Below are 47,549 nucleotides of genomic sequence, written 5' to 3'. Positions count from 1 at the left end.
CAGCGGCATCTCCGGCGACCGCGTCACCAGGTCCCGCAGCGGGTAGCGGGCCAGCACCGCGTCCACCTCCGGCGTCAACGCCGCCGCCAACCGGGTGGCGACCGGCAGTTCGTCGTCGCGGAGGGTGCGGACCGCCGCCAGCAGGGTCGCGCGGGCCGCCTTGTCCTTCTTCGGCACGTGGGCGGCCGCCCGCTCGTACAGCTCGGCGCCCTCCTCCAGCACCAGCCCGGTGTCGATGCCCGCCGGCACCTTGATGCGGGCCGCGTGCCGCCAGGTGCCGACCGGGTCGCTCCACGCCTCGACGACGTACGTCCAGCGGCCCACCGCGTCCGGGGTCACCTCGGCGCCCCAGCGGTCGGTGCCGGGGGACAGCTCCCGCATCGGCGTCCAGGGACCTGGCCGCCCCTGGGGGTCCTTGAGTACGACGTTGGCGGCGACGGCGTCGTGCCCCTCGCGGAACACGGTCGCCGACACCTCGAACGTCTCACCCGCGACTGCCTTGGCCGGGCGCCTGCCGCACTCCACCGCCGGGTGGACGTCCCTTACCGGGATGCGGCCGATGGCCGGGGTCGCGCTCATGGGTCTCACCTCCGCCGTACTGGAAGCCGGGCCTGGTGGCCCGGCTGGGGGATACCGCGCCGGAAGGGGCTACCTTCCCGCCGGGGAACACCGGTCCGACGGGGGCCCCCGACGGACGGCGCCGCTGGCGCGAAACCGCGCGTGCTGTTCCTCCGAACAGGTGACGGCGGGTCCCCGCAGATACCGTTCGGCCGCGTCGGCGGCCTCCCGGGCGCAGCGCTTCCCCATCAGCACGCACAACGTGTAGCCCGAGTCCTCGAAGGTGGCCCGCACCGTGCGGTCGGCGGGCGCCGCGAGCATCACGCGCTCCCAGGCCCGGTACCGCCGCAGCTGCCGGGCGACCTCGGATCTGGCGGGTAGCAGCATGGTGCCCTCTCGATCGTCGTAACGGGTCCGTGCCGTGACGTGACTTCACTCATGGTGCACGTACGACGACCCAGCGTCTTGTTAGAGCTTCAATCACCTCACTCGTGTCTCGTGTTGCACGAATGGACTAGCACCCCCAGTGTGGAGCTGACTCAGAAGCGATCGGTGCTCACGCTTCGTGTTCGGGGGCGACCCGCGAGGGCGAGGGAGCGAGAGCCTCGCCGGTGAGGAGCCACGACGATGAAGACCGCAGTGCCCTGCTACTACCACCTCGATGTGGAAGTCAGCCCGGAACGGGTCGGACAGGTTCGGCGCATTCTGGCCGCGCACCTCCGGTACTGGGATCTGGACACGCTCATCGAACCCGTCTGCCGCAGTACGGAGCTGCTGCTCACGGCCATCGACGAGCACGCCACCGACAAGAACACCTCCGTCGAGATGTGGTGGAACGGCCAGCACCTGATCACCGCCATCGGTGAGAACGACTGCGACCTGCGCCCCGACCAGGACCTGCGGTCCTGTCTGGAGCGCATCGCCGCCACCAGCGACGGCTGGGGCTGCTGTGCCACCGACACCGGCAGCAAGGTCATCTGGTTCTCCCAGCGGGCCCGCGCCGGGGGACGTGTCCCGCTGGTGCCCACCGCACCCGCGCCCAGCCTCCGCGAGACGCTCCAGGTGCCCCGCGAGGTGCCGGTCACGGCACTCGCCGGACCGGCGAGCACGACGGGCGGCGTGCTGACCGGCGAACGGCTGCCGGCCGGCGTACTGGAGGGCGAGCGGTGACCCCGCGTCGCGAGCCGCGGGAGCGGGTGCCCGCCTGGAGTGGGCACCCCTACCCGATGGGAGCCGCCTTCGACGGCAAGGGAACCAACTTCGCCCTGTTCAGCGAGGTCGCCGAGCGCGTCGAGCTGATCCTCGTCGACCACGGTGGCCGCCACCGGAGCGTGCCGCTGACCGAGGTCGACGGCTTCGTCTGGCACTGCTACCTGCCCGACGTCGGGCCGGGGCAGCGCTACGGCTACCGGGTGCACGGCCCCTGGCAGCCCGAGTTGGGCCACCGGTGCAACCCGGCGAAGCTGCTGCTTGACCCGTACGCCACCGCGGTGTGCGGGCAGATCGACAACCACCTCTCCCTCTACGAGCGTTCGGCGACCGGTGCCGACCCGGGCGACAGCGCCGGGCACACCATGCTCGGCGTGGTCGCCGACCCGTCCTTCGACTGGGGCGACGACCGCCCGCCCCGGCGCCCGTACGCCGACACGGTGATCTACGAGGCACACGTCAAGGGCCTGACCCGCACCCATCCGGAGGTGCCGCCCGCACTCCGCGGCACCTACGCGGGCCTGGCGCACCCCGCGGTGATCGAGCACCTGACCGGGCTCGGCGTGACCGCGGTGGAGCTGATGCCGGTGCACCAGTTCGTACAGGACGGCGTCCTCACGGACCGCGGCCTGTCCAACTACTGGGGCTACAACACCATCGGCTTCTTCGCCCCGCACAACGCCTACGCCGCGCACGGCAACTGCGGCGAGCAGGTCGCGGAGTTCAAGTCGATGGTGAAGGCGCTGCACGCGGCCGGGCTCGAAGTGATCCTCGACGTGGTCTACAACCACACCGCCGAGGGCAACGAGATGGGCCCCACGCTGTCCTTCCGCGGCATCGACAACGCCTCCTACTACCGTCTCGTCGACGGCGACTGGAAGCACTACTACGACACCACCGGCACCGGCAACAGCCTGCTGATGCGGCACCCCTACGTGCTCCAGCTGATCATGGACTCGCTGCGGTACTGGGTGACCGAGATGCACGTCGACGGCTTCCGCTTCGACCTCGCGGCCACCCTGGCCCGGCAGTTCCACGAGGTGGACCGGCTCTCGGCGTTCTTCGACCTGATCCAGCAGGACCCGGTGATCAGCCGCGTCAAGCTGATCGCGGAGCCGTGGGACGTCGGCGAGGGCGGCTACCAGGTGGGCAACTTCCCGCCGCTGTGGTCGGAGTGGAACGGCAAGTACCGGGACACCGTGCGGGACTTCTGGCGCGGCGGGGAACACACCCTCGGCGAGTTCGCGTCCCGGCTGACCGGCTCCTCCGACCTGTACCAGCACAGCAGGCGCCGCCCGCGCGCCAGCGTCAACTTCGTCACCGCGCACGACGGGTTCACCCTGCGCGACCTGGTCTCGTACAACGACAAGCACAACGAGGCCAACGGCGAGGACAACCAGGACGGCGACAACGACAACCGGTCCTGGAACTGCGGCGCCGAGGGCGACACCCGCGACCCGGCGGTGCTGGAGCTGCGCGCCCGCCAGCAGCGCAACTTCCTCGCCACCCTGCTGCTGTCCCAGGGCATCCCGATGCTCAGCCACGGCGACGAACTGGGCCGCACCCAGCGCGGCAACAACAACGCCTACTGCCAGGACAACGAGACGTCCTGGATCGACTGGCGGCTCGGCGACGAGCAGCGCGCGCTGCTGGACTTCACCCGGTACGTCATCGGGCTGCGCGCCGCCCACCCGGTGCTGCGCCGCCGCCGCTTCTTCCGCGGCGAGACCGCCACCCACGCCGGTCAGCCGCTGCCCGACCTGGTGTGGCTGCTGCCCTCCGGACAGGAGATGGCCGACGAGGACTGGGCCCGCTCCGACGCGCACAGCGTCGGCGTCTTCCTCAACGGCGACGCCATCGCCGAACGCGACCCCTACGGGCGGCCCGTGGTCGACGACTCCTTCCTGCTGCTCCTCAACGGCTACTGGGAGCCGGTGGACTTCCGGCTCCCCGACGTCGGCTACGGGGAGCGCTGGACGGCCCTGCTGGACACCGCCGACCCGCAGGGCACGCCGGACGAGACCGAGCACAAGGCGGGCACCTGGACGACCGTGGAGGCGCGCGGCCTGGTCCTGCTGACCCGGCCCTCGCGCACCTGACGGACCCGGCCACGGACCCGGCGGCCCCGCTGACTGCCAGCGGGGCCGCCGGGTCCGTCCGTCAGCGGGTCCGGCGTGAGGTCACCGTGAACTGGGCGCCGTCCGCGTCGCGGAGCACCGCTTCCTCGGCGCTCTCCCGCAGCACGCTGCCGCCGTGCAGCTCCGCCGCCCGCGCGCACGCGCCCACGTCGGCGACCGCGAAGTGGACCTGCCAGTGCGGCCGGATCGTCGGGTCGGGGGCCGACTCCAGCGCCCCCGACTCGATCCGGGCGACGATGTCCCCGCCGCTGCGCAGCAGCACCTCGTCGCCCGCGTAGTCGACCTCGCAGCAGCCCGGCTTGGCCGACGCCCAGTCCAGGACCTGGCCGTAGAAGATGGCCGCGTCGAAGGCGTCCCGGGTGTGCAGCCGGATGAAGGCGGGGGCGGCGCGGCGCCAGTTGTCCCAGTTGCTGGGCAGCGCGCCCTCCCAGATGCCGAAGGTGGCGCCGTCCCGGTCGGCCAGCAGCGCGCCGCGCCCCGGCTGGAAGGAGATCGGCCCGACAGCCGTCGTACCGCCGCGCTCCTGCACCCGGGCGACCGCCACGTCCGCGCTGGACACGGCGAAGTACGGCGTCCAGGCCACCGCCGTCTGCCACATCCCGGCCATCGCGCCGATTCCGGCGACGGGGGCGCCGTCCGCGAGGGCCACCCGGAAGCGTTCGCCGAGCCGGGCCGGCCGCCACGTCCAGCCCAGCACGGCCGTGTAGAACCGCTCCGTCGCCTCAAGGTCCCTGCTGGTCAGGCTCACCCAGCAGGGGGCGCCGAACACGGAGTGCGTGGAGACGGCCTCCGCGGTGCCCGCGGCGGGTGTCGTGTCATGGTTCATGGCAGTCGTCCTGGTCTCGTCGTCCGGCGGCCACCGGTTCTCCCCCCAAGTGTCCAACCGGAACCCGTGCGGGCGCCTGTCGAGTACCCCGGTGGCGGGGAGCACTCCCCGTGGCCCGATGGACGGGTGGCAGCACCGCGGGGACCAGACGAGACGGACCGCATCTTCGAACTCCAGGAGCAGGTGGACCAGCTCAAGGAGGCCGTCACCTCGCACGCCGTCGTGGACCAGGCGATCGGCCTGGTCGTCGCCCTGGCACGCGTCACACCCGACCAGGGGTGGGCGGTGCTGAGGGAGGTCTCCCAGCACACCAACACCAGGCTGCGCAACGTCGCGGAGCTGATCCTGGCCTGGGGGCGCAGCGGGGTGATGCCCGCGGAGATCCGCGTCGAACTGGAGGACGCGCTGGACCGGCACGGTCCGCCGCAGATCCCGGGCTCCGCCACCGACTGACCTCTTCCCCCGCTCGATTCCCACGGTCCCCGGGCTCAACGAGCCCGGGGCTCAACGGTTCTCGGGTCCGTCGCCGTTCTCCGCGAGGAGTTCCTCGCGGAGCCGCGCGAAGCAGCCGCTGAGCAGCCGGGAGACGTGCATCTGGGAGATGCCGAGCTGCTCGGCGATCCCGCTCTGCGTCATCCCCTGGAAGAAGCGCAGGTAGAGAATGGTGCGCTCGCGCTCGGGCAGCGTCTGCAGGCACGGGCGTACGGCGACCCGGTCGACGACGACGTCGTAGCGCGGGTCGGGGCCGCCGATGGCGTCGCCCAGCGCGTAGCCGTCGGTGCCGGGCATCTCGGCCTCCAGCGACAGCGCGGAGAAGCACTCCAGCGCCTCCGTGCCGACGCGCACCTCCTCCTCGGTGAGCTGTGCGTGCTCGGCGATCTCCGCGGTGGTGGGGGCGCGGCCCGGCGTCGTCTGCGCCAGCTCCTTCGCCGAGCGGCGCACGCGGTTGCGCAGGTCCTGGACCCTGCGGGGGACGTGCAGGGTCCACATGTGGTCGCGGAAGTGGCGCTTGATCTCACCGGTGACGGTCGGGACGGCGTACGCCTCGAAGGCGCGGCCGCGGTCCGGGTCGTAGTGGTCGACGGCCTTGACGAGCCCGAGCGCGGCCACCTGGTACAGGTCCTCCAGGGCCTCGCCCCGGCCGCGGAAGCGGACGGCGATCCGCTCCGCCATGGGGAGCCAGGCCCGGACCACGTCGTCCCGCAGGGCCCGGCGCTCCGGGCCGTCGGGGAGCCGCCCGAGCCGTTCGAAGGCCTCGGCGGTGTCGGGGGCGTCGTCGTGCGGATGCTGCCTGGTGCTGGTGGCTGCGCGCATACCGCGCACCTCCTCAGCGGTGCCGGGTGGACGGACACCGGGGGAAGAGCGGGCTCGGACGGGTCGGTCCGAGACAGTCGTCCCCCCGCGGGACGTGCCTCCGGTCCGAAGCACTGAAGTGCCCTTTCCCGGCTCACCCTCCGATGAAACAAATCACTGTATATGAAGACATACCGCATTTGATGGGTGGCATCGCGTGGGCGACCGGTCCCTGGACGCCGGACGTGATGTACGGCACGCCCGCCCGCTGTCCGCCACCCGGCCCCGGCCGATTCCCGCAGGGCAGCGCATGATCAGTGATCAAGGCCCCGAAAACGCCGATCACCACGCAATCCGCTCGTTTGACAGTGCGCCGAGCCCCTGGATAGGAAGCAGCGTCCGAGGTCGAGAGGTGCAGCGTGTACGAGCCGAACGTGGTCGGTGACTGGCGGGAGTACGACGAGCGTGCCGGTCTGCGGGTGCGCGTCCACCGCCTGGAGCGGTCGGAGCCGCCGCGCGGACGGGACGACGCCGCCGAGGGGCTGACGTACTTCTGCCTGCGGGTGACCGTCGAGAACCGCGGCACCCGGCACTTCGGCGTCCACCTGGAGGACGGGCAGATCGACGTGCGGATCGGTCCCGACGGGGAGAGCGCCCTCGTCGACTGGCGCAACTCGCAGTTCATCGAGGGCTACGACGTCTACCCGCTGCGCCGGGCCACCGCGGTCCTCTACGGCGCCGGACCCGAGGCCGCGCTCAGCAGGGTGGACGTGCAGGTCCAGTTGCGCGTCGACGAGGAGTGGACCGAGCGCGCGCTGTGGTCCGGGGTCGTCGGACCCGAGGGCCAGGGCGGCTGCGCGCCCTCGACGGCGGTCCGGGACAGCCTCGCCCACCAGGTGAGCGACTTCCTGCGCGCGCAGGCGGAGGAGGGCACCGCCTGACGGCGTCCCTCAGCCGGGGCCGCCCGCCGCCCCGGCCTCCGGGTCCCGGTCCGAGGACGGCCACACGTACGGCAGGTCGTCGGGGACGCCGGGGAACAGTCCCGCGTACACGTCGGGCTCCTTGCGCACCAGCGCCGAGCGGTGGCTGAGGTGGAACGCGTCGTCGCCGAGCCACGGCGGCAGCTCCCCGGCCCGCGCCAGCGCCCCCTGGTCCCGCACCGGCTCGCCCGGACGGTTCGCGGCGAGCCCGGCGACCAGGGAGGCGGCGCAGCCGTCCTGGTGGCCCTGTTCCCGCCAGACCCGGCAGACCTCCAGGCCGTACCGGACCAGCGCCTCCTCGTAGCCCGTCCACATCCGCACCGCGGGATGGCGGCGCCAGCCGTACCCGGGCACGGTCAGACCGCGCAGCACCTGGAGCGCCTCCACCCGCTGCTTGCCCAGTCGGCGCCGGTCCAGGGCGAGGGCCGACTCCCGGAAGCCGGGGTGGGGCAGGAAGGTCTGCATGTCGGTCCCGCTCCGTTCGGCTAGCCCGCTGGCCGGTGACTCGCCGCCATGCCTCCCCCGTTCCCCCCGCCCTGACGCCGCCCGCGCCCCGATCCGAACCGCCGGTCACCCGACTGGGGGCGTGCGCGGGGATGGCGTACGGCGGGGGCGGGGTTGAGGTGCCACAGGGTGCCGTGGCGTGCCGCGGCGCGGGGGAACGGTTGTCGCTCCGATCCGGCGCGCTTCCTGACCGCCTACCACGAGGTGGCCGCGGCTGTCCGACGCGGCGCCGCCCGCCTCCGCCGGGGGAGAGCCGTAGCCTGGGCCCGGGAGCGCCGCCGCCGGCGCACCCCGCCCCCGGACCGACGGAGCCCCGCGCCATGACCCCCTGGACACCCGACGACCTCGCCCTGCTCACCGGTGCGCGGACCCTGCTCCTGACCGCCGGGGACGACGGCCACCCCGGCGTGGAGGTCGGCATGGTCCTGCTCGGCGGCGAGCTGTACGTCCGCGCCCACCGGGGCATCCGCTCCCGCTGGTACCAGGCGGCGCGGGACCACGGGCACGGGCGCGTCAGGGTCGGCGCCGTCACCCGCGACGTCCTGCTCACGACCGGCGACGGCGGGCCCGCCCACGAGATCGACGCCGCCTACCGGAGCAAGTACGGCCGGACGGCCGACGCCTTCGTCACCGGTCCCGTGGCCCGGGCCGCGACGGTGCGGATCCGTCCGGTGCCGTCGATGGCGGACGGGGCCGCGGTCTGAGGCGCTGACGGAAGGCGTCCTTCCCGGCGCCCACCGCGCGGGGAGACGAATGGACTTCGCCGGTGCCGCCGCGTCGCGGCACCAGGACAGTGAGCGGTGGGCGGACGGTGCCACGGCAGGGACGGGGACGACCGCGCTCGCCGGGCGGAGCGTGCCGCGCGCCCGCATCGCGATCCGGGAGCCGACATGACGAAGCCTCCGCCGCGTGGCGGAGGGCCGCCCGCTGACCGGGCGGGCTCACCGGGAGCGGGGAGGGTGTCATCCCGCCTCCGGGACGCACTGGTCTCTGACCAGGCCTCGCACAGTTCGAGGAGGATCCATCCCAGTCGGCGGAGCTAGCCGGCAGCGGCCCGGTAGCCGTCCGGCACCTCCTCAGACGTGACGGCGTGCCCGCGCTCGACGAACTGCGCCACCTCCGGTCCCGGTGCACGACCTCGGCGGTGATGGCGAGGTGCCTCAGCGGCGGCAGGCGGCTGGTCGACCAACCCGTTGAGGCACCCGTTCGGCGTAAGGAGGCCTGCATCGTGCTCGGTTACTCGTCCTTCGGTCGCCTGGTGGCGTTTCCGCGGGTGGCAGAGGTGGTGACGGTCGTCCGTCGAGGTTTCCCGCACTGTCGGTGACGAACGTTACGGATCGGTAGTGGGTTGGTCCGATGGCACGAGGGCGGACAAGGAGGCACGTTCGTTCCCGGTAGCAGCGATCGCTCCACGGGAGTTCCTGTGCGGCGGAGCTGGCCGATCATCTCTGCAGTGGAGACTCGAATGACGAAGAAGACCGCCCGTGCGCTGGCCGCACTGGCTGCCCTGGCACCCGCCCTCATACTCGCCCCCGCGGCGGTGGCCGACGACACCTCCAGCGGTGATCACACGATCACGCTGCACGCGACGCTGAACCCGATCCAGGTCAACAAGGTGACCGGCTCGGGAACCGCCACGGTGCGTCTGGAGGGCAACAGGGCCCACGTGATGGTCAAGCACAGCGGCCTCCTGGCCGGTGCCCCGCACGCCCAGCACTTCCACATCGGCGCCAAGGGCGTCTGCCCGCCCGAGTCGGCCGCGAAGAAGCACAACGGCAGCCTCTCCCTCAACACCACCGACGGCGCCCCGTTCTACGGGCCCATCGGCACCTCGCTGACCACCACCGGCGACACCAGCCCCAGCTCCGGACTGGCCGTGGACCGCTTCCCCGTCGGCGACAAGGTTCACTACGAACGCACCGTCACCCTCAGTGACGAGGCCGCCAAGAGCCTGCGCGAGGGCACCGGCGTCGTCGTCGTGCACGGCATCGACTACAACGGCAACGGCAAGTACGACAACGTCCTCGGCCCCAGCGACCTTGACCCCTCACTGCCCTCCGAGGCCACCGACCCCGCCCTGTGCGGGCCGCTGAAGATGGCCGCCAAGGGCGCCGTCCACGCCGGGCAGGGCGGCACCCAGACCCCCGTCGACACCGCCGCAGCCGCCGCTGGTGGCGCTCTCCTCGTCGGGGCCGTGGCCGTCTACGGGCTGCGCCGCCGCGGCGTCCGCCAGGGCTGATCCGGCCGATATGGCGTTGCGCACGCTCAGGGGCCGTCGCGGTGTCCGCACCGCGACGGCCGCCGTCTGCGCCACCGCGGGGCTGAGCCTGCTGGCGACCGCGTTCCTGTCCCACCAGCCGCCGCCACCCGCCCCGCCGTCGTCGGCCCGCGCCCCGATGCAGCCGCCCGCGGCGCCGGAGGGCCCCGGCCGGGAAACCCCGGCGCTGCCCGCCTCCGCACCAGTCCGCATCACGGCCCGACGCATCGGCCTTGCCGCGCGCGTGGAAGCAGTCGGCACCGCTGAGGACGGCTCGGTGGCCCTGCCAGCCGGTCCCGACCAGGTCGGCTGGTACACCGGCTCCGCCACCCCCGGAGAAAGAGGCAACGCCATCCTGGCCGCGCACCTGGACTCCACCAGCGGCCCCGCCGCCTTCTACAGCCTGGGCGCCCTGCGAAAGGGCGACCGCATCACCGTCGAGCGTGAAGACGGCCATGACGCACACTTCACCGTCACCGCGATGCGCGTCTACGCCAAGAGCGCCGTGCCCTCCCAGGCGGTCTACGGCCCGACCGCCCACCCGCAACTGACCCTCATCACCTGCGCCGACTGGGACGCGAGAGCGAAGAACTACCGGGCCAACCTGGTCATCACCGCCCGCCCCGCGGGGGAGTAGCGAAGCCGCTCCCCCGAAGCGCGCAGTCCGGCACCGGAGTTCTGAGATCTCTGGCACATGGCTTGAACCATGGCTGCGGGTGTGCCCAGCCCACGCACCGAACGATCCTGGCTCCGGGCACATGCTGGAGAGGCTCCGCGCCCTCGGCATCCGGGACTCGCTGACAGGCATCGGCGGTGAGCGCGTCTGCCCGCGCCGAGCGGGCCGGTCGAACCCAGGCCGTCCCCAGCCTCCAGCTGCGACAGGTGCCGCCGGGAGACCCACAGGACGACGGGCGGCACGGTGGCGCGGCCCGCCTGGACCAGCCGTAGCCAGCGGGGTACGTACACGGCGGTGCTGCGGTGTTCCACGGCGCGGGCCAACCGGTCGGCGACCGGGTCCGCGGGCCGCGCGCGGCGGGCCGGTGGGGGCAGGTGGGCGCGCAGCTCGCGCAGGACCGGGCGGTCGTCGGGGTCGCGGATCATGTCGGTGCCGACCCAGTCGAGGTAGGCGATGCCCACGGCGACACCGTGGTGGGCGACCTCCGCGCGCAGCCCGTGGGCGAACGCCTCCACGCCCGTCTTCGAGGCGCAGTAGGCGCTCATCATCGGGACGGCGCCCAGCGCGGCCAGCGAGGCGATCTGGAGGTGGTAGCCCGCGGTGCGGCGCAGGTCGGGCAGGAAGGCGCGGGCCGTGTGGGCGCTGCCGGTCAGGTTCACCTCGACGACCCGGGCCCACTCGGCGGGCTCCGACGTGGCGAACGGGCCGCCCAGCGCGATCCCGGCGTTGGCGACCACGACGGACGGCGGTCCGAGCCGCTCGCGCACCTCGCGGGCGGCGGCGTCCAGCGCGGCCGGGTCGGTGACGTCGGCCTCCACCGCCAGCGCGGGGGTCGGCAGCGCCGCCGCCACCTCGTCCAGGAGCGGCTTCTCCAGGCCGAGCAGGGCGAGCCGGGCACCCCGCAGGGCGCACACGCGGGCCAGCGCGGCGCCCAGTCCGCGCGCGGCGCCGGTGACCACGACGGTGCGGTTCCTCAGCGGGCTGCCGGTCACGGGCCGCCCCTTCCCGTCGGGGACGCGGGGATCACGCGGGGTCGCCGGTGCGGTCGCGGCGGGTGAGGGCGTGCTGCACCCGGGTGAGACCGCCCCACCGGCGCTGGCGCAGGGCGGCGCGCGCGGCGTTGGCGCCCGGCGCCCCGTGCACCCCGCCGCCCGGGTGGGCCGCCGCGGAGGCGAGGTAGAGACCGGCCACGGGGGTCTCCGGCCGCCCGGTGCCGGGCACGGGCCGGAAGACGAGTTGCTGGTGCATGGCGGCGGTGCCGCCGTTGATGGCGCCGCCCGCCAGGTTGGCGTTGAGGGCCTGGAACGTCGGCGGGGCCAGGACGCGGCGGGCCCGGACCAGCGCGCGGAAGCCGGGCGCGAACCGCTCCACCTGGCGTTCGACCCGGTCGGCCATGAGTTCCCGCTCCCTGGCGTCCCAGGCGCCGGTGATGCCCTCCTCGCCCGCGTCGCCGCGGATGTCGTGCGGGACGTGGGTGTAGGCCCAGGCGGACTCGGTGCCGCCGGGGGAGCGGGTCGGGTCCGTGGTGGTCATCTGGCCCAGCAGCGAGAAGGGGCGGTCGGGGACCTGCCGCATGGCGATCTGGGCGGCGAACCGGGTCAGCTCGTCGAGCCCGTCGGCCAGGTGCACGGTCCCCGCCCCGGCCGCCTCCGCGCAGCTCCACGGCACCGGCCCGTCCAGCGCCCAGTCCACCTTGAAGGTGGCGAAGTCCCACTCGAAGCGCCGCAGGTCGGCGAGGACCTGGTCGGGCAGGTCCTCCGGCGGGACCAGGCCGCCATAGAGCGCGGGCGCCGACACGTCCGCGAGCACGGCGCGGCGCGCGGCGACCGTCTCGCCCCCGGCCGTGCGCACGCCCACCGCTCGCCCGGCACGGACCACGACCCGGTCGACGCGCTGCCCGCAGCGCAGGGTGCCGCCGTGGGCGCGCAGCCGGTGGACCAGGGCCGCGGTGAGGGCGCCGGAACCGCCGACCGGCGCGGGGAATCCGTAGGTCTGGCCGAGCATCGACATCAGCCAGCCGAAGCCGCCGCTCCCGGCCGCCTCGGGCGCGAGGTCGGCGTGCAGCGCGTTGCCCGCGAGGAGCAGTCGGCCGCCCTCGCCGCCGAACTCCTCCTCGCCCATCCGGCGCACCGGCAGCACCAGCGTGCGCGCCAGTCGGAGGCCGCCCCCGCCGCGCAGCCGCAGGGCCAGCCGGGCGCCCGCCCGGAGCGGGGGGAACGGCGTGAAGAGGGCGTCGAGGATGTCGGCCCGGTAGCGCTCCCACACCGCGTGCAGGCGGTCCCAGGCGGCGCCGTCGCCGGGCGCGAAGGCGTCGAGGGAGGCGGCGGTGGTGCCGGGGTCGCGGTCGAGGACCGCGCAGGTGCCGTCGGTCAGCGGGTGGGCGAGGACGTGCGGGGCGTGGGCCCAGCGCAGTCCGTGGTCCCGCAGCCGCAGCCCGGCCAGCACCGGGGAGGCGGCGGCCAGCGGGTAGAAGGAGCTGAACAGGTCGTTGACGAAGCCGGGGGCGACCTCGCGGTCGTGGCGGACCGCGCCGCCCGGTTCGGGCTGCTCCTCCAGGACCTCGACGCTCCAGCCCGCGTCCGCCAGCAGGTTGGCCGCCACCAGCCCGTTGGGACCCGCCCCGACGACCACGGCGTCAGGCATGGCCGGTCTCCGTCCCCCACCCCACGGTCCCCGCGGTGTCCGCCGGGTCGGGACGGCGCCCGCCGCCCGCCTCGCAGAGCTTGGCGAGCCGGTCGAGCATCGCCCGGTGCCGCACCTGGATCAGTGCCTCGACGCCCACGTTGTGCAGCAGGCCGCCGGGGCCGCGCAGCGGATGCTCGTCCACGATGACCAGGCACTGTTCGCCCCACGGCCGCAGCTCGATGGCGATGCGGGCGGTGCCCAGACGGCCCGCCTTGGCCTCGATCTCCAGCCGGGAGCCCGGTTCGCGGTGTCTGACCACGGACACGTTGCGCAGCCGGAGCGGCCCGAGCTGGACCTGGTAGACGATCGTCGCGCCGACCTCGGGCCAGCGCCCGGCCTCGGGGGTGACGTTCGAGGGCCCCACCACCCAGTCCACGTACCGGTCGCCGTCCGCGAGGACGGCCCAGACGGCCTCCGGGGTGGCCGCGATCAGTCGGTGCCGCACCGCCACGTGTGCCTCCCGTACCAGGTGAGACGTCATCGCATGGACGATGCACGGGGTTCCCCGTTGACGGCGGCCCAACCGGGCAGGGCGGCGGGTGGCGCCGCCCTGCCCGGAGCGGCTCAGTGCGGGATGCCGTCGATGATGTCGCGGGCGCCCTGCCGGAGCAGGGACACCGCCACGGACGTGCCGAGGGTCGCCGGGTCGAGGCGGCCCGCCCACTCGTGGGCGTTCAGCCGGGTCTTGCCGTCCGGGGTGAACACACACGCCCGCAACGACAGCTCCCCGCCGCGGTCCACGCGCGCGTACCCGGCGATCGGGCTGTTGCAGTGCCCTTGCAGGACGTGCAGGAACATCCGCTCGGCGGCGGCCTCCCGGTGGGTGTCCGGATCGCCGAGCGCGCTGACGGCGTCGATCAGCGCGGTGTCGTCCTCCCGGCACTGGAGCGCCAGGATGCCCGCGCCGATCGGCGGCATCATCGTCTCCGGCGAGAGCACCTCGCTGATCACGTCCCGGCGTCCGATGCGCTCCAGGCCGGAGACCGCGAGCAGCAGCGCGTCCGCCTCACCGGCGGCGAGCTTGGCCAGCCGCCGGTTGGCGTTCCCGCGGAACGGCACGCAGGTGAGGTGCGGGTGCGAGGCGGCCAGCTGGGCGACGCGGCGCACCGAGGAGGTGCCGACACGGGTTCCGGGCGGCAGCTCGTCCAGGGTGAGCCCGCCCGGGTGCACCAGGGCGTCCCTGATGTCGTCCCGGGCGAGGAACGCGGCGAACACCGTGCCCGCGGGCAGCGGCCGGTCCGCGGGCACGTCCTTGACGCAGTGCACGGCCAGGTCGGCCTCCCCGGCGAGCAGCGCCGCGTCGACCTCCTTGGTGAACGCGCCCTTGCCCTCGACCTGAGACAGGTCGCCCAGCCACTTGTCGCCGGTGGTCCTCACCGGTACGACCTCGGTGCGCACGCCGGGGTGGTGGGTGGCCAACTCGGCCCGGACGCGCTCCACTTGGGCGAGCGCCATGGGGGAGTCACGGGAGACGACACGGATCAGCTCGGGAACTGACATGCCGGACACCATAGCCCCGTCCCGCCCCTCTGGGTGCCCCGGGGCGCCCGCGCCGGGTGTCACGCGTACGGGTCGAAGGGGATGCCCGACGGCTTCGCGGACGCGAGGTGGGAGGCGAAACTGTCGTCCTTCAGGCCGAAGTGGGCGCTGCCGAAGTCGTAGGCGGACAGCTTCTCCCTGATGCCCGCCGGGTAGCCGTTCCAGCCCACCAGCGGCGGGTACTGCCAGGTGCCCTTGTGGTTCTCCGGCGGCTCGTCGTTGGAATTGGCGGCGCGGAAGCAGTGGGTGCCGATGCCGTCCTTGTGGTAGACGACCTTGGCGTGGGTGCCGTCCCACCGTATCCGCGACCGGTCGTGGACGGTGAACGAGCCGTGGTTGGACGTCGACACGTACTGGGCGACGCCGTCCCGCACCCACACCACGACGTGCTCCCAGTCGTGCCGGTGCCCGCCGAGGCTGGTGCCGGGCAGCGCCTGGTCCTTCTCGAAGTACGAGGCGTACACGTAGCCGCACCAGCCGTTGTTGCACTTGTAGCGCGAGTACCCGTTGGTGTTGTCGAGGTCGGAGGCGTCCCGGCAGTTGCCGTTCAGGGCGCCGGTCGGGTTCAGGCCACCGTTCACCGTGCCGTCGGCGCTGATGGCGGGGGTCGCGTAGCAGCCGTCGGTGTCGTAGTCGTAGGCGGGCTGGAACGCGCGCTCCGCCGCCTCGGCGTTGGCGGGCAGCGCGGGGGGCGGGGCGGCGAACGCGACGGCGGGGAAGGCGATGACGAGGGCGGCGGCACCGCCGAGCCCGGTGAGCCATCTGCGGCGAAGAAGCGCGGACTTCAGGGACACTGTGTCCTCCTCAGGACCCGGTGCAGCCCAACGGCTGTGGGGGGATGGGGAGTTCAGCTTCGCCGATCTTCAGGGGCGGGCCAAGGGGTCACGGGCGTACCCGTGGTGAAGCGCAGCCCAATATTTCCGGCCGCGTGGCCCGCGAGCCGGTCGATTGACGGCGTGTCAGACCGCATCGCCGGGAATGTCCGCCGCCGACTCCTCCGGCGTGAGGTCCGGCCGCAGCCGCAGCCAGGACGGCTGCCGCAGCATCCCGGCCCGGGTCCGGGTGGAGAACCGGACCTCGCCCACCAGCCGGGGCCGCACCCAGTGCGCGCCCGGCACCTTCGGCACCGGGGTGAACGGGCATACGGAGGTCTCCTCGGCCCGCAGCAGCGCGGCCAGCCCGGTCCGCTCGGCGTCGCTCCACCCGGTGCCCACGCTGCCGACGTACCGCAGCCGCCCCGCGGCCCGCTGGCCGACCAGGACCGCGCCGGGCAGGCCCGCGAGCCGCCCCTTGCCGGGCAGCCAGCCGCCGAGGACGACGTCCACGCCCTGCATGTTGCGGATCTTGATCCAGGCCCGGGAGCGCACCCCGGGCTCGTACGGCGAGTCCAGCCGCTTGCAGACCAGCCCCTCCAGACCGTGCTCCCGGGTCGCGCGCAGCGCCGCCTCGCCGTGCCCGGTGAGCGCGGCCGGGGTCGACCAGAACGCCCCCGCGAGACCGAGCCCCTCCAGCAGCTCCCGCCGCCGCGCGTACGGCTGCCGCAGCAGCGGGCGCCCCGCCAGGTACGGCACGTCGAACAGCACCAGATGCACCGGCACCTCGGCCGCCCGGCGCGCGGCCCGGCCGGGGGAGTGCGCCAGCCCCATCCGCGACTGGAGCAACTGGAAGTCGCCGCGCCCCTGTTCGTCCAGGGCCACCACCTCCCCGTCCAGCACCGCCGCGGTGCCCCCGAGCGCGGCACCGAGCGGCCGCAGCTCCGGGTAGGCGCCGGTGATGTCCTCCCCCGACCGGGCGCGCAACACCAGCGTCCCGTCCCCGGCGAGGTACACGATCACCCGCTGCCCGTCCTGCTTGGTCTCGTACGCCCACCGCGCGTCCTGCGTGGCGGGCGGCAGGGGACCGGGGGTGGCGAGCATGGGCGCGATCAGCGGCAGGGTCACGGCAGAGATGTCGACACCCTGGACGACCATCACGCGGGAGACTGGCGCCGTTCCTCCCAACGGAGGACGCCGCCCGGCCGGTCGCCCCGCTGGCGTGGTGCGCCGCGCTCGCGGCTCGCTCAGGGGTCGTGTGACGGGGGCAGATCGTTGCGTAAGGCAATGACATGGTAAAATACGCCCCATGTCCACTCCACCGCTCCCCACCGACCCCGCCTCCCCGGAGGTGGCCGAGATCGAGCGTGCCCTCACCCGCATCGCCTATCTCGGCACCCGCGCCCGGCAGCACGAGCGGCTGATGGCGCTGGCGGGCGTCCCCCTGGACCGGGCGGCGGTGGCGCTGCTGCGCCAGATCGCGGACACGGAGCCCCTGCGCCCGGGGGAGCTGGCCCACCGGCTCGGCGTGGAGGCGTCCCATGTGACCCGTACGGTGCAGCAGTTGCACAAGGCCGGGTACGTCAGCCGGGTCCCCGACCCCGAGGACCGCCGCGCCCAGCGCATCGAGCTGACCGCCGAGGGGCGCGGCGCCGTCGACCGCATCCGGGCCGTGGGCTCCCGGGGCATGCAGCAGGCCCTCGCGCACTGGACCCCCGAGGAACTACGCCAGCTGGCCACCCTCTTCCACCGCATGGTCGACGACTTCGTCGCCTACGCCGCCGACGAGGAGACGGAGTCGCGGGTTCCGGCCTAGGGTCCTTCGGGCGGACCTCCGCGGCGTCGCGACGCGCGGCACGCCGAGAGCGCGCACCGGACGCCGCTCCTGCCTCCACGGAGATCCGTCAGGAGGACTCCGGACCCCTCCCGCTCCCCCGCGCTACCAGCGAGTAATATCGCCGGGCAGGTAACCAGAGGAGGCACCGTGTCCCGGTCCGAACGTTCGCCGTTGCTGCTCGCCGGTCTGCTGGCCGCCGCGGGGGTGGCGCACTTCGCCGTCCCGCGGCAGTTCGACGCGATCGTCCCCCGGGGACTGCCCGGTTCGCGCCGGACCTACACGTACGCCAGTGGCGCCGCCGAACTCGCGCTCGCCGCCGGGGTGGCGCTGCCCCGCACGCGGCGGGTCGCCGCGCTCGCCTCGGCCGCGTTCTTCGTCGGTGTCTTCCCCGCCAACGTGAAGATGGCCGTCGACTGGCGGCACCGGCCCACCCCGCAGAAGGCCACCGCCGTCGCCCGGCTGCCGCTCCAGGTGCCGCTGGTGCTCTGGGCGCGCGGCGTCGCGCGGAACGCGGCCAGCCGCTGACCGAGCGGCTGTTCAGCCGCCCTCGTCCGCGGCGACCTGCGCGAGCGTACGGCCGCTGCGTGCCGAGCGGGCCCGGCGTGGGTCCGGCGTACCGCCGCGTCCGCGTCCCCGGCCCGCCTTGACCAGCAGCCACGCGTTGTCGCCCTGGCCGCGGAAGCGGGTGAGGGCGTACTCGCCGCGCAGCTTGGCGCCGGAGAGGCGGAACGTGGCGTGTCCGCGCTCCAGGGACGCGGCGAAGTCCACCGGGCGCCCCCGGCGGTCGTGGCTGAGCGGCTCGTAGGTGCCGTGGTCCCCTACGATCACCGTGCCGCCGCCGTACTCCCCGCGTGGGATGACGCCCTCGAACTCCTCGTACTCCAGCGGATGGTCCTCCGTCGGCACCGCCAGCCGCTTGTCCTGCGGGTCCGCCGACGGGCCCTTCGGCACGGACCACGACTTCAGGACGTCGTCCACCTGGAGCCGGAAGTCGAAGTGCAGGGTGCTCGCGTCATGGATCTGCACCACGAACCGGGGCCGCTCGCCCTCGGTGCCGGGCCGCCCCTCGGGCTCGCGCGTGCGCCCGAAGTCCCGCTTGCCGCGGTACTCCCGCAGCCGGTCGCTCCCACCCACCTCCGGCTCCTTCCCGTACGCCGTGCCACAGGGCTCTGCCCCCGGGTACCCCGGGCGGCGGGCGGTCAGGACCCCGCTGTCGCCAGGCGCGCCCCGCGCTGCCACGATCTCTGGTGGTACCGGCACCGACGACCAGCGGAGCGCGTATGACGACGGACGAGGCCATGGCGTACGACGGGACGGCGGCGGAGGCCGCGGGGGTCGAGGTGCTTCCGGTCGCCGGGCACATCGGCGCCGAGGTCACCGGCGTCGACCTCGCGGCCGACCTGGACGACGCCCAGGTGGCCGCCGTGTGGGCGGCGGTGCTGCGCTGGAAGGTGGTCTTCTTCCGCGGGCAGCGGCTCGACCACGCCGCCCACGTGCGGTTCGCCCGCCGCTTCGGCGAGCCCGTGGTGCTGCCGCGCCGCGGCTCCGCGTCGCCGCCCGGCGTGCCGGAGGTGGAGACCACCGCCGACCGCCTCGAACTGGGCGGACGGTACGGCATGGAGCACGAGGAGTGGCTGCTGCGGCGCCGCCACACCCTGCTGCGTGGCTGGCACTGCGACCACGGCGCCCGTGTCGACCCGCCCGCCGCGACGATCCTGCGCGCCGAGACCGTCCCGCCCTACGGCGGCGACACCACCTGGTCCAACCTGGCCGCCGCCTACGCCGGACTCTCCGCGCCGGTGCGCGACTTCGTCGCCGGGCTGCGGGCCGAGCACCGGCTCGGCGTCGGCTACCAGGCGCGGCCCGGCGACGACGCCTACGTACGGCACCTGCTGGACCACCAGGTCGCCACCCTGCACCCGCTGGTACGGGTGCACCCCGAGACCGGTGAGCGGGTGCTGTTCGTCAACGGGTACTACGTCGAGCGGATCGACGGGCTCTCCCGGCCCGAGAGCCAGGCCGTCCTGGACCTGCTCCTCGAACAGGCGGTGCGGCCCGAGTACACCGTCCGGTTCCGCTGGGAGGCGGGCAGCGTGGCCTTCTGGGACAACCGCGCCACCATCCACCTCGCCCCGAGCGACACCGCCCACCTCGGCCACCCGCGCGTGATGCACCGGGTGATGCTCTCCGGGGACCTGCCGGTCGGGCCGGACGGCCGGGCGTCGGAGGCGCTGGTGGGGAGCGAGCCGGGACGCTGGTGACGGGGACGACGTGACAGGGCCGGAACGCGTGTGCCCGAGGTACGGGCGCACGCGTTCCGGCCCCCCGCGGCCGTCCGGGCTCAGTCGAACGGGTCCAGCGTGAGGTACGCCTGCCGCGGGTCGCTGTCGTGGACGAGGGACTCGTGGTTGCCGACGTCGTCGAAGGCGAAGGCGTACGCCTTGCCGTCGGCCATCCGGTCGTGGATGACCCGGGCGTAGTGGTTGGTCACGGAGTCCTGGTAGAAGCCCGCGGCCGAGGTGTCGGGCTGGTGGGGGTTGGTGAGCAGCGTGGAGCGGTTGAAGCCCGCGCAGAGCGTGCGGGAGATCGGGCCGCGCACCTGGTCGTTGGGGGCGTCCAGGAGGCGGTGGCAGCCGAACACGCTGGGCGCGTCCGGCTTCTGGAAGCTGGTGACGACCGCGCCGGAGGAGTTGGTGAAGTGCATGACGCCGCCCGAGACCCGGCCGTAGTACTTGATGTCCGGCCGGTCACCGAACGGGGTCACCGTCAGCGTCGTCGTGGCGTACTTCTGCCAGACCCGGTTGACGTAGTCGTCCAGGACGGAGGCGGGGAGCGCCCCGGTCTCCAGGCCGTAGGCGGGGGAGAGGGCGCGCAGCACGGTGCCGTCGGAGCGGGTCTGCAGCAGCCCCGACCAACCGCCCGGCTGGGCCCGCAGCGCGTCGAGGACGCCGCGGTAGCCGCCCGGCTTGAGCCGTCCGGTGCTCGTCGTGCTGCCGTCGGCGCGCTGTACGCCGACCGAGTACGGCGCGGAGAACATGTCGACCTGGGTGCTGTTGAGCCACAGGCCGGAGTCGTTGAGCGTGTACTCCGACCAGTTGAAGAGGATGTTCCGGTTGGGGTCGCTGGGGTTCTGCACGGCGGGCTGGACCAGGCCGCCGGTGGCGAGTCTGAAGTCGAGCTTCTGGCCGTAGGAGAAGTAGATGCGGCCGGAGAGCTTGGGAATGCGGATGGTCTTGGTCTGTCCGGCGGCGGGGCCGGGGATGGCCGCGTCCGGCGCGGGCACCGGCGGGGCGCCCCCGGCGGGCCAGGCGTGGAACGTGCCGCTGGCGTCGGCCCAGCCCTGCTGACCGGTCGTCAGGGAGGTGCCGAGGACGTAGACGTGGACCGCGTCGCCGCGGCCGGAGTTGTTCTTCAGCTGGAGCGGGATGGAGTCCGGTACCGCGGCGTGCGCCGAGGGACCGGAGCCCAGTGTGAGGGCCGTGCCGAGCAGGGTGGCCGCGGTGGCCATGGTCAGCAAGCGGCGGGTGAGACGCGCGAGCACTCTCTGCACCTCCGTGCGGGTGTACGTGGGGGGAGTGGGGGTGAGTCGGCCGGGTGGGGGGTTGGTCCGTACCAGTTCGTGAGAGCGCTCTCAGAATCCCGCTAGGGCGCGTGCATGTCAATGCGTGGGGCGGTCTGCGGCACGCTCGCGCGGGTGCCGCCGATCGTCCCGCTACGCGAAGCGCGAGACGTCCCCCGCCCCGTGGCGGACGATCTCCGCCTCGCCCCCCGAGAAGTCGATCACCGTCGTCGGTTCGGTGCCGCAGTCTCCGGAGTCCACCACGCCGTCCAGGACGTGGTCGAGCCGGTCCTTGATCTCCCAGCCCTGGGTCATCGGCTCGTCCTCGTCGGGCAGCAGCAGGGTGCTGGACAGCAGCGGCTCGCCGAGGGCGGCCAGCAGGGACTGGGCGACGACGTGGTCCGGGATGCGCACGCCGACCGTCTTCTTCTTCGGGTGCTGGAGCATCCGCGGCACCTCCTTCGTCGCCGGGAGGATGAAGGTGTAGCTGCCCGGCGTGGAGGCCTTGATCGCGCGGAACACGTCGTTGTCCACCCGTACGAACTGGCCCAGCTGCGCGAAGTCCTGGCACACCAGCGTGAAGTGGTGCCGGTCGTCCAGGTGCCGGATCGACCGGATCCGCTGCACGCCGTCGCGGCTGCCGATGCGGCAGCCCAGCGCGTAGCAGGAGTCCGTCGGGTAGGCGATCAGCGCGTCCGCGCGGATGCTGTCGGCGACCTGCGCGATGGTGCGCGGCTGGGGGTTGTCGGGGTGCACGTCGTAGTACTTCGCCATCCGCTGAGCTTATGCCGGGCGCACGGGTGGAGCGCGCGCGGACCCGCTGCCGGGCGGAGAGGCGGGTATGACGCGGCCCTCCTCGTCACCGGCGTCCTCTGCCTCGTCGGCACCGCCCTCGCCGCCGTCGGCATCCGCCCGAGCGCCGCGACCGCGGCCCACCGCGCGACCGCGGCCCACCGCGCGACCACGGCCCACCGCGCGACCACGGCCCACCGCGCGACCGCGGCGGGGCCCGGCATCCCGCGCCGGGCCCCGCCCGCGTGACCGGGGGCGTTGTCGGTGCCGTGGGGTAACGTCCGGCGTGGGGTACCGGAGCCGTACGGGGAGAGGAGGAGGTCACATGGTCGGCGCGGAGGACAGCGCCCACCCGGGGCCGCGGCCCACCTGGGCGGAGGAACTCCTCGACCACCTGCGGCCCACCTCCCGCGACGTGGACCGGGTCGTCACCTGGCTCGCGCACACGGCGGGCGCCGAGGTCTCCCTCACCGACGACACCGGCACCCTGATCGCGGGCACCGCGGTACCGCTGGACGAGGACCTCGTCGCCGACCTCACCTCCGGCCGCATCGCGGCCGCCGCGTGGGCCGCGGAGGGCCGCCACCTGCGCCTGGCGCGGGTGGAGCTGCCGCCCCCGGCCGCCTCGGGCGTGCTGGCCGTCGCCCGCCCCGGCCCCTTCGACCGCCGCACCGCCGAGATGGTCGGCCACACCGCGGGCGTCATCGACGTACTCCTGCGGGCCCGCGAGACCACCGCCGCCGGGCACCGGCTCGAACGTGCCGCCGCCGACCTGCGGCTGGCCATCCTCCAGTTGCTGATGGTCGAGGACACCGTCTCGGCCCGCCGGGTCGCCGCCGGGCTCTGGCCGGGCCTGCTGGACACCGACACCGCCAGCGTGCACGTCGTCGAGAGCCACCCCGGCGACCGGGACCGGCTCGCCGCCGAGTGCCTCGACGCGATCGGGGAACGCGCCCTGGTGGTGCGCTGCCCCGCCATGGACCAGCACGTGATCATCCTGACCCCCGGCGAGGCGGAGACCGGCGCGCTGCGCGACCTGGTCCGGCCGCGCCCGCACACCTTCCTCGGCGGCAGCGCCCGCCAGCGCCTCGCCCAGACGGCCACCGCCTACGGACAGGCCGTCAGCGCCCTCGCCGTCGCCCGCTTCCGCCCCGACAAGGCCGCGGTGTACGCCGAGCGCAGCCACCCCGAACGCCTGATGGACCCCGCCGCGCTGCGTGCCTGGACCGCCCGGGTGCTGCGCCCGCTGGACAGCCTGCCGCACCACACCCGCGCCGAACTGCTCGCCACCACCCGCCTGGGCCTGGAGTTCACGGCCGTGAGCACCGCGAAGATCCTCGGCGTCAGCCGCAACACCGTCCGGGCCCGGATGGAGCGCGTGGAAGCGCTGCTGGGCGCCGACTTCTCCGACCTCACGGCCCGGGCCGCCGTCCACCTCGCCGTGAACACCGAGGCCGGACTGGACGCCGTACCGGACGACGGTGACGTCCCGGCCGCCCCCGGGTTCGCCGAGCTGCTGGCCGGGCCCGCCGTGCGCGCCTGGGCGGCCGGGCTGCTGGGCCGCCTGGAGCACGACACCCGCGATCTGCGCCGGACCCTGAGCGGCTGGATCGCCGCCGGGGGCAACGCGGAACGCGCCGCGCACCTGCTCGGCGTACACGCCCAGACGGTGCGCGAACACGTCCGCAGCGCCGAGCCGGTCCTCGAACGCCAGCTGCTGACCTCCGGAGCCGACCTCTACGAGACCGTGCTCGCCCATCTCGCCCTGGGGGCCGTGCCGGCACCCACCCTGTGCGGGCCAGGGCACGAAACGGGCACCGAACCCGGCAATCCGGACTCGCCTGTGCACGATTGAGCCCTCCGCGGGCGGAAGCAGGCATCGCGACGATTCACAAGCGAGGCGTTTCCCACGTAAGTTCGACGAGCGCGCGGGGGCACGACCGGAACGGGGGACCGGTCGGGCCCCCCGATCCGTGTCACGGCCTCAGCGGCCCGGGAGGCGGTGGCGGGGGCAGCGGCCGTCACGGCAGCCCCGGACCCGTGACCCGCTCCGCCCCGCGCACCGGCTCCAGCACGGCGAGCGTGCCGTTGGCCTGCCGCAGGGCGAGTTCCAGGGTGACGGGGGCGTGCAGCGCGCCCGATCCGTCCGGCGGGATCACCCACTCCAGGAAGCGGGCGGGCCGGTACGGCGGCGGCACCGCGACCCAGGCGCCGCTGGTCGCGTGGCGCAGCCCGGCGCCGATCCAGCGGCTGTCGCGGTCCGGCGGCAGGAAGAACCCGACCCGGTGGGCCGCCGTGTCCACCAGCGTCGGCCCCGGCACCGGCAGCGAGGGCCGCCAGAGCAGGTCCAGGGCGAGCAGCCCCAGCCGGTCGGGCACGCTCACCAGATCCCAGTAGCGTCCCGCCTCCAGCAGGGCGATGCCCTCGCCCTGGTCCCAGCCCCGCTTGCACGCCCGGGGGTTCGGGGCCGCGGCGGCGAGCCACTCCACGCCGCGTGCCCACAGTGTGTTGCTCATGATCGACTCCGCCTGCTGTCTGGTACGGCCCTTGCTGTCCGGTACGGTCCCCCGGCTCACCGTTCGGGCCCTCGCGTGCTCGTGGATATTTCTACGGCGCGCGTCGGTGCGGAAGGGGTGGCGTGGCCTGGCGCTTTGCCGGAGCGTTCCTGCGCCGTGGGCGCGTTCGACGACGCCGTGTGTGTGCGAGGACCACGGGTACCCGGGCGGCGTCGCGAACCCGAAGCGAACCCAACGCCAAGGAGGCCCGTATGACCAGCCAGACGGAGACCGGCGGCGTCACCGGTACCCGCGACAGGGACTACAACCTGATCTGGTACGTGGAGTCCTGCCTGGACAACGCGCTGCGTCTGGAGCAGTACATCGAGGACGCCGAGCGCGACAAGGACTCCGAGGTCGCGGAGCTGTTCCGCAAGGCCCAGGCCGACAGCCGCAAGGGCGCCGAGCTGGGCAAGGGACTCCTCCGCGCACGCCTCGACGGCGGCTGAGCCCGCCCGGCACGTCGGCATCCGGCCCTGGCCGGGGGAGACGGGAGACGGGAGATCCTCACCCCGCCAGGGCCGTCCGCGCGGCGTCGACGGCCTGGCGCGGGTAGCCGCCACCGAAGAGCACCGCGTGCACCAGGAGAGGGAAGAGCTGGTGCACGCCGACGCGTGCGCGCCAGCCGTCCGCGAGCGGCCGTACCTCCGCGTAGCCCGCCACGACCCTCTCCAGGTGCGGGCAGCCGAACAGCCGCAGCATCGCCAGGTCCGTCTCCCGGTGCCCGCCGTGCGCCGCCGGGTCGATCAGCCGGACCCGGCCGTCCGAGCCCCAGAGCACGTTGCCGTTCCACAGGTCGCCGTGCAGCCGCGCCGGTGGCTCCGGCGGCCCGGCCAGCTCCGGCAGCCGCGCGCACACCTCCTCGACCACACCCGCGTCGGCGGACCGCACCGCACCCGCGTCGACCGCCTGGCGCAGGTACGGCAGCACGCGGTGCTCGGCGTACCAGCCCGCCCACTCCGCGCCCGGCTCGTTGCGCATCGGCGCGCGCCCGATGTACGCGTCCACGCTCCCGCCGGGCGGTCCGGCGCCGAACGCGGGCGCGCCCGCCGCGTGCAGCGCGGCCAGCTCCCGGCCGAACCGCACGGCCGCCGCAGCGTCCGGCGCCCCGGTCGTCACCCGCTCGGTCACCAGCCAGTCGGCGTCCCGCCCGTACACCTCGGGCACCCGCACCGCGTCCGCGTCCCGCAGCCACGCCAGGCCCGCCGCCTCGGCCCGCACGGCACCGGGCGCGTCACCGCGCTTGGCCACCGCCACCCGCCCGTCGTCGAGCCCGGCCTCCACCAGCGTCCCCGACAGCCCCCGCCGCCACACCACCCGCCGCCCGGTGAGCCGCGCCACCGCGCCCACGGCCGCCTCGACCGCCCGCCCCGCCGTCATGAGCGCGGGTTCCCGACTCCACAGCTCCTCACGCCGCCCAAGCGTAGGGCGTGCGGCGGGAGTCCCGCCTGCCCCGCGACGCCGGGGACGCGCTGGGCCCGCCCCGCCTCACGGCAACGGCTGCTCCGCCCAGATCACCTTGCCGCCCGGCAGGTAGCGGGTGCCCCAGCGTTCGGCGAGCTGGGCCACCAGGAACAGGCCGCGCCCGCCCTCGTCCGTCATCGCGGCGTAGCGCAGGTGCGGGGCGGTGCTGCTGCCGTCGGAGACCTCGCAGATCAGGGTGCGGTCCCGCAGGACCCGGACGCGGATGGGCGGGCCGCCGTAGCGGATGGCGTTGGTGACCAGCTCGCTCAGGATGAGTTCCGTGGTGAACGCCGCCTCGTCCAGGCCCCAGGCGGTGAGCTGCCGGGTGACCGCCGCCCGCACCTCGGCGACGGCCGCCGGGTCCGACGGCACCTCGTAGTGGGCGACCTGGCCGGGGCCGAGCGCCCGGGTGCGGGCCACGATCAGGGCGATGTCGTCGCTGGGCCGGGCGGGCAGCCGGGCGTCCACCACCGCCCGGCAGGTGTCCTCGGGCGACGGGCCCGCCTCCTCCAGCGCGGCGCGCAGCAGGTCCAGGCCCTCGTCGATGTCCCGGGTACGGTCCTCCACCAGCCCGTCCGTGTACAGCACCAGCCTGCTGCCCTCGGCCAGCTCCACCTCCGCCGTCTCGAAGGGCAGCCCGCCCAGGCCCAGCGGGGGACCGGCGGGCACGTCGAGGAAGTCCACCGAGCCGTTCGGCCGGACCAGCGCGGGCGGCGGATGGCCGGCCCGGGCCAGCGTGCAGCGCCGTGCGGCGGGGTCGTACACCGCGTACAGGCACGTCGCGCCCGTCACCGGCGCGGTGCCGCCCTCCGCCGTCTCGTCCTGGTCGATCCGCGCCACCATGTCGTCGAGGAGCGCGAGCAGTTCGTCGGGGGCCAGGTCAAGCGCGGAGAAGTTGTGCACGGCGGTCCGCAGCCGCCCCATCGTGGCCGCCGCGTGCAGCCCGTGGCCGACCACGTCGCCCACCACCAGCGCCACCCGCGTCCCCGACAGCGGCAGTACGTCGAACCAGTCGCCGCCGACACCCGCCTGCGCGGGCAGGTAGCGGTAGGCGATCTCCAGGGCGTTCTGCTCGGGCAGGCTGCGCGGCAGCAGACTGCGCTGCAACGTCACCGCCATGGTGTGCTCGCGCGTGTAGCGGCGCGCGTTGTCGATGGAGACCGCGGCCCGCGCCGCCAGCTCCTCCGCCAGCTCCAGGTCCTCCGTGTCGAAGGGGTCCGGCTTCTGCGCCCGCCAGAAGTTCACCAGCCCCAGGACCAGCGAGCCCACCCGCAGCGGCGCGGTGATCAGCGAGTGGACGCCGTGCTCCATCACCCGGGCGGTACGCTGCGGGTGCTGCGCCTGCCAGCCCGTCGCCGTCCGGAGGTCCGGCTCCAGCACGGCCTGGCCGGTGAGCAGGCCGCGCGCCTGCGGGGAGGTGGGGATGAAGTCGATCCGCTCGCCCACCGGGTACAGCGGGACGTCCCCGCGCACCCCGCTGAACGCGGCCCGCCGCAGCTGGGTCCCGGGCTCCGGGGTGTCACCGCCGAGGACCGCGTCGAAGAGGTCCACCGTGACGTAGTCCGCGAACCGCGGCACCGCCAGCTCCGCCAGCTCCTCCGCGGTCCGGGTGACGTCCAGGCTGGTGCCGATGCCCACCCCGGCGGCGTACAGCATGTCGAGGCGTTCCCGGGCCACCTCCGCCCGGCCGGACAGGGCGCGCAGCTCGGTGGAGTCGCGGAGCGTGGCGACGCTGCCGGGCGGGCCGCCCCGCAGGTCCGTCGGCCGCTGGTTGATCGCCAGCAGCCGGTCGCCCACCAGGTGCACCTCGTCCGTCGCGACCCGTCCCGAGTCCAGCAGCGCGGCCGTGTCGGGGTCGAGACCGAGGTCGCGCACGTGCCGTCCCTCGGCGTCGGCGGGCAGGCCGAGCAGGCGCTGCGCCTCGTCGTTGGCGAGGAGCAGGTCGCCCCCGCCGCCCACGATGATCACCCCCTCCCGGACGGCGTGCAGCACCGCGTCGTGGTGCTCGTACATCCGGGTCATCTCCCGCGGGCCGAGCCCGTGGGTCTGGCGCAGCAGCCGCCTGCTGACCAGCGCGGTGCCGCCGAGCGCCACCGCCAGCGCGGCGGCCGCCGCGCCCAGCACCAGCGGAAGCTGCCGGTCCGCCGCGCTGCCGACGTGCCGGGTGGTGATCCCGGACGACACCAGCCCCACCACGGTGCCGTCCGGCGCCTTGACGGGCACCACCGCCTGCACCAGCCGCCCGATGGTCCCGTCGATCTCCTCGGTGAAGGAACGCCCTTCGAGCGCGGGTTCGATCGTGCCGACGAACTTCTTCCCGATCCGGTCCGGCTTGGGATGGGTGTAGCGGATCCCGTCGGTGTTCAGTACGACGATGAAGTCCACGTTCGCCGCCTTGCGCGCGGCCTCCGCGGAGGGCTGGAGCACGGCGGTCGGGTCGGGGGAGGCCAGCGCCGCCCGGATGCCCGGCGCGTTCGCGAACGTCTCCGCGACCGCCAGCGACCGGTTGCGGGCCTCGCGGGTGCTGGCGACGCGCCCCTGGAGCACCAGCGCCACCACCGCGGCGGCCACCAGCACCAGCACGATCACCACGTGCAGGACGAACACCTGACCGGCGAGACTGCGACCGCCCAGTGCTGGCCGCAGCCCCGCGCCGGGGCCTCGCGGCGCGCCGCCCCGGCGGGCGCGGCGCTGTGCGCGCTCCTCTCCGGGGCGGGGCGACGTCCGCGTTCCGGAGCGACCCAATAGCCGGACCATATACCCATGTCTACCTTGCGGTGCCGTATGAGGCGAGAGCGGTCACAACAGTCATGTAGGTCATTCGTGGTGATCCCTCGCGATTCACGGCCTTCCGTGAAGAGGTGCCGTCCACGTCCCCTGGTGGGCCCCGGGTCAGCGGGTGCGGCCGACGCGGCGGGCCGCGAGCAGCAGCGCGATGTCGTCGGGCCGGTCCACGGCGTGCCGGGCCGCCGTGGTGAGCTGGTCCGCGACCCGGGCCAAGGCCCGGCCGCCCGGCTGCACCACCGGCACCCCCGTCCTGGCCAGTGCCACCCGCAGCGCGGCGATCCCGTCGTCGATGTCGGCGCCGGGCCGCTCCACCAGACCGTCGGTGTAGAGCGCCAGCAGCGAGCCGGGCGCCATCCGCAGCTCGGCCACGGGGTACCGGGCGTGCGGGTCCACGCCCAGCACCACCCCGCCGGGGATGTCCACCACCCGCGTGCGGCCGTCCGGGCGACGCAGCAGCGGCGGCGGGTGCCCTGCGCGGGCCAGCAGCGCCAGACCCGACACCGGGTCCAGGCGTACGTAGCAGCAGGTCGCGAACTGACCCGGGTCGAGGTCGACGAGGAGCCGGTTGGTGCCGTCGAGGACCTCGTCGGGGGACCGGTCGTCCAGCGCGAACGCCCGGACGGCACTGCGCAACTGCCCCATCGTCGCCGCGGCCTGCACCCCGTGGCCCTGGACGTCGCCGATGACCAGCGCCAGCCCGTCGCCCGCCTCGACGACGTCGTACCAGTCACCGCCGACGTCCATGCCCTCGGTACCCGGCAGGTACCGGCCCGCGGTCTCCACCAGCGGATGTGTCGGGAGCCGCCGGGGGAGCAGCGCCCGCTGGAGCCCGCGGGCCAGCGCCGCCTCCGTCTCGTACCGCTGCGCCTTCTCCATGGCGTGCGCGATCAGTCCCGCCAGCGCGGTGAGCACGGTGCGCTCCTCGGTGCTGAAGCCGCGCGGCTGGTCGAAGCCGAGGATGCAGGAGCCGACCGGCCGCCCCGAGGCGATCAGCGGCAGGAAGGCGCGGGCGCCCCGCGAGGCGTCCAGCGGGATGCCGGGGTAGGCGGCCGCCAGTTGTTCCATCGTGTCGAAGAACAGCGGCTGGCCGGTGGTGAGTGTCTCCACGCCGGGCAGGTGCGCGTCCAGCCCCACCCCCTCGAAAGGGCTGAGGAACCCCTCCGGGAAGCCGGTCTCCCAGGCCAGGTACAGGTGCCGGTCGTGGAGCAGGTAGATGGCGAGGCGACGGCCGCCGAACGCGGGCAGCAACTCCTGCATCACCACCGCCGACACCTGCCGGGCGGTGACCGCCTCGGACAGGGCGATCGCCAGCACGATGGGACGGTACGCGGGGTTCATCGACGTGACACCGGCGGACGGGGTGGCCGGAGTGGGGGCGCCGGGCCGCGTGTCGGTGTACGTCGGGGCGGGAGCGTGGGTCCCCGTGGTGGTGTCTCCGGGGGCGGCGACGCCGGTTCCCGTCACAGAGGTGCGCTCCGGGGCGGCACCGGGCCGTGCGGTGCCGGTGCGCTCCGGGCCGGGGGCGGGCTGGTCACCGTCCCGGTGCCGGGCCGGGGCGACGGTGCAGACCAGCAGGTCGGGGCCGGGCTGGACGGACAGCGTGAGCCAGTCGCCCTCGTACGCGTAAGGCTCCGGAAGGCCGGCGCGCCACTGCGGGCCGGGCCTCCGGACGTGGAACTCCACCGGGTCAGGCGACAGCAGGGCGGTCCGCAGGTGGTCCTCGCAGGCGGGCTGCGCGAGCCAGGGCACGCCCTCCCAGAGCGGCGCGCCGACCAGCTCCGCGCGCGGGCGGTCGAACAGCTGCGCGGCGCGCGGATTGGCGTACACGACCGTGCCGAGCCGGTCCAGGCAGAACACCCCGTGCGGCAAGCGGTCGACCGTCGCTTCCGCCACCGACCCCGGCGTTTCCAGCACGACGCCGGTCACGGGGCGCCCGGCTGGGACGTCGGGGCGCGCGGGGGCCTCGGCCCACAGCGCCACCAGCCGCGGCGCCCCGCTCGGCGCCCGGACCTGGAGGTGTTGGCCCGGCGGGTCGCCGTGGGACGTGGCACGCAGGGCCGAGAGGAGGCGGTGCGGGTCGTGCGGGGTGACGGCCTCGGCCAACGTCTGGGCGGTGCCCGGAACCCCGGCGCCGGACGTGCCGAGCAGGGCGCGCAGGCCGTGGTCGGCGGTGACCGTGCCGGTGGCGGGGTGCCAGCGGAAGCGCCCGGCGTGCGGGGTGTCCGGAGCGGACGCGGGCGGTCGTACGCACACCGGGTCGTCGTCCCAGGTCAGCGGCGTACCGTCGGCTTCCAGACGGCGCAGGTCGGCGGCGAGGGACTCGGCGGCGCGGGTGAGCCGCTCACGCTCGGGCAGCACCTCGGTGGCGTCGGCGGCGGACGGGCGCAGCACGGTGAGCACCCCGAGCGTCTCCTCCGCGTCGGCGACCGGCACGAAGATCGCCCCGATCGGCAGGGGCAGCCCCGCCGCGAACTGCGGGTAGCGGCGCATCGCCTGGGTGGTGTTCGGCAGTACCACCTGGACGCCGAGCCGGTAGACGTCCGCCACCGGGAAACGGCGGTCGATGTGCAGCCGCCACCACGGCCGGAACAGCGACCCGGGTAGTCCCGCGAGGACCGCGAGCCGCAGCTCACCGGGGGTCGGGCACGGCAGGTACACGCCTGAGACCCGCCCCTCGGTCACAGCGAGCGCCGCCACCGCGGCCCGCGTCAGCGCCTCCGCCAACCGCCCCGGCGTCCCGTTTCCGTCTTCGGGCCTCCCGCTCATCGCCCACCTGTTCCCCACGAGCCGTCGCACTGGCGACACAGCCAGGATGCGCCCGCACACCCCCTGCCCGCACCTGGTGGGCGGGCGTGCCGCACGTGGTGCGCGCGCCGGCGAGGGCTCCGCCGAACGGCCTACGGACCCGGTGTGACCTGCACCGTCGCGGGAACAGCAGGGAGCATGGACCACCAGGCAGCCACCCTCCGTTCGTACTGGCTCGACACCCTGCCGCCCGGCGACCCCGCGCCGCCCCCGGACGGCGACCTCACCGTGGACGTCGCGGTCGTCGGCGCCGGGATCGCCGGGCTGAGCACGGCGTGGGAGCTGGTGAGGCGGGGCCGGGGCGTGGCCGTCCTGGAGGCGGATCGGATCGCCGCCGGGGTCACCGGCCACACCACCGCCAAGCTCAGCGCGCAGCACACCCTGGTCTACGACCGGCTGCGCCGCACCCGGGGCGCGGACGGCGCCCGGCTGTACGCCCGCTCGCAGACGGAGGCGATCCGGTACGCCGCCCAGACCGTCGCAGAACTCGGCATCGACTGCGACTGGGAGGACACCGACGCGTACACCTTCGCCCGCGACCCCGCCCAGGTCCCCACGCTGCGCGCCGAGGCGACGGCGGCCCGGGAGGCGGGGCTGCCCGCCGAGTTCGTCACCGAGACCGCGCTGCCGTTCCCGGTCGCGGGCGCCGTCCGGGTCGCGGAGCAGGCGCAGTTCCACCCCCGCAAGTACCTGCTGGGCCTCGCGGACGGCATCCGGCGGCTCGGCGGCCAGCTGTACGAGGGCACGCGGGTCGTCGGTCTGAAGGAGGGCGAGCCCTGTCAGCTCACCACCGAGGCGGGCGCCCGGATCACCGCGGACGCCGTGGTCGTCGCCACCCACTACCCCGTCTTCGACCGGGCGCTGCTGTTCACCCGGCTCTCCCCGCGCCGCGAACTGGTGGTGGCGGCGCCCCTGGACGCGGCCCGCGCGCCCGAGGGCATGTACATCACGCCGGAGGAGAACACCCGCTCGGTGCGCACCGCGCCCCACCGGGACGGCGAACGGCTGCTCATCGTGACCGGCGAGCACTTCACGCCGGGCGCGGGCGGCGACACCGAGGAGCGCTTCGAGCGGCTCGCGGAGTGGGCGGGGCGGCACTTCGGCCCGCTGACGTTCACGCACCGCTGGGCCACCCAGGACAACGACTCCACCGACTCCGTACCGCTCGTCGGACCGCTGCACCCCGGCAGCCGCCACGTGCAGGTGGCCACCGGCTTCGGCGGCTGGGGGCTGAGCGGCGGCATCATGGCGGGCCGGCTGCTCTGCGACCGGATCACCGGCCGGGAGTCGCCCTGGGGCGAGCTGTACGACCCGCGCCGTATCGCCTCCGTGATGCGCGAGGCACCGGCGTTCCTCAAGCACCAGGCCGACGTCGCCCGGCACTTCGTCGGCGACCGGCTGCCCGCCACCACCCGGCCGTCGCCCGACGACATCGCCCCCGGCGACGGGGCCGTGCTGCACGTCGGCGGACACCGGTGCGCGGTGCACCGCGACGCGGACGGCACCCTGCGCGCCGTCTCCGCCCGCTGCACGCACCTGGGGTGCGTCGTGGCGTTCAACCGCGCCGAGCAGGCGTGGGAGTGCCCCTGCCACGGCTCCCGGTTCGCCCCGGACGGCAGCGTGCTGCAAGGGCCCGCCGTGCGCCCCCTGGAACGACGGGACATCTGATCCGGGAGGCGCGCGGAGTCCGGCGTACGGCGTTTGCGGGGGCGTCTTCCGGAGACCCGTCCCCGGTGACACGACCGATGCGCCCCTGCGGGCACCGCGCACACGGCGGTCCCGCCGACCGGGCGCGCGCGGAAGGAAGATGAGACCCCGTGACCACGCACGCCGGCGACCAGCACACCGTCCGTCCCCCGGAGACCGGCTGGACCACGGCCCGCCGACTCCGGCGCGGGGGCGGCGCCCCGCGGACCTGGCTGCCCGCCGTCGACCGGCAGGGCGCCTCCGGCCCCCGTCCCGAGGGCCGGGACGGCAACATCGTGCGGGGTGAGGACTGAGAGGACTGAACGGACCACCGGGCCGGGCGGTCAGCCGGCCAGTACGGCCTCCCAGGTGTCGACGGCGTAGTGGACCGTCATGCCGTTGCGGCCGTAGAGCTGGGGCGCCCCGGTGGAGTTGGCGGTGTCCACGCCGAGCCCGACGGTGTCCCGGCCCCGGTCGGCGAACGCCGCGAAGGCATGTCGGAGCAGCAGCCCGCCCAGACCCCGGCCGCGGGCTGTGGCCAGGACGCCGAGGCCGCGGATCCACCCCATGGACTCCCGGTCGTTCCGCGCGAACAGGAAGCCGACGTCGCCGAGGTCGTCGGTGGACACGATCCACGCCAGTGACCAGTCGGCGCGCTCCGCGCCGATGTCGTGCAGCCACTGCGCGTACGAGCGCGGCTGGAAGTCGAAGTGCTCGGCGAAGCTGGTCTGGTACAGCTCGTGCAGGCGTATCCGGTCCGCCTCCTCGGCGCACGGCCGGATCCGCACTCCCGCGGGCGGCGTCGGCGCCACGTCCGCCGCGGGGTCGAGGGACCGCCGCAGCACGTGGTAGCGCCGTACGGTGGACCAGCCGCGCTTCTCGATCAGGGCGGTATCCAGCGTGGGCTCCACGTTGAGGTGGAGGTGGACCACCGCGCGGGAGGCGCCGTTGTCGCGGGCCTTCTCGACGGCCCTGGCCTCCATGCCGTCCAGCAGCAGCTCGCCCGCACGCTGGTGGTCGGGCAGCACGTAGTGGTCGATGTCGACGCGCTCGCTGCCGGACTCGTCCCACAGCAGCCCGTAGGCGACCAGGCGGTCGCCGTCGAAGGCGAGCCACGAGTCGCGCTCCAGGTCGGTTTCAGGGTTCCTCAAGTCCCTCTCGACGTCTTGTGGATCCGTCTCGGGGCGGCCGATCTCGATGCGGTCGACCTCGTTGAGCAGTTCGGTGATGGCGGGCGCGTCGCTCGGTGAGGCGGGCCGCGTGCGGTAGGACATGCGGGTCAGGGTCCGGGGCGCCCGGCGGTCCCCGCAACGGGTTTTCCGCCGGACGCCCCGTCCCGACCGTGTGACCGGTGGTTCCGTCAGATGCCGCAGGACGACGCGGACCAGTACCGGCTGGACCGGTGGTCGACGTGCGTGTGGTCGCTGTGGCCCGGGTAGCCGGGGCCGAGGATGCCCCGGAACCCGTGGTAGCGGGCCTGCTTGGCCATGGTGCACAGGGAGTGCGAACCGGCGCCGAGGTCGGCCGCGTCACCGTACAGGTGGCGGCTGTTGCTGGCGCCGCCCACCGCCGAGTTGCAGGAGTACGAGCGGAAGCCGCTGGTCACCCGGATCGGAGCGTCGCCGAGCGCGTGCCGCATGGCCTCCAGCTTCCACATCGTGCGCAGCGCGTTGGACTTGGCGGTCCCCGCGCTCACCGCGCCGCCGGACCAGGTGCTGTTGCACCGGTTCAGCTCGCTGTAGGTGAAGTGGATGGGCGTGCAGTCGTCGTCCTGCAGCGCGTACAGCTTGTTGTAGGTGTTGGGACCCGCGACCCCGTCGGCGGCCAGGCCGTACGCGGACTGGAAGCGCTTCAGGGCGGCGGCGGTGGCCGGACCGAAGGAGCCGTCCACGGCCAGGACGGAGCCGTATCCGGGGTAGCCGCCGAGGCGGATCTGGAGCTGGCTGACGTCGGAGCCGGAGGAGCCCTGGGACAGGGTCCGGCTCCAGGTGTAACAGCCGTCGGCGTGCGCGGTGCCGGTGGTGGCGACGGCCCCCGCCACCACACCAGACGTGATCATGACAAAAGCGGCGATCAGTCGGGCGATGCGTCTGAGCATGGGATCTCCAGGCTGGAAAAGGACGGATCGGATGTGCTGGTGCCGTACGGGACGTGCGAGGTGACGCGCGTCAACCATGGAATGTGCCCGTCCATGTGACGCGCGTCAACCATGGAGTAACCGGTGGCCCGGCGCAAGACCACCGTGTGGCCCAGACCACGCCCCGAAGGCGGCCCCCGTCATATCGGCCACCGTGCGCCGGGGGTTACCGTCGACGCCCAGCCCCGTTCCCCCGCACGCAACCGGACGGCCCGCCCGTGCTCGCAGACCTCTCCCCGCTGATCGCCGCCACCACCTACTGGCTGACCCGCGCCTACCCGGCCTCCGGCGGCGCCGTGGCCGCCGCCCTCTGTGAGGCGCAGGCCCGGCAGGCGGTGACGGTCGCGGCGTGGCTGCGCTACCCCACGGCCACCGACGCGGCCCTGGTCGGCATCGCGGGCCCCGGCGGCTCCGCCCGCCTGGACTGGGTCACCGGCGCGGACGCGGCCGGGTACGACAGCGCGGACGACCACGCCTGGCGCACCTGGGTCGACGAGGCCGTGGCCAGCTGGGCGGCGTGCCTGCTCACCGACCCCGAGCTGGCCGCGCGGGCGGTGGCCGCCCTCACCGACGGCGGCCGGCTGGCGGGCGCGCCGGTGGAGTTCCGGCGGCTGCTGGCACCCGACGACCACGACCGCGGGGCCGCGGCGCTGCTGCGCCACCCCGACCTCCTCGCCCCGGTCGCCGCGCTGCACCGGGCCCAGCTCCTGGAGCGCCTGAAGCCGGGCCCCGCCCTCATCGCCTGAGCCCTCCCGCCTCGGTAGCCGTCAGAGCATGAAAGCGGCCCCGCTGGTTACCCGTGAGCGTCGTCCGGGAGCCGACGGGAAGGCAGGTCGGGTTGATGATGCCGACGACGACGTTCACCCCCAGCTCCGGCCGGCGGCCCCCGTGGCGGCGGGCCCTGGTCACCGGCGGAGCGGGCTTCCTCGGCTCGCACCTGTGCACCCGGCTGCTGCGTTCGGGAGTCGAAGTCGACTGCCTGGACGACCTCACCACCGGGCGGCCCGGCAACGTCGAGCACCTCGCCGGGGAGCCCGGCTTCCGCTACCTGCACCTCGACATCGCGGACCCCCGCTGCGCGGACACCGCCACCGGCCCGTACGACCTCGTCCTGCACCTCGCGGGCCCCGGCGCGCCCGCGGACTGCCGACGCCGCCCGCTCAAGGCCCTCGACACCGCCGGGCTCGGCACCCGCACCGCGCTCGCCCTGGCCGACCGGGACGTTGCCCGCTTCCTGCTCGCCTCCTCGGCCGAGGCCAGCGAGAGCCACGGCGACGGCCGCGCGGCGCCCCCCTGGTCCGACGACTCCGGTGCCGACGGGGCGGCGGACGAGGCACGGGACCCGGTCAGCCCCCTGCACGCCTACGCCGAGGCTGCCCGGTTCGCCGAGGCCCTCGTCACCGCCCACGCGGGCGCCCGCGGAAGCGACGCCGGGATCGTGCGGGTCTACCCGTCGTACGGGCCTCGGATGCGCACCGACGACGGGCGCACGGTGGCCGCGTTCCTCGACCACGCCCTGGCCGGGGCGCCGCTCACCGTTCCCGGCGACGGCAGCCGCCCGCTGTCCCTGTGTTACGCCGACGACACCGCCGAGGGCGTCCTGCTGGTCGCCGCGGGCCGCTCGGTACGCCCCGTCGACATCGGCGGCGATCCCGGGCCGACCGTCGCCGAGGTGGCCCGCGCGGTGCTCGAACTGACCGGCTCGCCCGCGCCGCTGGAGTTCACCGACGCGCCGCCCGGCCCGGCCGGGGCACGCCTCGACGGACGGCCCGACGGACGCGGACCCGACACCGGCTTCGCCCGCGAACTGTTCGGCTGGGTGCCCCGGACCTCCTGGCGGGAGGGCCTGCCCCGGACCGTCGCCGCCGTCTCCGGCCGCCGCCCCGGGCCCGCGGCGGTTTCGGCTGCCGGGCAGGGCGCCGGGGGGTGGCGGCCGTGAGGGCACTCGTCGTCCGCCCGGACGGCTTCGGCGGCGTCCTGCAGTCCGGGCCCGCCGTCCGCGCGCTGGCCACCCGCGCGTCGCGGGTGAGCCTGCTGTGCGCGACCCCGGGGGCGCCCGCCGCGGGGCTGCTGCCGCACGTCGACGACGTCCTGGTGTGGGACGGCCCCTGGGACCCCGGCGACGGCGGGGGCACCGGCCAGCTGGTACGGCGGCTGCGCGCCGAGGCGTACGACGTCGCGCTCGTCCTCGCCCCGGACGGGCACAGCCCGCTGCCCGCGGCCCGGCTGCTCCGCGCGGCCGACGTCCACCGGGTCGGCGCCGACTGCGCCGCCGGGGACCACGACGCCTACGGCCGCCTCGCCCGCCCGCACCGAAGCCCGCCGGACGGGCACGGGCCGTGGGCGGCGCGGGACCCGGATGTGATCGCCGCGACGGCACGGGAACCGCGCCCCCGGGGCGACGGCGTGCGGGCCCCGCTGGACCCGTGGTCCCGGAGCCCGCCCGGCCGGGACGGGACGCCCCCCGGTCCCGACGCCGAGCGCGGCCCGCTCGACCTCCTGCACCGGCGTCCACCGCACCAGCCCGAAGCGCGGGCCGCGCTGGACACGGCCGAGGCGATGGGGTTCGGGCTGCGCACCGGCGACGACGGGCGGCTGCGGGTGCTCCCGGCGCCCGACACCGCGGGTCTCACCGGAAACGGCCCGTACCTCGTCGTCCACCCGGCGGGGCTCGCCGCGGACGCGGACCGCTGTGCGCGGGCGGTGGAGCTGCTCGCCGACGCCGGTCACCGCGTCGTCGTCACCGGCGGCCCCGCCGAGGAGGCGCTCACCCGGCGCGTCGGCGGCGCCACGGCCGTGCACGTCGGCGGCCGGACCACGCCCCGCCAGCTGACGGGAGTCCTGCGGGCCGCCGACGCCGTGGTCACCGCCGACCCGGCCACCGCGCAGCTGGCCGCGGCCGTGGCGACCCCCGTCGTGTCGCTGACCGGCACCTGGACGCCGTACAAGGTGCCCGCGATCCTCCTCGACGGTTCCGCGGCGGCGCCCTTCACGCCCGAGGACGTGCTCCGGGCCGTGCGCAAGCTGCTGACGGCCGGGGAGTGAGGCTCAGGCGGCCGTGCCCAGGACCGCCGGGGCGGGCGTGTGGTGTTCCTCCGGCTGGACGACGACCGTCGGCACGACGCGGCGGCGACGGTGGGCGAGGTGGCCGGAGGCGATGGAGCACGCGATGATCAGCCCACCGGCGACCAGGGCGCCGCGCGCTCCCGCCAGCTCCATCAGCAGACCGAGGGCGGGCGGGCCGCCCAGGCTCCACACGGTGCCGACGCTGCCCCAGACGCCGAGCACCCGGCCCCGCAGACGGGACGGCGGGTCGGTCTGCAGGACGGCCGTCCCCGCGGTGTCGGAGACGGACTCCACGACCGCCATCGGCAGTACGAGCACCAGCAGCACCGCCAGCGACGGCGACAGCCCGGCGGCCACCTGGAGCAGTCCGCCCGCAGCGGCGAGCGTCCCCACCAGCCGCACGGAGGGCCTGCGCAGCCGCGCGCCGAGCACCGCGCCGACGATGCCGCCCACCGCGAGCACCGTGGAGACCGTGCCGAACGCCCCGGCGCCGCCCGCGAGCGGCCCGGTGACCAGCACGGCGAGGGTGAGCGCGTAGTTCCGGCCGAAGACCGCGCTGACCCCGGTGACGGCGGCCAGCGCGAGCAGCCGGGGCCGCCGCACGAAGAAGGCCAGCCCCTCCCGCACCGCCCGGCCCTGGGGCACGCGCCCCGCCGTGACCGGCACCGCCCGCACCGCCCCGTACGCGGGCCGCAGGAACGGGATCACCGCGGCGACGAAGAGGAACGACAGACCGTTCGCGGCGTACGCGGAGGCCGTGCCGAGCAGGCCGACCGTCACCCCGGCCAGCGCCGCCCCGACGAGCCGCCCCGCGTTGTGCACCAGCGCGCCCACGCCGATCGCGGACGGCACGTCCTCCGGCGGCACGAGGTCGTTGCCCAGCAGGGCGCACGCCGGTCCGTCGACGGTGGCGACGACGCCGGTGACGGCGGCCAGCACCATCAGGGTGGTCATGTTCAGCTGGTCGAGCGCCACCAGGGTCGCCGTGACGAACGCGATGGCGCCGAGCGCGGCCTGGCTGACGGCCGCCGTCAGCTTGCGCGGGAAGCGGTCGACCGCCGCGCCGCCCAGCAGGCTGATCAGCAGCGCGGGCGCCGCCTGCACGGACATGGACAGGCCGGTCGCGGCGGCGGACCCGGTGATCTGGAGGACCAGCAGGTTCTGCACCGTGAGCTGCATCCACGTACCGGCGTTCGACACGAAGTTCGCGACGGACCACCAGCGCATACTGCGGTACCGCAGCGATCGCCAGGGGGAACGGGACGCGCCGCCGACGGGCGCGGGGGAGGGCGAGGAAGACACAGGCGTACTCGGAGTTTCCGGGGGCTCGGGACGGTGAGGTCGTCGGGCACGGGAACCGCCGGGCTGCGCTGCGCGGGCGATCCGATGGGGGGTGCCGGGTCACGGCGCGGACCATCGTGGCAGAAGTGGGGGGCGAGTCGGCGGGAGCGCCGTGCGGACCGCTGTCGCAGTCCTCGTCAACGCCCGTACGGGCAGGGACACTTGTCGCCCCCAGTGCGGTTCCTCACAGGGGTCCGCGGGCGGGCGTGACGGCCGCCACACCGCGGTGGTTCCCCGGTACGCGCGGACAGGGCCCGCCGCGGGTACGGCGGGCCCGGGTCGTCCGGTGGTGGTCCTGCGGGGGCGTCAGCTCTTCTTGCCGCGTCCGGTCAGCGCGTCGCGCATCCGGTCCACCAGTCCGGCGCCGGGGGCGAGCAGCTTGTTGGCCGGGGGCTTGTCCGGGGCGGACGGGTGCGGCCGGGTCGGGGCCGTCTTCTTCGCCTGCCGGACCTTGTCACCCAGCTCGTCGAGCGTCTCGGCCGAGCACGCGGCCCGCAGCGACGGGAAGAGGTTCTCCTCCTCGTCGGCCACGTGCGAGCGGATCTCGGTCATCAACATGCCGATCAGCCGGTCGAACTCGGCGTCGTCCGCCCCGTGGCCCTCCAGGTCCTTCATGATCTGCTCGGCCTTGGAGTGGTCCTCGATCTCCCGGTCCGCGATGGCGTTCCCGTCCGGCACGTGCTCCCGCACCGCCGGGTAGAGGTACGCCTCCTCGGCGACCGAGTGCCGGACCAGTTCGATGGTCGCCTGGTCGGCCAGCTGCTTGCGGTGGGCGTCGCCGGGCGGCAGCGCCTCGATCCGGCCGAACATCTCCTCGACCTCGCGGTGATCCGTCACCAGTTCGTCGATCACGTTCCCGCCGTGACCCATGTCCTTCACCTCCAGGCAGACTGCGGCGGCTCCGGTGCGGATCCGCCACGGCTCCCCGGGTGCCCCTGGCCTCGCACGCGTAACGCCCGCGGGCTCCGGCCATGTGATGTTCACGCCACGGCCGCCCGGGCGTGGACCCGCCCGACGCGGTCCCGCGCGAGGCCGCCCCCGCATCCGATCATGGAACGAGGTCAGGAGGACGCCGGCGTCCGGCGGCTGCGGGCCGACCTCACCGGCCCCCGCGGCTGATCGACCAGGTGCGCGAGTACGGCGTCCCCGGCACCTACGACGAGGAGACCGAGGAGTGCGACGGCGCCGCCGCCCTGAACGCCCCGTTCGGCCGCCGCTACCCGCACGGCCTGCTGGTGGTGCGGGGCGGTGACGCCGCCCCGGGCTCCTGCGAGCGCGCGGCGACCGGCTTCGAGTTCGTCGGCCTGGGCGACGTGCTGGAGCGCTGGGCGACTGACCGGCGGCCGTCAGCCGAGGCGGTGGACCAGCTGGCTCGTCAGCTCGTAGCGGGCGCCCACGACGGCCAGCCGGCCCGACGCCATCCGGGCGGCGAGGTCCGGCTCCGCCGCGAGCTGGGCGCGCACGAGCCGCACGTTGGCGTCCACCGTCGCGTCCACGCGGGCGTCGCCCGCCAGGGAGTGGTCGATGGCCGGGGCTATCCGGTCGGCCAGGTACTGGATGTGCGCGGGCAGCGGCTCCCCCGTCGCCTCCGCCTCCACCGCGGCGCGCACCGCGCCGCACGACTGGTGGCCGAGGACCAGCACCAGCGGGGCCGACAGCTCCAGCACGCCGTACGCGACGCTGCCCAGCACCGCCTCGTCCAGCACCTGGCCCGCGCTGCGCACGGTGAGCAGGTCGCCGAGGCCCTGGTCGAAGACCAGCTCCGGGGGGACCCGGGAGTCGACGCAGCCGAGGACCACGGCGAACGGCCGCTGCCCGGACGTCAGGGCCCGCCGGACCGCCGGTGTCTCGTCGGGGTGCCGCTCACGGTAGGTGCGCCAGCGCAGGTTGCCCGCGGCCAGCTCCCGCCACGCCTGTACCGGGGTGGCGGGCCGGGGGCGCGTGCCGGGCGCGGCGGGCGCCGGGGCGGCGGGGGCGGCGCCGGCCGCCCCGACGCGCAGCGGAACACGTCGGCGGGGACGGACACGGTGGGGGAGACGGGGCCGGGGGCCACGCGGGGGGACGTACAGCCGAGCCGGATTGCGGTTGCTCATGGTTCGGATTATGGCCGGTTCTGGGCTATTCGCGATCATTCAAAGCGCGGTAGCAGACAGTCCCCAAGTGATCACCCGCGGTGCGGGTGCCGCTTGTTAAGGTCACCCCGCGCAAGCAGGGACCCGCCGTCCGACCGGGAGGCCGCGTGGACAGGGCCACCGACTACACGGACTACTACGACCTCGGCACCCACACCCGCCCGGTCACGACCGCGTCGGCCGAGGCGCAGCGCTGGTTCGACCGCGGACCGGTGTGGACGTACGCCTTCCACCACGAGGAGGCCGTCGCCTGCTTCGAGGCCGCCGTCGCCGCCGACCCCGACTGCGCGATGGCTCACTGGGGCATCGCCTACGCCCTCGGCCCCCACTACAACAAGCCCTGGAGCGCCTTCGACGAGCGGGAGCTGACCCGGACCGTCGACCGCACCCACACCGCCGTCGAACGCGCCCACCGGCTGGCCGCCGCGCACGCCAGCCCCGTCGAACGCGCCCTGATCTCCGCGCTGCGCGCCCGCTACCCGCGGCCCGACCCCGTCGCCGACTGCTCGGTCTGGAACGAGCCCTACGCCGACGCCCTGCGCGCCGCCCACGACCTCGCCCCCGACGACGCCGACGTGGCCGCCCTCTACGCCGACGCGCTGATGAACCTCACCCCCTGGCAGCTGTGGGACATCACCACCGGCCAGCCCGCCCCCGGCTCCCGCACCGTCGAGGCCCGGGCGGTCCTGGATCGCGTCCTCGCCGCCGACGCCGGGGCCCGCCACCCGGGCGTCCTGCACTTCTCCATCCACCTCATGGAGATGTCCCCGGCCCCCGAGCAGGCGCTCGCCGTCGCCGACCGGCTGCGTGACCTCGTCCCCGACGCGGGCCCGTCCAGGCGTCCTGCTTCTGTCGCGGCGTCACCTCCCCGGGCGTCACCTCATAACATGGGGTGGTCCAAGTCCCGCGACCCCGTTATCCAGTGAGGTACTCCCGAACCATGTCGACCCAGACGTTTGAGTTCCAAGTCGAGGCCCGTCAGCTGCTCCAGCTGATGATCCACTCGATCTACTCGAACCGGGACGTGTTCCTGCGCGAACTCGTCTCCAACGCCTCCGACGCGCTGGACAAGCTGCGCATCGCCGCCCTACGGGACGACTCCCTCGGCGCCGACGTCTCCGACCTGCACATCCGGATCGAGACCGACCCCGACGCGCGCACCCTGACCGTGCGGGACAACGGCATCGGGATGTCGTACGACGAAGTGGCCGAACTCATCGGCACCATCGCCAACTCGGGCACCGCGAAGCTGCTGGCGGAGCTGCGCGAGGCGAAGGACGGTGCCGGGGCGGAGGGCCTGATCGGGCAGTTCGGCGTCGGCTTCTACTCCAGCTTCATGGTGGCCGACGAGGTCACCCTCGTCACCCGGCGCGCGGGGGAGAACGGCGGCACCCGCTGGACCTCCCGCGGCGAGGGCACGTACACGCTGGAGCGGCTGGACGAGGACGCCCCGCAGGGCACCGCCGTCACCCTCCACCTCAAGCCCGCCGACCCCGACGACCAGCTGCCCGACTACACCGCCGAGTGGAAGCTCCGGGAGATCGTCAAGCGGTACTCCGACTTCATCACCTGGCCCGTCCGGCTCGCCCCCGCCCCCGCCGACGGCGACGGCGGCGGCGACGGCGAGGCGGCGGCGCTGAACTCGATGAAGGCGCTGTGGGCGCGCCCGCGCGAGGAGGTGTCCGACGACGAGTACCACGAGCTGTACAAGCACATCAGCCACGACTGGCGCGACCCGCTGGAGACCATCCGCCTCCAGGCGGAGGGCACCTTCGAGTACCAGGCGCTGCTGTTCCTGCCCGCGCACGCCCCGCACGACCTGTTCACCCGCGACCACAAGCGGGGCGTGCAGCTGTACGTGAAGCGGGTCTTCATCATGGACGACTGCGAGGCGCTGCTCCCGTCGTACCTGCGCTTCGTCAAGGGCGTCGTCGACGCCGCCGACCTCTCGCTGAACGTGTCCCGGGAGATCCTCCAGCAGGACCGGCAGATCCAGCGGATGAACCGGCGGCTGGCGAAGAAGGTCCTCGCCTCGGTGAAGGACCTGCGGACCGCCGACCCGGAGCGGTACGCCACCTGCTGGAGGGAGTTCGGCGCCGTGGTGAAGGAGGGGCTGGTCACCGACCCCGACAACCGCGACGCGATCCTCGCCGCCGCCACCTTCGCCACCAGCCACGACGAGACCGCGCCGACCACGCTGAAGGACTACGTCGAGCGGATGAAGGACGGGCAGTCCGACATCTACTACATGACCGGCGAGTCCCGGCAGGCCATCGAGAACTCCCCGCACATGGAGGCGTTCCGCGCGAAGGGCGTCGAGGTGCTGCTGCTCACCGATCCCGTCGACGAGGTCTGGACCGACGCGGTCGGCGAGTTCGACGGCAAGCCGCTGCGCTCCGTCGCCAAGGGCGAGATCGACCTCGGCGACGGCACGGACGACACCTCCGACGCCGAGCGGGAGAAGCTCGACCAGGAGTACGCCGACGTCCTCGGCTGGCTCATGGAGCGGCTGGCCGACGACGTCAAGGAGGTGCGCCTGTCGTCGCGGCTGACGGTCTCCCCGGCCTGTGTCGTCTCCGACGCGGACGACATCACCCCGGCGCTGGAGAACATGTACCGCGCGATGGGCCAGGAGGTGCCGCCAGCCAAGCGCATCCTGGAGCTGAACCCCGGCCACCCGCTGGTGCGGGGGCTGAGGGAGGCGTTCGCCGAGCGGGAGGACCGCGCCGGGCTCGCCGAGACGGCCGAACTCCTGCACGGCCTCGCGGTCCTCGCCGAGGGCGGCCAGCCGAAGGACCCCGCCCGCTTCGTGAAGCTGATGGCGGACCGGCTGGAGCGCGCCCTGTAGCGGGACTCCCGCGGTGACTGCGCGCGGGCACCCGGCCGGTCCGGGTGCCCGCGCGGCGGGTCGGAGCGTGCCTGCCGGGCGGGTCGGAGCGTGCCCGCGCGGCGGGTCAGAGCGTGGCCGCGTGGTCGGGGACGTAGGTCTGGAGGTCGCGCGGGGTGCGCTGGTAGCCCTTAGACGGCGGCCGCTCCGGCAGTTCGAGGACCGGCGGCGCCACGTCCTGGTACGGCACCGAGTCCAGCAGGTGGGCGATCATGTTCAGCCGCGCCCGGCGCTTGTCGTCGCTCTCGACGACGTACCACGGAGCCTCGGGGATGTCGGTGTGCACCAGCATCTCGTCCTTGGCGCGGGAGTAGTCCTCCCAGCGGGTCAGCGACTCCAGGTCCATCGGCGACAGCTTCCAGCGCCGCAGCGGGTCCTCCAGACGGCGCCGGAAACGCTCCTGCTGCGCGGCGTCGCTCACCGAGAACCAGTACTTGCGCAGCAGGATGCCGTCCTCCACGAGCATCCGCTCGACGATCGGGCACTGGCGGAGGAACAGCTTGTACTCCTCCGGCGTGCAGAAGCCCATCACGTGCTCGACCCCGGCCCGGTTGTACCAGCTGCGGTCGAACAGCACGATCTCCCCGGCGGCGGGCAGTTGCTCGACGTACCTCTGGAAGTACCACTGCGTGCGCTCGCGCTCGGTCGGCTTCGGCAGCGCCGCGATCCGCGCCACGCGCGGGTTCAGGTGCTCCGTGACCCGCTTGATCGTGCCGCCCTTGCCCGCCGCGTCCCGCCCCTCGAAGACGACGACCAGCCGGGCGCCCTCCGCGCGCACCCACTCCTGGAGCTTCGCCAGCTCCGTCTGGAGACGCAGCAGTTCCCTCTCGTACGTCTTGCGCGGCACCCGCGCCACCTGCTCCTCGGCCATGCCGCCCGCCCTCACCCTGCCGTTGTCGAACTGATGAACGTCACGCTACTTCCCGGAGTTCCCGTGCGCACGCGCCGTCCCTCCGTGTTTGTGGCCCGGTGGGCGGGCTAGTCGCAAGGGCATCCGCAGACGAACGCAAGGAGGTTCGTGATGACCACGGTCAAGGACATGCTCGCGACGTACCCGGCCGACCTCGGCGGCGTCGACCGCGAGAGGCTCACCCGCTGTATCGAGGAGTGCCTCGCCTGTGCCCAGGCGTGCACGGCGTGCGCGGACGCCTGTCTGTCCGAGGGCATGGTCGGCGACCTGACCAAGTGCATCCGCACCGACATGGACTGCGCCGACATCTGCGACACCACCGCGTCGGTGCTGTCCCGGCACACCGGCTACGACGCCAACGTCACCCGCGCGGTCCTACAGGCGTGCGCCACCGTCTGCAAGGCGTGCGCGGACGAGTGCGCCGCCCATGCCGACCAGCACGAGCACTGCCGCCTGTGCGCCGAGGCGTGCCGCCGCTGCGAGCAGGCGTGCGACGACCTGCTGGCGGCGCTCGGCTGAGGCAGGATCGGCCTGAGGGCAGACCAGGACACCGGCCGAGGAGGAGAGAGGAACGCGCCGCTGTGGCGACTGAGGAGCTTGACCCCGCCGAACCCGCCGTCCCCGTCCATCCCGACGCGGTCAAACGCCACCGGACCCTGTTCCGGGCCGCACGGCGGCGCAGAAACCCGCCCCTGCGCCGCACCGACATCACGGTCACCGACGAGGCCGCCGTCCACCGCGCGGTGCAGGCGGCCTCCCTCGGCAACGCCATGGAGTGGTTCGACTTCGGCATCTACAGCTACCTCGCCGTCACCATCGGCCAGGTCTTCTTCCCGTCCGGGAACGACACCGTCCAGCTGATCTCGTCGTTCGCGACCTTCGCGGTGTCGTTCCTGGTGCGGCCGCTCGGTGGGATGGTCTTCGGCCCGATGGGCGACAAGATCGGCCGCAAGAAGGTGCTCGCCACCACCATGATCATGATGGCGGCCGCCACCTTCGCGATCGGCCTGATCCCGTCGTACGCCGCGATCGGCTTCTGGGCGCCGGTGCTGCTCATCCTCTTCCGGCTGGTCCAGGGGTTCTCCACCGGCGGCGAGTACGGCGGTGCCTCCACCTTCATCGCCGAGTACGCCCCCGACCGGCGCCGCGGGTTCTTCGGCAGCTTCCTCGAACTGGGCACCCTCGCCGGGTACGTCGGCGCGGCGGGCCTGGTGACGCTGCTGACCTCGGTGCTGGGCAGCGACGGCATGGAGTCCTGGGGCTGGCGGGTGCCGTTCCTGGTCGCCGGGCCGATCGGGGCCGTCGGGCTGTACCTGCGGCTGAGGCTGGACGAGACGCCCGCGTTCCAGAAGCTGGAGGGCGAGTCCGCGCACAAGGCCACCGAGGCCGCCTCCGCCGTGGAGACCACCGCCAGGGGAGACCTCGCGAAGATCTTCCGCGAGCAGTGGCCGACCCTGGTCCTGTGCGTCTGCCTGGTCGGCGCCTACAACGTCACCGACTACATGTTCCTGTCGTACATGCCGACCTACCTCTCCGACGAGATGGGCTACTCCGAGGCCCACGGCCTGCTGCTCCTGATCGGCACCATGGTGGTGCTGATGCTGGTCATCAACCAGGTCGGCCGGATCTCCGACCGCTACGGCCGCAAACCGGTCCTGATGACCGGGATGCTCGGCTTCCTCCTCCTCTCCGCCCCGGCGTTCCTGCTGGTCCAACAGGGCGGCTGGGTGGCGGTCAGCGCGGGGATGCTGATGCTCGGGCTGTCCCTGGTCTGCATGTTGGGCACCATGTCCGCGGCGCTCCCGGCGCTCTTCCCCACCCAGGTCCGCTACGGCGGCCTGTCCATCGGCTACAACCTCTCCGCGTCCCTCTTCGGCGGCACCACCCCGCTGGTGATCACGGCGCTGATCTCGGTCACCGGGAGCGACATGATGCCCGCGTACTACGCCATGGGCGCGGCGCTGGTCGGGGTGGTCGCGGTCGCCTGCATGGAGGAGACCGCGCGACAGCCCCTGGCCGGGTCCCCGCCGTCCGTCGCCACCCCCGAGGAGGCGGCCGAGCTGGTGGAGAGCCGCGCCCCGGTGCCGAGGTTCTGAACCGGGGTGCGCTAGTTG

The 47,549-nt window shown here is 74.3% G+C and carries 44 protein-coding genes and 3 pseudogenes; 23 read left to right on the top strand and 24 right to left on the bottom strand.

Features of this window, described 5'->3' with window-relative positions; all coding sequences use genetic code 11:
* Both ABZ659_RS25975 and ABZ659_RS25970 read right to left on the bottom strand, forming a co-directional pair.
* Nucleotides 1–579: maltotransferase domain-containing protein (locus ABZ659_RS25975; RefSeq protein ID WP_360224405.1), on the bottom strand; the 579-nt coding region annotated here is incomplete at its 3' end.
* 69 nt (nt 580–648) lie between these two features.
* On the bottom strand, nt 649–945 hold the full coding sequence (locus tag ABZ659_RS25970; RefSeq protein WP_360224403.1) for a DUF5133 domain-containing protein: 297 nt from the start codon (nt 943–945) through the stop codon (nt 649–651).
* Between the two features lie 240 nt (nt 946–1,185).
* On the opposite strand from ABZ659_RS25970, the gene ABZ659_RS25965 reads away from it, so the two are divergent.
* Nucleotides 1,186–1,728, top strand: a complete 543-nt coding sequence (locus ABZ659_RS25965; protein WP_360224401.1) for a pep a2 — start codon at nt 1,186–1,188, stop codon at nt 1,726–1,728.
* A complete protein-coding gene (gene glgX, locus ABZ659_RS25960) occupies nt 1,725–3,866 on the top strand; it encodes a glycogen debranching protein GlgX (protein ID WP_360224399.1) in 2,142 nt (713 codons plus the stop codon). Before ABZ659_RS25965 ends, glgX begins: the two co-directional genes overlap by 4 nt.
* 61 nt (nt 3,867–3,927) lie before the next feature.
* Here glgX and ABZ659_RS25955 read toward each other — a convergent pair whose 3' ends face one another.
* Nucleotides 3,928–4,731 (bottom strand): VOC family protein, encoded by an 804-nt coding sequence (locus ABZ659_RS25955; protein WP_360224397.1) that lies wholly within the window; start codon nt 4,729–4,731, stop codon nt 3,928–3,930.
* Nucleotides 4,732–4,857: 126 nt separating this feature from the next.
* On the opposite strand from ABZ659_RS25955, the gene ABZ659_RS25950 reads away from it, so the two are divergent.
* Nucleotides 4,858–5,184, top strand: a complete 327-nt coding sequence (locus ABZ659_RS25950) for an ANTAR domain-containing protein (RefSeq protein ID WP_360224395.1) — start codon at nt 4,858–4,860, stop codon at nt 5,182–5,184.
* Nucleotides 5,185–5,235: 51 nt separating this feature from the next.
* On the opposite strand, the gene ABZ659_RS25945 is transcribed toward ABZ659_RS25950, so the two are convergent.
* Nucleotides 5,236–6,045: a SigB/SigF/SigG family RNA polymerase sigma factor gene (locus ABZ659_RS25945; RefSeq protein WP_360224393.1), complete on the bottom strand. Its 810-nt coding sequence runs from the start codon at nt 6,043–6,045 to the stop codon at nt 5,236–5,238.
* A gap of 398 nt (nt 6,046–6,443) precedes the next feature.
* Here ABZ659_RS25945 and ABZ659_RS25940 point away from each other — a divergent pair, with 398 nt between their 5' ends.
* A complete protein-coding gene (locus ABZ659_RS25940; protein ID WP_360224391.1) occupies nt 6,444–6,965 on the top strand; it encodes a hypothetical protein in 522 nt (173 codons plus the stop codon).
* 9 nt (nt 6,966–6,974) lie between these two features.
* On the opposite strand, the gene ABZ659_RS25935 is transcribed toward ABZ659_RS25940, so the two are convergent.
* Nucleotides 6,975–7,469 (bottom strand): MSMEG_6728 family protein, encoded by a 495-nt coding sequence (locus ABZ659_RS25935; protein ID WP_360224389.1) that lies wholly within the window; start codon nt 7,467–7,469, stop codon nt 6,975–6,977.
* Nucleotides 7,470–7,828: 359 nt separating this feature from the next.
* Between ABZ659_RS25935 and ABZ659_RS25930 the strand changes: the two genes are divergently transcribed.
* The 4 genes from ABZ659_RS25930 (at nt 7,829) to ABZ659_RS25915 (ending at nt 10,402) form a co-directional block, all read left to right on the top strand.
* Nucleotides 7,829–8,212: a DUF2255 family protein gene (locus tag ABZ659_RS25930; RefSeq protein ID WP_360224387.1), complete on the top strand. Its 384-nt coding sequence runs from the start codon at nt 7,829–7,831 to the stop codon at nt 8,210–8,212.
* A 49-nt stretch (nt 8,213–8,261) separates the two neighbouring features.
* Nucleotides 8,262–8,402 (top strand): hypothetical protein, encoded by a 141-nt coding sequence (locus ABZ659_RS25925; RefSeq protein WP_360224385.1) that lies wholly within the window; start codon nt 8,262–8,264, stop codon nt 8,400–8,402.
* A 571-nt stretch (nt 8,403–8,973) separates the two neighbouring features.
* Nucleotides 8,974–9,747: a hypothetical protein gene (locus ABZ659_RS25920; protein ID WP_360224383.1), complete on the top strand. Its 774-nt coding sequence runs from the start codon at nt 8,974–8,976 to the stop codon at nt 9,745–9,747.
* A gap of 16 nt (nt 9,748–9,763) precedes the next feature.
* Nucleotides 9,764–10,402 (top strand): sortase, encoded by a 639-nt coding sequence (locus ABZ659_RS25915; protein WP_360224381.1) that lies wholly within the window; start codon nt 9,764–9,766, stop codon nt 10,400–10,402.
* Nucleotides 10,403–10,581: 179 nt separating this feature from the next.
* On the opposite strand, the pseudogene ABZ659_RS25910 reads toward ABZ659_RS25915, so the two are convergent.
* From ABZ659_RS25910 to ABZ659_RS25885, 6 genes and pseudogenes are all read right to left on the bottom strand, one after another.
* A pseudogene (locus ABZ659_RS25910) lies at nt 10,582–11,433 on the bottom strand (short-chain dehydrogenase/reductase); the annotation flags it as partial.
* A 31-nt stretch (nt 11,434–11,464) separates the two neighbouring features.
* Complete coding sequence (locus tag ABZ659_RS25905; protein ID WP_360224379.1) at nt 11,465–13,084, bottom strand: NAD(P)/FAD-dependent oxidoreductase; 1,620 nt, start codon at nt 13,082–13,084, stop codon at nt 11,465–11,467.
* Entirely contained in the window at nt 13,077–13,577 is a 501-nt protein-coding gene (locus ABZ659_RS25900; RefSeq protein ID WP_360224421.1) for an SRPBCC family protein, read from the bottom strand. Before ABZ659_RS25900 ends, ABZ659_RS25905 begins: the two co-directional genes overlap by 8 nt.
* A gap of 113 nt (nt 13,578–13,690) precedes the next feature.
* Complete coding sequence (gene hemC / locus ABZ659_RS25895) at nt 13,691–14,626, bottom strand: hydroxymethylbilane synthase (RefSeq protein WP_360224377.1); 936 nt, start codon at nt 14,624–14,626, stop codon at nt 13,691–13,693.
* Between the two features lie 59 nt (nt 14,627–14,685).
* Nucleotides 14,686–15,453 carry an NPP1 family protein gene (locus tag ABZ659_RS25890; RefSeq protein WP_360224419.1) on the bottom strand — a complete coding sequence of 256 codons (768 nt, stop codon included), beginning with the start codon at nt 15,451–15,453 and terminating at the stop codon, nt 14,686–14,688.
* A 171-nt stretch (nt 15,454–15,624) separates the two neighbouring features.
* Complete coding sequence (locus tag ABZ659_RS25885) at nt 15,625–16,635, bottom strand: ATP-dependent DNA ligase (RefSeq protein ID WP_360224417.1); 1,011 nt, start codon at nt 16,633–16,635, stop codon at nt 15,625–15,627.
* 151 nt (nt 16,636–16,786) lie between these two features.
* Here ABZ659_RS25885 and ABZ659_RS25880 point away from each other — a divergent pair, with 151 nt between their 5' ends.
* Nucleotides 16,787–17,293: a MarR family transcriptional regulator gene (locus ABZ659_RS25880; RefSeq protein ID WP_360224375.1), complete on the top strand. Its 507-nt coding sequence runs from the start codon at nt 16,787–16,789 to the stop codon at nt 17,291–17,293.
* A 168-nt stretch (nt 17,294–17,461) separates the two neighbouring features.
* Nucleotides 17,462–17,839 (top strand): MauE/DoxX family redox-associated membrane protein, encoded by a 378-nt coding sequence (locus tag ABZ659_RS25875; RefSeq protein ID WP_360224373.1) that lies wholly within the window; start codon nt 17,462–17,464, stop codon nt 17,837–17,839.
* 12 nt (nt 17,840–17,851) lie between these two features.
* Here the strand turns inward: ABZ659_RS25875 and ABZ659_RS25870 are convergent, their stop codons facing one another.
* On the bottom strand, nt 17,852–18,448 hold the full coding sequence (locus tag ABZ659_RS25870) for a DNA polymerase ligase N-terminal domain-containing protein (protein ID WP_360224371.1): 597 nt from the start codon (nt 18,446–18,448) through the stop codon (nt 17,852–17,854).
* 146 nt (nt 18,449–18,594) lie between these two features.
* Between ABZ659_RS25870 and ABZ659_RS25865 the strand changes: the two genes are divergently transcribed.
* Nucleotides 18,595–19,575: a TauD/TfdA family dioxygenase gene (locus ABZ659_RS25865; protein WP_360224369.1), complete on the top strand. Its 981-nt coding sequence runs from the start codon at nt 18,595–18,597 to the stop codon at nt 19,573–19,575.
* An 80-nt stretch (nt 19,576–19,655) separates the two neighbouring features.
* Here the strand turns inward: ABZ659_RS25865 and ABZ659_RS25860 are convergent, their stop codons facing one another.
* Nucleotides 19,656–20,855, bottom strand: coding sequence for a glycoside hydrolase family 64 protein (locus tag ABZ659_RS25860; protein WP_360224367.1), 1,200 nt, complete (start codon nt 20,853–20,855; stop codon nt 19,656–19,658).
* A gap of 171 nt (nt 20,856–21,026) precedes the next feature.
* A complete protein-coding gene (locus tag ABZ659_RS25855) occupies nt 21,027–21,647 on the bottom strand; it encodes an L-threonylcarbamoyladenylate synthase (RefSeq protein WP_360224365.1) in 621 nt (206 codons plus the stop codon).
* A gap of 343 nt (nt 21,648–21,990) precedes the next feature.
* Here ABZ659_RS25855 and ABZ659_RS25850 point away from each other — a divergent pair, with 343 nt between their 5' ends.
* On the top strand, nt 21,991–23,520 hold the full coding sequence (locus tag ABZ659_RS25850; RefSeq protein ID WP_360224363.1) for a helix-turn-helix domain-containing protein: 1,530 nt from the start codon (nt 21,991–21,993) through the stop codon (nt 23,518–23,520).
* A gap of 166 nt (nt 23,521–23,686) precedes the next feature.
* Here the strand turns inward: ABZ659_RS25850 and ABZ659_RS25845 are convergent, their stop codons facing one another.
* Nucleotides 23,687–24,181 (bottom strand): hypothetical protein, encoded by a 495-nt coding sequence (locus ABZ659_RS25845; RefSeq protein ID WP_360224361.1) that lies wholly within the window; start codon nt 24,179–24,181, stop codon nt 23,687–23,689.
* Nucleotides 24,182–24,432: 251 nt separating this feature from the next.
* On the opposite strand from ABZ659_RS25845, the gene ABZ659_RS25840 reads away from it, so the two are divergent.
* On the top strand, nt 24,433–24,669 hold the full coding sequence (locus ABZ659_RS25840) for a hypothetical protein (protein ID WP_360224359.1): 237 nt from the start codon (nt 24,433–24,435) through the stop codon (nt 24,667–24,669).
* A 58-nt stretch (nt 24,670–24,727) separates the two neighbouring features.
* On the opposite strand, the gene ABZ659_RS25835 is transcribed toward ABZ659_RS25840, so the two are convergent.
* The 3 genes from ABZ659_RS25835 to ABZ659_RS25825 all read right to left on the bottom strand — a co-directional run bounded on the left by ABZ659_RS25835 (nt 24,728) and on the right by ABZ659_RS25825 (nt 31,237).
* On the bottom strand, nt 24,728–25,600 hold the full coding sequence (locus ABZ659_RS25835; protein ID WP_360224357.1) for a fructosamine kinase family protein: 873 nt from the start codon (nt 25,598–25,600) through the stop codon (nt 24,728–24,730).
* Nucleotides 25,601–25,708: 108 nt separating this feature from the next.
* Nucleotides 25,709–28,441, bottom strand: coding sequence for a SpoIIE family protein phosphatase (locus ABZ659_RS25830; protein ID WP_360224355.1), 2,733 nt, complete (start codon nt 28,439–28,441; stop codon nt 25,709–25,711).
* Between the two features lie 135 nt (nt 28,442–28,576).
* Nucleotides 28,577–31,237, bottom strand: coding sequence for a SpoIIE family protein phosphatase (locus ABZ659_RS25825; RefSeq protein ID WP_360224353.1), 2,661 nt, complete (start codon nt 31,235–31,237; stop codon nt 28,577–28,579).
* Nucleotides 31,238–31,414: 177 nt separating this feature from the next.
* Here ABZ659_RS25825 and ABZ659_RS25820 point away from each other — a divergent pair, with 177 nt between their 5' ends.
* The gene (locus ABZ659_RS25820) at nt 31,415–32,944 is read left to right on the top strand and encodes an FAD-dependent oxidoreductase (RefSeq protein WP_360224351.1); all 1,530 of its coding nucleotides are present in this window, start codon (nt 31,415–31,417) and stop codon (nt 32,942–32,944) included.
* A 149-nt stretch (nt 32,945–33,093) separates the two neighbouring features.
* On the top strand, nt 33,094–33,276 hold the full coding sequence (locus tag ABZ659_RS25815; RefSeq protein WP_360224350.1) for a hypothetical protein: 183 nt from the start codon (nt 33,094–33,096) through the stop codon (nt 33,274–33,276).
* A gap of 30 nt (nt 33,277–33,306) precedes the next feature.
* Here ABZ659_RS25815 and ABZ659_RS25810 read toward each other — a convergent pair whose 3' ends face one another.
* Together ABZ659_RS25810 and ABZ659_RS25805 are read right to left on the bottom strand one after the other, a co-directional pair.
* Entirely contained in the window at nt 33,307–34,236 is a 930-nt protein-coding gene (locus tag ABZ659_RS25810) for a GNAT family N-acetyltransferase (protein ID WP_360224348.1), read from the bottom strand.
* An 86-nt stretch (nt 34,237–34,322) separates the two neighbouring features.
* The gene (locus tag ABZ659_RS25805; RefSeq protein WP_360224346.1) at nt 34,323–35,060 is read right to left on the bottom strand and encodes a D-Ala-D-Ala carboxypeptidase family metallohydrolase; all 738 of its coding nucleotides are present in this window, start codon (nt 35,058–35,060) and stop codon (nt 34,323–34,325) included.
* A 257-nt stretch (nt 35,061–35,317) separates the two neighbouring features.
* On the opposite strand from ABZ659_RS25805, the gene ABZ659_RS25800 reads away from it, so the two are divergent.
* The 3 genes from ABZ659_RS25800 to ABZ659_RS25790 all read left to right on the top strand — a co-directional run bounded on the left by ABZ659_RS25800 (nt 35,318) and on the right by ABZ659_RS25790 (nt 38,144).
* Nucleotides 35,318–35,845: a hypothetical protein gene (locus ABZ659_RS25800; protein ID WP_360224344.1), complete on the top strand. Its 528-nt coding sequence runs from the start codon at nt 35,318–35,320 to the stop codon at nt 35,843–35,845.
* 95 nt (nt 35,846–35,940) lie between these two features.
* Entirely contained in the window at nt 35,941–37,038 is a 1,098-nt protein-coding gene (locus tag ABZ659_RS25795) for an NAD-dependent epimerase/dehydratase family protein (RefSeq protein ID WP_360224415.1), read from the top strand.
* Nucleotides 37,035–38,144, top strand: coding sequence for a glycosyltransferase family 9 protein (locus ABZ659_RS25790; protein WP_360224342.1), 1,110 nt, complete (start codon nt 37,035–37,037; stop codon nt 38,142–38,144). Before ABZ659_RS25795 ends, ABZ659_RS25790 begins: the two co-directional genes overlap by 4 nt.
* 3 nt (nt 38,145–38,147) lie before the next feature.
* On the opposite strand, the gene ABZ659_RS25785 is transcribed toward ABZ659_RS25790, so the two are convergent.
* On the bottom strand, nt 38,148–39,467 hold the full coding sequence (locus ABZ659_RS25785; RefSeq protein ID WP_360224340.1) for an MFS transporter: 1,320 nt from the start codon (nt 39,465–39,467) through the stop codon (nt 38,148–38,150).
* Nucleotides 39,468–39,812: 345 nt separating this feature from the next.
* The gene (locus ABZ659_RS25780) at nt 39,813–40,376 is read right to left on the bottom strand and encodes a hemerythrin domain-containing protein (RefSeq protein ID WP_360224338.1); all 564 of its coding nucleotides are present in this window, start codon (nt 40,374–40,376) and stop codon (nt 39,813–39,815) included.
* Nucleotides 40,377–40,565: 189 nt separating this feature from the next.
* On the opposite strand from ABZ659_RS25780, the pseudogene ABZ659_RS25775 reads away from it, so the two are divergent.
* Nucleotides 40,566–40,828 (top strand): annotated as a pseudogene (locus ABZ659_RS25775) (hydrolase); the annotation flags it as partial.
* Nucleotides 40,829–40,852: 24 nt separating this feature from the next.
* Here the strand turns inward: ABZ659_RS25775 and ABZ659_RS25770 are convergent.
* On the bottom strand, nt 40,853–41,599 hold the full coding sequence (locus ABZ659_RS25770; RefSeq protein ID WP_360224336.1) for a carbonic anhydrase: 747 nt from the start codon (nt 41,597–41,599) through the stop codon (nt 40,853–40,855).
* A 146-nt stretch (nt 41,600–41,745) separates the two neighbouring features.
* Here ABZ659_RS25770 and ABZ659_RS25765 point away from each other — a divergent pair.
* Both ABZ659_RS25765 and htpG read left to right on the top strand, forming a co-directional pair.
* Nucleotides 41,746–42,468, top strand: a pseudogene (locus ABZ659_RS25765) (hypothetical protein); the annotation flags it as partial.
* A gap of 110 nt (nt 42,469–42,578) precedes the next feature.
* The gene (gene htpG, locus ABZ659_RS25760) at nt 42,579–44,486 is read left to right on the top strand and encodes a molecular chaperone HtpG (RefSeq protein WP_360224334.1); all 1,908 of its coding nucleotides are present in this window, start codon (nt 42,579–42,581) and stop codon (nt 44,484–44,486) included.
* Nucleotides 44,487–44,592: 106 nt separating this feature from the next.
* Here htpG and ppk2 read toward each other — a convergent pair whose 3' ends face one another.
* On the bottom strand, nt 44,593–45,396 hold the full coding sequence (gene ppk2 / locus ABZ659_RS25755) for a polyphosphate kinase 2 (protein WP_360224332.1): 804 nt from the start codon (nt 45,394–45,396) through the stop codon (nt 44,593–44,595).
* Nucleotides 45,397–45,546: 150 nt separating this feature from the next.
* On the opposite strand from ppk2, the gene ABZ659_RS25750 reads away from it, so the two are divergent.
* The gene (locus ABZ659_RS25750; RefSeq protein WP_360224330.1) at nt 45,547–45,954 is read left to right on the top strand and encodes a four-helix bundle copper-binding protein; all 408 of its coding nucleotides are present in this window, start codon (nt 45,547–45,549) and stop codon (nt 45,952–45,954) included.
* 62 nt (nt 45,955–46,016) lie between these two features.
* Nucleotides 46,017–47,531 (top strand): glycine betaine/L-proline transporter ProP, encoded by a 1,515-nt coding sequence (gene proP, locus ABZ659_RS25745; protein WP_360224328.1) that lies wholly within the window; start codon nt 46,017–46,019, stop codon nt 47,529–47,531.
* The last annotated feature ends 18 nt before the right edge of the window (nt 47,532–47,549 follow it).

Origin of the sequence: Streptomyces sp. NPDC006997 (assembly GCF_040635175.1) — a bacterium.
Classification (GTDB): domain Bacteria; phylum Actinomycetota; class Actinomycetes; order Streptomycetales; family Streptomycetaceae; genus Streptomyces.
This window is presented reverse-complemented; position numbering and strand designations above follow the sequence as displayed.

Coding starts and splice junctions, on each gene's coding strand:
- ABZ659_RS25850 (WP_360224363.1), top strand. CDS start 21,991: ATGGTCGGCGCGGAGGACAGCGCCCACCCGGGGCCGCGGCCCACCTGG.
- ABZ659_RS25855 (WP_360224365.1), bottom strand. CDS start 21,647: ATGGCGAAGTACTACGACGTGCACCCCGACAACCCCCAGCCGCGCACC.
- ABZ659_RS25845 (WP_360224361.1), bottom strand. CDS start 24,181: ATGAGCAACACACTGTGGGCACGCGGCGTGGAGTGGCTCGCCGCCGCG.
- htpG (WP_360224334.1), top strand. CDS start 42,579: ATGTCGACCCAGACGTTTGAGTTCCAAGTCGAGGCCCGTCAGCTGCTC.
- ABZ659_RS25810 (WP_360224348.1), bottom strand. CDS start 34,236: ATGTCCTACCGCACGCGGCCCGCCTCACCGAGCGACGCGCCCGCCATC.
- ABZ659_RS25750 (WP_360224330.1), top strand. CDS start 45,547: ATGACCACGGTCAAGGACATGCTCGCGACGTACCCGGCCGACCTCGGC.
- ABZ659_RS25820 (WP_360224351.1), top strand. CDS start 31,415: ATGGACCACCAGGCAGCCACCCTCCGTTCGTACTGGCTCGACACCCTG.
- ABZ659_RS25970 (WP_360224403.1), bottom strand. CDS start 945: ATGCTGCTACCCGCCAGATCCGAGGTCGCCCGGCAGCTGCGGCGGTAC.
- ppk2 (WP_360224332.1), bottom strand. CDS start 45,396: ATGGCCGAGGAGCAGGTGGCGCGGGTGCCGCGCAAGACGTACGAGAGG.
- ABZ659_RS25835 (WP_360224357.1), bottom strand. CDS start 25,600: ATGACGGCGGGGCGGGCGGTCGAGGCGGCCGTGGGCGCGGTGGCGCGG.
- ABZ659_RS25795 (WP_360224415.1), top strand. CDS start 35,941: ATGATGCCGACGACGACGTTCACCCCCAGCTCCGGCCGGCGGCCCCCG.
- ABZ659_RS25965 (WP_360224401.1), top strand. CDS start 1,186: ATGAAGACCGCAGTGCCCTGCTACTACCACCTCGATGTGGAAGTCAGC.
- ABZ659_RS25885 (WP_360224417.1), bottom strand. CDS start 16,635: ATGGTCGTCCAGGGTGTCGACATCTCTGCCGTGACCCTGCCGCTGATC.
- ABZ659_RS25825 (WP_360224353.1), bottom strand. CDS start 31,237: ATGAGCGGGAGGCCCGAAGACGGAAACGGGACGCCGGGGCGGTTGGCG.
- hemC (WP_360224377.1), bottom strand. CDS start 14,626: ATGTCAGTTCCCGAGCTGATCCGTGTCGTCTCCCGTGACTCCCCCATG.
- ABZ659_RS25780 (WP_360224338.1), bottom strand. CDS start 40,376: ATGGGTCACGGCGGGAACGTGATCGACGAACTGGTGACGGATCACCGC.
- ABZ659_RS25945 (WP_360224393.1), bottom strand. CDS start 6,045: ATGCGCGCAGCCACCAGCACCAGGCAGCATCCGCACGACGACGCCCCC.
- ABZ659_RS25830 (WP_360224355.1), bottom strand. CDS start 28,441: ATGGTCCGGCTATTGGGTCGCTCCGGAACGCGGACGTCGCCCCGCCCC.
- ABZ659_RS25905 (WP_360224379.1), bottom strand. CDS start 13,084: ATGCCTGACGCCGTGGTCGTCGGGGCGGGTCCCAACGGGCTGGTGGCG.
- ABZ659_RS25865 (WP_360224369.1), top strand. CDS start 18,595: ATGACGACGGACGAGGCCATGGCGTACGACGGGACGGCGGCGGAGGCC.
- ABZ659_RS25930 (WP_360224387.1), top strand. CDS start 7,829: ATGACCCCCTGGACACCCGACGACCTCGCCCTGCTCACCGGTGCGCGG.
- ABZ659_RS25880 (WP_360224375.1), top strand. CDS start 16,787: ATGTCCACTCCACCGCTCCCCACCGACCCCGCCTCCCCGGAGGTGGCC.
- ABZ659_RS25955 (WP_360224397.1), bottom strand. CDS start 4,731: ATGAACCATGACACGACACCCGCCGCGGGCACCGCGGAGGCCGTCTCC.
- ABZ659_RS25840 (WP_360224359.1), top strand. CDS start 24,433: ATGACCAGCCAGACGGAGACCGGCGGCGTCACCGGTACCCGCGACAGG.
- ABZ659_RS25770 (WP_360224336.1), bottom strand. CDS start 41,599: ATGAGCAACCGCAATCCGGCTCGGCTGTACGTCCCCCCGCGTGGCCCC.
- ABZ659_RS25805 (WP_360224346.1), bottom strand. CDS start 35,060: ATGCTCAGACGCATCGCCCGACTGATCGCCGCTTTTGTCATGATCACG.
- ABZ659_RS25920 (WP_360224383.1), top strand. CDS start 8,974: ATGACGAAGAAGACCGCCCGTGCGCTGGCCGCACTGGCTGCCCTGGCA.
- ABZ659_RS25925 (WP_360224385.1), top strand. CDS start 8,262: ATGGACTTCGCCGGTGCCGCCGCGTCGCGGCACCAGGACAGTGAGCGG.
- ABZ659_RS25935 (WP_360224389.1), bottom strand. CDS start 7,469: ATGCAGACCTTCCTGCCCCACCCCGGCTTCCGGGAGTCGGCCCTCGCC.